Annotated in this window: 48 protein-coding genes (2 of these 48 only partly in view); 24 read left to right on the forward strand and 24 right to left on the reverse strand. The window is 69.3% G+C overall.

Annotation, left to right across the window (positions count from 1 at the left end):
- Both G6N14_RS03545 and G6N14_RS03550 read right to left on the reverse strand, forming a co-directional pair.
- Positions 1-108, reverse strand: the 5' end (the start) of a protein-coding gene (locus tag G6N14_RS03545) for a DUF1003 domain-containing protein (protein WP_085137137.1). It extends 390 nt beyond the left edge of the window; the window shows 108 of its 498 coding nt (coding positions 1-108); it begins with the start codon at positions 106-108; the stop codon falls past the left edge of the window.
- The gene (locus tag G6N14_RS03550) at positions 105-1,403 is read right to left on the reverse strand and encodes a magnesium transporter MgtE N-terminal domain-containing protein (protein ID WP_085137139.1); all 1,299 of its coding nucleotides are present in this window, start codon (positions 1,401-1,403) and stop codon (positions 105-107) included. Before G6N14_RS03550 ends, G6N14_RS03545 begins: the two co-directional genes overlap by 4 nt.
- Positions 1,404-1,427: 24 nt before the next feature.
- Here G6N14_RS03550 and G6N14_RS03555 point away from each other — a divergent pair, with 24 nt between their 5' ends.
- The gene (locus G6N14_RS03555; protein WP_085137141.1) at positions 1,428-2,396 is read left to right on the forward strand and encodes an HpcH/HpaI aldolase/citrate lyase family protein; all 969 of its coding nucleotides are present in this window, start codon (positions 1,428-1,430) and stop codon (positions 2,394-2,396) included.
- Positions 2,397-2,463: 67 nt separating this feature from the next.
- Here G6N14_RS03555 and G6N14_RS20510 read toward each other — a convergent pair whose 3' ends face one another.
- The gene (locus tag G6N14_RS20510) at positions 2,464-3,084 is read right to left on the reverse strand and encodes a DUF4190 domain-containing protein (protein ID WP_170307442.1); all 621 of its coding nucleotides are present in this window, start codon (positions 3,082-3,084) and stop codon (positions 2,464-2,466) included.
- 78 nt (positions 3,085-3,162) lie between these two features.
- Between G6N14_RS20510 and G6N14_RS03570 the strand changes: the two genes are divergently transcribed.
- The 6 genes from G6N14_RS03570 to G6N14_RS03595 all read left to right on the forward strand — a co-directional run bounded on the left by G6N14_RS03570 (position 3,163) and on the right by G6N14_RS03595 (position 8,649).
- A complete protein-coding gene (locus G6N14_RS03570; RefSeq protein WP_046321733.1) occupies positions 3,163-3,690 on the forward strand; it encodes a YflT domain-containing protein in 528 nt (175 codons plus the stop codon).
- Positions 3,691-3,765: 75 nt separating this feature from the next.
- Positions 3,766-5,184, forward strand: a complete 1,419-nt coding sequence (locus tag G6N14_RS03575) for an ABC transporter substrate-binding protein (protein WP_085134872.1) — start codon at positions 3,766-3,768, stop codon at positions 5,182-5,184.
- A complete protein-coding gene (locus G6N14_RS03580; RefSeq protein ID WP_085134871.1) occupies positions 5,181-6,062 on the forward strand; it encodes a carbohydrate ABC transporter permease in 882 nt (293 codons plus the stop codon). Before G6N14_RS03575 ends, G6N14_RS03580 begins: the two co-directional genes overlap by 4 nt.
- The gene (locus G6N14_RS03585) at positions 6,062-6,886 is read left to right on the forward strand and encodes a carbohydrate ABC transporter permease (protein ID WP_179960865.1); all 825 of its coding nucleotides are present in this window, start codon (positions 6,062-6,064) and stop codon (positions 6,884-6,886) included. Before G6N14_RS03580 ends, G6N14_RS03585 begins: the two co-directional genes overlap by 1 nt.
- A 4-nt stretch (positions 6,887-6,890) precedes the next feature.
- Positions 6,891-8,036 (forward strand): ABC transporter ATP-binding protein, encoded by a 1,146-nt coding sequence (locus tag G6N14_RS03590; RefSeq protein WP_085134869.1) that lies wholly within the window; start codon positions 6,891-6,893, stop codon positions 8,034-8,036.
- Between the two features lie 7 nt (positions 8,037-8,043).
- Positions 8,044-8,649 carry a suppressor of fused domain protein gene (locus G6N14_RS03595; RefSeq protein WP_085134868.1) on the forward strand — a complete coding sequence of 202 codons (606 nt, stop codon included), beginning with the start codon at positions 8,044-8,046 and terminating at the stop codon, positions 8,647-8,649.
- A 112-nt stretch (positions 8,650-8,761) separates the two neighbouring features.
- Here G6N14_RS03595 and corA read toward each other — a convergent pair whose 3' ends face one another.
- Complete coding sequence (gene corA / locus G6N14_RS03600; RefSeq protein WP_085134867.1) at positions 8,762-9,796, reverse strand: magnesium/cobalt transporter CorA; 1,035 nt, start codon at positions 9,794-9,796, stop codon at positions 8,762-8,764.
- A gap of 171 nt (positions 9,797-9,967) precedes the next feature.
- On the opposite strand from corA, the gene G6N14_RS03605 reads away from it, so the two are divergent.
- The 3 genes from G6N14_RS03605 (at position 9,968) to G6N14_RS03615 (ending at position 13,100) form a co-directional block, all read left to right on the forward strand.
- Complete coding sequence (locus tag G6N14_RS03605) at positions 9,968-10,957, forward strand: malate dehydrogenase (protein WP_085134866.1); 990 nt, start codon at positions 9,968-9,970, stop codon at positions 10,955-10,957.
- 95 nt (positions 10,958-11,052) lie between these two features.
- On the forward strand, positions 11,053-12,234 hold the full coding sequence (locus G6N14_RS03610; protein WP_085134865.1) for an NAD(P)-dependent malic enzyme: 1,182 nt from the start codon (positions 11,053-11,055) through the stop codon (positions 12,232-12,234).
- An 8-nt stretch (positions 12,235-12,242) separates the two neighbouring features.
- The gene (locus tag G6N14_RS03615; protein WP_407663065.1) at positions 12,243-13,100 is read left to right on the forward strand and encodes a glycine betaine ABC transporter substrate-binding protein; all 858 of its coding nucleotides are present in this window, start codon (positions 12,243-12,245) and stop codon (positions 13,098-13,100) included.
- A 6-nt stretch (positions 13,101-13,106) separates the two neighbouring features.
- Here G6N14_RS03615 and G6N14_RS03620 read toward each other — a convergent pair whose 3' ends face one another.
- The 3 genes from G6N14_RS03620 to G6N14_RS03630 form a co-directional block, all read right to left on the reverse strand.
- Complete coding sequence (locus G6N14_RS03620) at positions 13,107-13,931, reverse strand: SDR family NAD(P)-dependent oxidoreductase (protein ID WP_085134864.1); 825 nt, start codon at positions 13,929-13,931, stop codon at positions 13,107-13,109.
- A gap of 211 nt (positions 13,932-14,142) precedes the next feature.
- Complete coding sequence (locus G6N14_RS03625; protein ID WP_163787042.1) at positions 14,143-17,886, reverse strand: multifunctional oxoglutarate decarboxylase/oxoglutarate dehydrogenase thiamine pyrophosphate-binding subunit/dihydrolipoyllysine-residue succinyltransferase subunit; 3,744 nt, start codon at positions 17,884-17,886, stop codon at positions 14,143-14,145.
- A 134-nt stretch (positions 17,887-18,020) separates the two neighbouring features.
- Positions 18,021-18,800, reverse strand: coding sequence for a hypothetical protein (locus tag G6N14_RS03630; RefSeq protein WP_085137198.1), 780 nt, complete (start codon positions 18,798-18,800; stop codon positions 18,021-18,023).
- Positions 18,801-19,114: 314 nt separating this feature from the next.
- Here G6N14_RS03630 and G6N14_RS03635 point away from each other — a divergent pair, with 314 nt between their 5' ends.
- Positions 19,115-20,884, forward strand: a complete 1,770-nt coding sequence (locus G6N14_RS03635; RefSeq protein ID WP_085137257.1) for an MFS transporter — start codon at positions 19,115-19,117, stop codon at positions 20,882-20,884.
- A 9-nt stretch (positions 20,885-20,893) separates the two neighbouring features.
- Here G6N14_RS03635 and G6N14_RS03640 read toward each other — a convergent pair whose 3' ends face one another.
- Entirely contained in the window at positions 20,894-21,457 is a 564-nt protein-coding gene (locus G6N14_RS03640; RefSeq protein WP_234809023.1) for an LppP/LprE family lipoprotein, read from the reverse strand.
- Positions 21,458-21,580: 123 nt separating this feature from the next.
- Between G6N14_RS03640 and G6N14_RS03645 the strand changes: the two genes are divergently transcribed.
- Both G6N14_RS03645 and G6N14_RS03650 read left to right on the forward strand, forming a co-directional pair.
- Entirely contained in the window at positions 21,581-23,323 is a 1,743-nt protein-coding gene (locus G6N14_RS03645) for a DEAD/DEAH box helicase (RefSeq protein WP_085137196.1), read from the forward strand.
- Positions 23,320-24,459, forward strand: coding sequence for an acyltransferase family protein (locus tag G6N14_RS03650; RefSeq protein WP_085137194.1), 1,140 nt, complete (start codon positions 23,320-23,322; stop codon positions 24,457-24,459). The genes G6N14_RS03645 and G6N14_RS03650 overlap by 4 nt, the downstream gene beginning before the upstream one ends.
- Here the strand turns inward: G6N14_RS03650 and G6N14_RS03655 are convergent.
- From G6N14_RS03655 to G6N14_RS03670, 4 genes are all read right to left on the reverse strand, one after another.
- On the reverse strand, positions 24,440-25,033 hold the full coding sequence (locus tag G6N14_RS03655) for a TetR/AcrR family transcriptional regulator (RefSeq protein WP_085137192.1): 594 nt from the start codon (positions 25,031-25,033) through the stop codon (positions 24,440-24,442). The genes G6N14_RS03650 and G6N14_RS03655 overlap by 20 nt on opposite strands.
- On the reverse strand, positions 25,033-26,253 hold the full coding sequence (locus tag G6N14_RS03660) for a cytochrome P450 (protein ID WP_085137190.1): 1,221 nt from the start codon (positions 26,251-26,253) through the stop codon (positions 25,033-25,035). The genes G6N14_RS03655 and G6N14_RS03660 overlap by 1 nt, the downstream gene beginning before the upstream one ends.
- Positions 26,254-26,321: 68 nt before the next feature.
- Positions 26,322-27,689, reverse strand: coding sequence for an FAD-binding oxidoreductase (locus G6N14_RS03665; protein WP_085137189.1), 1,368 nt, complete (start codon positions 27,687-27,689; stop codon positions 26,322-26,324).
- A gap of 45 nt (positions 27,690-27,734) precedes the next feature.
- Positions 27,735-29,027 (reverse strand): PE-PPE domain-containing protein, encoded by a 1,293-nt coding sequence (locus G6N14_RS03670; protein ID WP_163787044.1) that lies wholly within the window; start codon positions 29,025-29,027, stop codon positions 27,735-27,737.
- Between the two features lie 103 nt (positions 29,028-29,130).
- On the opposite strand from G6N14_RS03670, the gene G6N14_RS03675 reads away from it, so the two are divergent.
- Both G6N14_RS03675 and G6N14_RS03680 read left to right on the forward strand, forming a co-directional pair.
- Positions 29,131-29,949, forward strand: coding sequence for a uracil-DNA glycosylase (locus G6N14_RS03675; protein WP_085137185.1), 819 nt, complete (start codon positions 29,131-29,133; stop codon positions 29,947-29,949).
- A gap of 21 nt (positions 29,950-29,970) precedes the next feature.
- The gene (locus tag G6N14_RS03680) at positions 29,971-31,011 is read left to right on the forward strand and encodes an LLM class flavin-dependent oxidoreductase (RefSeq protein ID WP_085137183.1); all 1,041 of its coding nucleotides are present in this window, start codon (positions 29,971-29,973) and stop codon (positions 31,009-31,011) included.
- 3 nt (positions 31,012-31,014) lie between these two features.
- Here the strand turns inward: G6N14_RS03680 and G6N14_RS03685 are convergent, their stop codons facing one another.
- From G6N14_RS03685 to G6N14_RS03700, 4 genes are all read right to left on the reverse strand, one after another.
- Positions 31,015-34,344, reverse strand: coding sequence for a PecA family PE domain-processing aspartic protease (locus tag G6N14_RS03685; protein WP_163787046.1), 3,330 nt, complete (start codon positions 34,342-34,344; stop codon positions 31,015-31,017).
- A gap of 140 nt (positions 34,345-34,484) precedes the next feature.
- Positions 34,485-34,940 (reverse strand): nitroreductase family deazaflavin-dependent oxidoreductase, encoded by a 456-nt coding sequence (locus G6N14_RS03690; RefSeq protein ID WP_085137251.1) that lies wholly within the window; start codon positions 34,938-34,940, stop codon positions 34,485-34,487.
- 4 nt (positions 34,941-34,944) lie between these two features.
- Positions 34,945-35,382 (reverse strand): HIT family protein, encoded by a 438-nt coding sequence (locus G6N14_RS03695; RefSeq protein ID WP_085137249.1) that lies wholly within the window; start codon positions 35,380-35,382, stop codon positions 34,945-34,947.
- An 18-nt stretch (positions 35,383-35,400) separates the two neighbouring features.
- A complete protein-coding gene (locus G6N14_RS03700) occupies positions 35,401-36,555 on the reverse strand; it encodes a MalY/PatB family protein (protein WP_085137182.1) in 1,155 nt (384 codons plus the stop codon).
- A gap of 32 nt (positions 36,556-36,587) precedes the next feature.
- On the opposite strand from G6N14_RS03700, the gene G6N14_RS03705 reads away from it, so the two are divergent.
- From G6N14_RS03705 to G6N14_RS03715, 3 genes are all read left to right on the forward strand, one after another.
- Positions 36,588-37,700 (forward strand): adenylate/guanylate cyclase domain-containing protein, encoded by a 1,113-nt coding sequence (locus G6N14_RS03705; RefSeq protein ID WP_085137180.1) that lies wholly within the window; start codon positions 36,588-36,590, stop codon positions 37,698-37,700.
- Positions 37,701-37,794: 94 nt separating this feature from the next.
- Complete coding sequence (locus G6N14_RS03710; protein ID WP_085137178.1) at positions 37,795-38,775, forward strand: Acg family FMN-binding oxidoreductase; 981 nt, start codon at positions 37,795-37,797, stop codon at positions 38,773-38,775.
- Between the two features lie 296 nt (positions 38,776-39,071).
- On the forward strand, positions 39,072-40,439 hold the full coding sequence (locus G6N14_RS03715; RefSeq protein WP_163787048.1) for an HNH endonuclease signature motif containing protein: 1,368 nt from the start codon (positions 39,072-39,074) through the stop codon (positions 40,437-40,439).
- A 6-nt stretch (positions 40,440-40,445) separates the two neighbouring features.
- Here G6N14_RS03715 and G6N14_RS03720 read toward each other — a convergent pair whose 3' ends face one another.
- Together G6N14_RS03720 and G6N14_RS03725 are read right to left on the reverse strand one after the other, a co-directional pair.
- The gene (locus G6N14_RS03720; RefSeq protein ID WP_085133738.1) at positions 40,446-42,347 is read right to left on the reverse strand and encodes an ABC transporter ATP-binding protein; all 1,902 of its coding nucleotides are present in this window, start codon (positions 42,345-42,347) and stop codon (positions 40,446-40,448) included.
- Entirely contained in the window at positions 42,344-44,092 is a 1,749-nt protein-coding gene (locus G6N14_RS03725) for an ABC transporter ATP-binding protein (RefSeq protein ID WP_085133739.1), read from the reverse strand. The genes G6N14_RS03720 and G6N14_RS03725 overlap by 4 nt, the downstream gene beginning before the upstream one ends.
- Before the next feature lie 171 nt (positions 44,093-44,263).
- On the opposite strand from G6N14_RS03725, the gene G6N14_RS03730 reads away from it, so the two are divergent.
- Together G6N14_RS03730 and G6N14_RS03735 are read left to right on the forward strand one after the other, a co-directional pair.
- Complete coding sequence (locus tag G6N14_RS03730) at positions 44,264-44,764, forward strand: DUF3558 domain-containing protein (protein WP_085133788.1); 501 nt, start codon at positions 44,264-44,266, stop codon at positions 44,762-44,764.
- The gene (locus tag G6N14_RS03735; protein WP_109559636.1) at positions 44,761-45,363 is read left to right on the forward strand and encodes a DUF3558 domain-containing protein; all 603 of its coding nucleotides are present in this window, start codon (positions 44,761-44,763) and stop codon (positions 45,361-45,363) included. Before G6N14_RS03730 ends, G6N14_RS03735 begins: the two co-directional genes overlap by 4 nt.
- Before the next feature lie 25 nt (positions 45,364-45,388).
- Here the strand turns inward: G6N14_RS03735 and G6N14_RS03740 are convergent, their stop codons facing one another.
- On the reverse strand, positions 45,389-45,895 hold the full coding sequence (locus G6N14_RS03740) for a TetR/AcrR family transcriptional regulator (RefSeq protein ID WP_085133740.1): 507 nt from the start codon (positions 45,893-45,895) through the stop codon (positions 45,389-45,391).
- Positions 45,896-46,029: 134 nt separating this feature from the next.
- On the opposite strand from G6N14_RS03740, the gene G6N14_RS03745 reads away from it, so the two are divergent.
- Positions 46,030-47,205 (forward strand): acyl-CoA dehydrogenase family protein, encoded by a 1,176-nt coding sequence (locus G6N14_RS03745; RefSeq protein WP_085133741.1) that lies wholly within the window; start codon positions 46,030-46,032, stop codon positions 47,203-47,205.
- 10 nt (positions 47,206-47,215) lie between these two features.
- Here the strand turns inward: G6N14_RS03745 and G6N14_RS03750 are convergent, their stop codons facing one another.
- The gene (locus tag G6N14_RS03750) at positions 47,216-47,716 is read right to left on the reverse strand and encodes a SixA phosphatase family protein (protein WP_179960803.1); all 501 of its coding nucleotides are present in this window, start codon (positions 47,714-47,716) and stop codon (positions 47,216-47,218) included.
- A gap of 173 nt (positions 47,717-47,889) precedes the next feature.
- On the opposite strand from G6N14_RS03750, the gene G6N14_RS03755 reads away from it, so the two are divergent.
- Both G6N14_RS03755 and G6N14_RS03760 read left to right on the forward strand, forming a co-directional pair.
- Positions 47,890-49,035 carry a metallophosphoesterase family protein gene (locus tag G6N14_RS03755; protein ID WP_085133743.1) on the forward strand — a complete coding sequence of 382 codons (1,146 nt, stop codon included), beginning with the start codon at positions 47,890-47,892 and terminating at the stop codon, positions 49,033-49,035.
- On the forward strand, positions 49,032-51,647 hold the full coding sequence (locus G6N14_RS03760) for an AAA family ATPase (RefSeq protein WP_085133744.1): 2,616 nt from the start codon (positions 49,032-49,034) through the stop codon (positions 51,645-51,647). Before G6N14_RS03755 ends, G6N14_RS03760 begins: the two co-directional genes overlap by 4 nt.
- 115 nt (positions 51,648-51,762) lie before the next feature.
- Here G6N14_RS03760 and G6N14_RS03765 read toward each other — a convergent pair whose 3' ends face one another.
- From G6N14_RS03765 to G6N14_RS03780, 4 genes are read right to left on the reverse strand one after another with little or no spacing between them, the layout of a single operon-like run.
- Positions 51,763-53,487 (reverse strand): oligopeptide ABC transporter substrate-binding protein OppA, encoded by a 1,725-nt coding sequence (locus G6N14_RS03765; RefSeq protein WP_234808753.1) that lies wholly within the window; start codon positions 53,485-53,487, stop codon positions 51,763-51,765.
- Positions 53,484-55,316, reverse strand: a complete 1,833-nt coding sequence (locus G6N14_RS03770; protein WP_085133745.1) for an oligopeptide ABC transporter ATP-binding protein OppD — start codon at positions 55,314-55,316, stop codon at positions 53,484-53,486. Before G6N14_RS03770 ends, G6N14_RS03765 begins: the two co-directional genes overlap by 4 nt.
- On the reverse strand, positions 55,313-56,191 hold the full coding sequence (locus G6N14_RS03775) for an oligopeptide ABC transporter permease OppC (RefSeq protein WP_109559639.1): 879 nt from the start codon (positions 56,189-56,191) through the stop codon (positions 55,313-55,315). The genes G6N14_RS03770 and G6N14_RS03775 overlap by 4 nt, the downstream gene beginning before the upstream one ends.
- Before the next feature lie 38 nt (positions 56,192-56,229).
- On the reverse strand, positions 56,230-57,207 hold the full coding sequence (locus G6N14_RS03780) for an oligopeptide ABC transporter permease OppB (protein ID WP_085133747.1): 978 nt from the start codon (positions 57,205-57,207) through the stop codon (positions 56,230-56,232).
- Between the two features lie 182 nt (positions 57,208-57,389).
- On the opposite strand from G6N14_RS03780, the gene G6N14_RS03785 reads away from it, so the two are divergent.
- Positions 57,390-57,671 carry the 5' portion of a beta-class carbonic anhydrase gene (locus G6N14_RS03785; RefSeq protein ID WP_085133748.1) on the forward strand. 210 nt of this gene lie beyond the right edge of the window, so only the first 282 of its 492 coding nucleotides appear in the window; its start codon is at positions 57,390-57,392; its stop codon lies beyond the right edge, outside the window.

Raw genomic sequence — 57,671 nt, forward strand, 5'->3', positions numbered from 1 at the left:
CGCCACCGACTCGGTGAAGCGGCCCAGCGCGTCGGGATCGAGCTGGAAGCTGGGCAGCCGTGAGGTGCGGGGAGTGGAGAGACGCTGCGATGACGAGCGGTCGGTCACGACGGCCTCCCGGCGAGTTTCGGTCCCAGATCCGGCTCGGGCGTTTCGCGCCAATCGGCGGGCAGCAGGTGATCGAGCACGTCGTCGACCGTCACCGCGCCCAGCAGGTGGTTCTGTTCGTCGAGCACCGGTCCGCAGACCAGGTTGTAAGCCGCGAAGTAGCGGGTCAGCTCGGCCAGCGAGACCTCGGGGTTCAAGGCCGGCAGATCAGAGTCGACGAATCCGCCGATGAGTTCTGCGGGGGGAACCCGCAGCAGTCGCTGCAGCGGGACAGAGCCCAGGTAGCGGCCGGTCGGGGTGGCGGTGGGAGCTCGCGTCACGAACACCAGCGACGACAGCGCCGGGGTCAGGTCGGGATCGCGCACCCGGGCCAGCGCCTCGGCGACCGAGGTGTCAGGGGTGAGCACCACGGGGTTGGAGGTCATCAGGCCGCCCGCGGTGTCGGGGGAGTGCTCCAGCAGGCGGCGCACCGGATTGGAGTCATCGGGGTCCATCCGCGCCAGCAGTGTCTCGGCCTCGGTCGGGTTCATCACGCCGAGCAGGTCCGCGGCGTCGTCGGGGTCCATCTCCTCGAGGACGTCGGCGGCCCGATCGGTGCCCAGCTGGGCGAGCACCACGGCCTGCCGTTCTTCGGGCAGCTCCTGCAGGATGTCGGCCAGGCGTGCGTTGTCCAGGGCGTTGAAGACTTCGTAGCGGCGTTTGGGCGGCAGCTCGCGGATGGCGTCGGCGACTTCGATCGGCCGCCAGCCCTCGAACTGCGCCAGCAGCTGCGCCACTTCCTGCCCGGGCATCGCCAGCGCAGACGGGGTCAGGCCCTGCACGTTGTGCCAGTCCACGATGTGCACCGCGGCGCGCCGGCCCAGCCGCCGGGAGTGTCGCACCGCCACCCGCGTCACCAGCCAGTCCCGCGTGCGGCTCTGCTCGATGGCCAAGTCGGCGATCGTGACATCGACGCCGGCCAGTTCCGGCAGCTCGGGGTCGTTGACCCGGACCTTGGTGTCGAGCACCTGACCGAGCACCAGTGCCTCGCCGGGGCGCTGGTTGAACTTGCGCAGCGACACGGTTCCGGTGTTGAGGGTGACGGCGTTGGGTTCGATCGAGGCGACCCGCAGAATCGGTACGAATATCCTTCTGCGGGTAGGTAGTTCGACAACAAGTCCCAGGACACGGGGCTGCTGGCGAACGATGCTGAGACTGACCACCACGTCGCGGACCTTCCCGACGGATTCGCCGAACGGGCCCAGTACCAGCATCCGCGCGAGCCGCGCTGCATAAACCCTGTTGCTCGACGCCATGATTGAAAGGGTAGGAGTATTTAGGTGACCAACGCGTATCGCCCCCGCCGTACCTGCCTGTCCGTACCGGGCAGCAGCCAGAAGATGATCGACAAAGCCAAGGGCCTGCCCGCCGACCAGGTCTTTCTCGATCTGGAGGACGCGGTCGCCCCAGCGGCCAAAGACCAGGCCCGGACCCTGGTGGCCGAAGCGCTGACCGAGACCGACTGGACGGCTCCGTTGCTGGGCGTTCGGGTCAACGACTGGACCACACCGTGGACCCATGCCGACCTGATCGAGGTGGTCTCGGCGGTCGGTGCCGCCGGTACCCGGCTGGATGTCGTCGTACTGCCCAAGGTGTCCGATGCCTCGCACGTGCAGGCGCTGGATCTGCTGCTCACCCAGCTGGAGACCGTCCACGGTCTGCCGGTCGGCCAGATCGGCATCGACGCCCAGATCGAGGACGCCCGCGGCCTGACCAACATCAACGCGATTGCCGCAGCGCCCCGGGTGCAGGCATTGGTGCTCGGACCGGCCGACCTGATGGCCAGCCTCAACACCCGGACCCTGGAGGTCGGCGAGCAGCCCGAGGGCTACACCGAGGGCGACGCCTACCACCATGTGCTGATGACGATCCTGGTGGCGGCGCGCGCGCACGGGATCGCCGCCGTCGACGGGCCGTACCTGAAAGTCCGTGACGTCGAGGCATTCCGGCGGGTGGCGGGCCGCTCGGCCGCCCTCGGTTTCGACGGCAAATGGGTGCTGCATCCCGACCAGATCGCAGCGGGCAACGAGATCTTCAGTCCGCGTCAGGCCGAGTACGACCACGCCGAGCTGATTCTGGAGGCCTACGCGTGGCACACCTCGCACGCCGGCGGAGCCCGCGGTGCGGTGATGCTCGGTGACGAGATGCTCGACGAGGCCAGCCGCAAAATGGCGTTGGTGGTGGCGGGCAAGGGCCGCGCCGCCGGGATGCGCCGCGAGGCGCCGCCGTTCACGCCGCCGTCGGCCTAGCGGCGATCGCGAGCGCGGCGCAGCCGGGCGCGGCGGGTCGCCGCCGTCGGCCTAGCGGCGATCGCGGCTAGTTCAGGGCGATCATCGCCAGGACGAACGAGAGCATCATCGCCACGCCGGCGATCGAGGTGCCGGCCACCGCCAGGCCGTGCCCAGCCTCACCGGTCGACCTGATCTGGTTCAGCGCGACAACTCCCACGATGACCCCGGCCAGAGCCAGCGGCCAGAACACCAGTCCGAGCAGGGCCAGCACCAGGGAGGTGACGGCCAGGACGTTGGTCTTCTGCGCCTGGCCCGGAAGGGGGTAGCCGCCGGGATACGGCGCGCCATAACCCGCCGGCGGGTAACCCGGGGCGTAGCCCGGCGGCGGGTAACCCGGGGCGTAGCCCGGAGGCGGGTACTCGCCCGGCGCGGGCGGTGGGGGAGGCAGATAACCGCCGGGCGGCAGGTAGTTGCCGGGCGGCGGCGCAGCCGGATAGCCGCTGGTAGGCGGGGGTGGCGGGAAGCCGCCGCCGGCCGGGGGTGGCGGGAATCCGGGCGCGGGGTACGCCGGCCCGGGGGGATAGCCCTCGAAGCCCGACGGGTAAGCCCAGCCGCCCTGATCGGGCCCGACAGCACCCGGGTTGGCCCAGGGCTGGTCAGGATTGCCTCGTGGATTCTGTTCAGAATCCCCGCCGGGAGCTGTCATGCTGTTCAACCTAGCCGATGCGCCGCGACCGGCTTGTCGTCCGACAGCCGCTTCTCGGGGCGAGGAGAGAGAATTCCCATGACCAGCCCCTTCCAGCCTGGACAGCGTCCCGATCCGCTCGGCGCGGCCGGAGCGCCCGCTCGTCGTGATCCGGCCCGGCTGCCGACGCCGCCGAAAGGCTGGCCGATCGGGTCGTACCCGACCTACGCCGAGGCGCAGCGAGCGGTGGACTATTTGTCCGATCAGGAGTTCCCCGTCCACCAGGTGACCATTGTCGGCGTCGACCTCATGCAGGTCGAGCGGGTCACCGGCCGGCTCACCTGGCCCAAGGTGCTCGGCGGCGGGGTGTTGAGCGGCGCCTGGCTGGGTCTGTTCATCGGCCTGGTGCTGGGAATCTTCAGCGCCAACCCGACCCAGGCGCTGGTGACGGGTCTGATCGCCGGGGTGTTCTTCGGCCTCATCACCTCGTCGGTGCCCTACGCGATGGCCCGGGGTACAAGGGACTTCAGCTCCACCATGCAGCTGGTCGCGGGACGCTATGACGTGCTGTGCGACCCGCAGAGCGCCGAGCAGGGCCGGGATCTGCTGGCGAAGCTGACGCTGTAGCGGCTGCGGTGTTTGCGTAGCGCCCGCGGACGGCCTTACCGTCGTGACACGGAACGGCAACGGGAGGCGGGTGGCGTGGGGAGTCGGCGCGGTCGCGTGGGCCGGCTGGGCGCGGCCGGGTTGATCGCGCTGACCGTGGCGTCGGCGGGATCGTCCTGTGGATCGCCGGACTCGTCCGCCGGTGTCCCGGTGATCAGCGTCTACACCCCGGCCAACGACACCGCGACCTTCCGCGTCATCGCGGCGCGCTGCACCGAACAGGCCGGTGGCCGGTATCGGGTGCAGCAGTTCAGTCTGCCGCGAGCCGCCGACGACCAGCGCCTGCAACTGGCCCGGCGGCTCACCGGCAACGACCGCACCCTGGACGTGATGGGCCTCGATGTGGTGTGGACTGCCGAATTCGCCGAGGCCGGCTGGGCGTTGCCGCTGTCGGACGACCCGGCCGGCAAAGCCGAAGCCGACGCCGTCGAGGACACCCTGCCGGGTCCGCTCGCGAGCGCCCGGTGGCATGAGCGGCTCTACGCCGCGCCCATCGTCACCAACACCCAGTTGCTCTGGTACCGGCCGGATCTGATGGCGTCGGCCCCGGCCACCTGGGACCAGATGGTGGCCGAGGCGACGCGCTTGCACGCCGCGGGCGGGCCCAGTTGGATCGCGGTGCAGGCCAAGCAGTACGAGGGTCTGGTGGTGTGGTTCAACACCCTGCTGCAAAGCGCCGGCGGCCGGGTCCTCAGCGATGACGGCAAGACCGTCACCCTCGTCGACACCGAGGAACACCGGGACGCCACCGTGGCCGCGCTGCGGGTCATGAAGGCGGTGGCGACCGCGCCCGGGGCCGACCCGTCGATCACCCAGACCGATGAGGCCACCGCCCGGCTGGCGTTCGAGCAGGGCCGGGCGGCGCTGGAAGTCAACTGGCCGTTCGTGCTGCCGTCAATGCTGGAGAACGCGGTCAAAGGCGGGGTGGGTTTCCTGCCGTTGCAGGGGCGCCCGGAGCTGGCCGGCAGCGTCGAGGGCGGAGCGTTCAAACCCACCGAGGAGCAGTATCGTCTCGCCTACGACGCCAGTCGTTCGGTGCTGGGCTTCGCGCCGTATCCGGCTGTGCGGGAAGGCCACCCGGCCAAGGTGACGCTCGGCGGGCTGAACCTGGCGGTGGCCCGGACCACCCGGCATCGCGCCGAGGCCTTCGAAGCGGTGCGCTGCCTGCGCAGTCCCGCCAACCAGAAGTATGTCGCGATCGAGGGCGGCCTGCCGGCGGTGCGCGCCTCGGTGTACGACGACCCGCAGTTCCAGCAGAAATATCCGCAGCACAACGTGATCCGCCAGCAGCTCACCGACGCCGCGGTGCGCCCGGCGACCCCGGTGTATCAGGCGGTGTCGACCCGGATATCGGCGACGCTGGCGCCGATCAGCGTCATCGACCCCGAGCGGACCGCCGACGAGTTGGCCGTGCAGGTGCAAAAGGCCATCGACGGCAAGGGGCTGATCCCGTGACGCGGGTCGACGACGTCCGTTCGCAGCGCCGGCTGGCGGTGTTGCTGGTCGCCCCGGCGGTGATCCTGATGCTGGCGGTGACGGCGTACCCGATCGGCTACGCGATCTGGTTGAGCCTGCTGCGCTACAACCTGGCCACCCCGGGGGACACCGCCTTCGTCGGCCTGGCCAACTACCAGACCACCTTGGCCGACTCCTACTGGTGGACTGCGTTCGCGGTGACGCTGGGGATCACCGTGGTCTCGGTGGCGTTCGAATTCGTGTTCGGCCTGGCGCTGGCGCTGGTGATGCACCGCGGTCTGTTCGCCAAGGGAATGGTGCGCACCGCGGTGCTGGTGCCCTACGGCATCGTCACGGTCGCCGCCGCCTACAGCTGGTATTACGCCTGGACGCCGGGGACGGGGTATCTGGCCGACCTGCTGCCCACCGGCAGCGCGCCGTTGACCCAGCAGTTGCCCTCGCTGGGCATCGTGGTGCTGGCCGAGGTGTGGAAGACGACGCCGTTCATGGCTTTGCTGCTGCTGGCCGGACTGGCGCTGGTACCCGAGGACCTGCTCAAGGCGGCGCAGATGGACGGAGCCGGTCCCTGGCGGCGCTTGGTCGCGGTCATGTTGCCGATCATGAAACCGGCGATCTTGGTGGCGGTGCTGTTCCGCACCCTGGACTCGTTTCGGATCTTCGACAACATCTACGTGCTGACCAACGGCTCCAACAACACCGGCTCGGTGTCGATCCTGGGCTACGACAACCTGTTCAAAGGATTCAACGTGGGCTTGGGTTCGGCGATCTCGGTGTTGATCTTCATCTGCGTGGCGCTGATCGCGTTCGTGTTCATCAAACTGTTCGGTGCCGCGGCGCCGGGGTCGGACCAGCGATGATCGGTCTGCGCCGCCGAACCGCATGGGTCATCATCGACCTGGCTGTGCTGGTCTACGCACTGGTCCCGGTGTTGTGGATTCTGTCGCTGTCGCTCAAGCCGACCTCAACGGTCAAGGACGGCAGGTTCATTCCCTCGTCGGTGACGCTGGACAACTACCGCGGCATCTTTGCCGGTGACGTCTTCGGTTCAGCGCTGATCAACTCGGTGGGCATCGGCCTGATCACCACGGTGATCGCGGTGGTAATCGGGGCGATGGCCGCCTACGCGGTGGCTCGCCTGGACTTCCCCGGTAAGCGGTTGCTGGTGGGGGCAGCCCTGCTGATCGCGATGTTTCCCCAGATTTCCCTGGTGACACCGATTTTCAACATCGAACGCGCCACCGGGCTGTTCGACACCTGGCTGGGCCTGATCATCCCCTACATCACGTTTGCGCTACCGCTGGCGATCTACACGCTGTCGGCGTTCTTCGCCGAGATCCCGTGGGATCTGGAGAAGGCCGCCAAGATGGACGGCGCCACACCGGGGCAGGCGTTCCGCAAGGTGATCGCGCCGCTGGCGGCGCCGGGCATCGTCACCGCTGCCATTCTGGTGTTCATCTTCGCGTGGAACGATCTGCTGCTGGCGTTGTCGCTGACGGCCACGAAAGCCTCGGTCACCGCGCCCGTGGCCATCGCCAATTTCACCGGCAGTTCGCAATTCGAGGAGCCCACCGGATCGATCGCGGCGGGAGCGATGGTGATCACCGTGCCGATCATCGTCTTTGTTCTAATCTTCCAACGACGGATCGTGGCGGGACTGACCTCCGGCGCGGTGAAGGGATAGGCCGATGGCAGAGATCGAACTCCTCCACGTCACCAAGAGCTACCCCGACGGTGCGGTGGCGGTCAACGACCTGTCGCTGAGCATCGCCGACGGCGAGTTCATCATTCTGGTGGGGCCTTCGGGCTGCGGAAAGTCAACCACCCTGAACATGATCGCCGGCCTGGAACAGATCACCTCGGGGGAGCTGCGCATCGGGGGCGAGCGGGTCAACGAGCGTGCCCCCAAGGACCGCGACATCGCCATGGTGTTCCAGTCCTACGCGCTCTACCCGCACATGACGGTGCGGGGCAACCTCGCCTTCCCGCTGACCCTGGCCAAGATGAAGAAGTCGCAGATCGCCGAGAAGGTCGCCGACGTCGCCAAGATCCTCGACCTGACCGACCTGTTGGATCGCAAGCCGTCGCAGCTGTCCGGCGGCCAGCGTCAGCGGGTTGCCATGGGCCGGGCGATCGTGCGGCACCCCAAGGCATTTCTGATGGACGAGCCGCTGTCGAACCTCGACGCGAAGCTGCGCGTGCAGATGCGCAGTGAGATCGCCCGGCTGCAGCGCAGGCTGGGCACCACCACCGTCTACGTCACGCACGACCAGACCGAGGCGATGACGCTCGGGGACCGGGTGGTGGTCATGCAGGGCGGCGTCGCCCAGCAGGTCGGCACACCCGACGAGCTCTACGAGCGGCCCGTCAACCTGTTCGTCGCCGGTTTCGTCGGCTCGCCGGCGATGAACTTCTTTCCCGGCACCCTGACCGCGACCGGCGCACGCCTGCCGTTCGGTGAAGTCCCGCTCGATGCGGCGACTCGTCAGCTGATCGCTGCGCATCCCGCACCGCAGGGCGGGGAGGTCGTCATCGGGGTGCGCCCCGAGCATCTGGTGGATGCGGCGCTGCTCGACGACGCCGGCCGGCGCGCCGCGGTGACCTTCACGGCCCGCGTCGACCTGGTGGAATCGCTGGGTGCGGACAAGTACCTGTACTTCACGCCGAACGAATCCGCCGGAGCGCCGGCCGAAGGCAGCCTGGTGGCCCGGGTCCCCTCGGCGTCGAAGGCCGTCGGCGGGCAGCCGATCGAACTGGCACTGCTGGCGGACAAGGCGGTGGCGTTCGACGCCAAGACCGGGGTGAACCTCAGCGTCGCACCCGCCGGGCGGTGAACACCCGGTGACCCACAACCTGGATCGGGTGCGTCAGCACGTACAGCAGCACTTCGCCGTGGCCGGTGCCGGTGAGCCGGACGTCGCCCGGGTGACATTTCTGGGTGTCGAGCCCATCGAGGTGTTGCGGTTCGGGCCCGGACCCGACCGGATGGTGCATTACGTCTCGGCGGGTTGCTCGCGGCACCCCATGGGAGACCCCGGCCATATGCTTGCCGACCCGGTGCACGGTCCGCGGGCGGAAGTCGTTGTGCACCTGCGTGCTTCGGCGTCTGATACCGGCCTGGCCCGTAGCATCGCCGCCGTGGCCGCCGCGCCGGTGGTCGAAGGGGTGGTGCTGGCGCCCGACGCGCTGATCGACCTCGGGGGGCCGTTGTGGACCGGACCTGCGGGCCCGGCGCCGTTCACTGCGGTGTTGCTCGGCGACAGCGACATCGCCGAGTTGGCGCTGGAGCCCCCGCGGGAACCGGTGCGGTTTCTTACGGCCACCCCGATCACCGCGACGGAGGCCGCCTGGGTGCGGCTCAAGGGCGCCGAGGCGATGCGGGAGGCCTGGCGCGCGGACGGCGTGGACGTGTTCGACCCGGACCGTCGCGCTTCCCAGCCCCACTGACTCTTCTTGGCGAGCAGACACAGAATCGCCCTAAAACAGCCCAAAGAGGGCGATTCTGTGTCTGCTCGCGGGAAGGGCGGGGTAGGGCTGGCGGGGGTGGGGTGCGATGGCCTCAGAGCCAACCGTTGCGGCGGAACGCGCGGTAGAGCACCGCGGAGATCACACACATGCCGGCCACCACAATCGGGTAGCTGAACGCCCAGTGCAGGGCCGGCATGTAGTCGAAATTCATTCCGTAAATGCCGGCGATCATGGTCGGGACGGCGATGATGCCCGCCCACGCCGACATCTTGCGCATGTCGGTGTTCTGCTGCATGCCCACCCGCGCGAGCGCGGCCTGCACCAGCGAGCTGAGCAACTCGTTGTAGCCGGCGATCTGTTCGGCTGCGCGCGTCTGATGGTCGGCGACGTCGCGCAGATACCGCCGTACCTCCTTGGAGATCAGGTCCCGGCACTCGTTCTGCATCCGCTCAAACGGCCCGGACAGCGGCGCCACCGCCCGCCGCAGTTCGACCACTTCGCGTTTGATCTGGTAAATCGGTTCGACATCGGTACGGGTGCCGGGTGCGAACGCGGCCTCCTCGATCAGGTCGATGTCGCTCTCCATGCGGGCGGTCACCTCGACATAGCGGTCCACCACGTAGTCGGCGATGGCGTGCATCACCGCAAACGGCCCCAGTCGCATCTGCTCGGGATCGGCTTCCATCCGCCTGCGCACGTCGGTCAGGCTGCTGTGTTCGCCGTGCCGGACGGTGACCACAAAGTTTTTGCCGACAAACATCATGATCTCGCCCGTCTCGACGATCTCCCGGGGCACCACCGCCGATTCGTGCGCGACGTAGTTGACGGTCTTGAGCGCCAGGAACAGGCTGTCGTCGTAGCGCTCCAGCTTCGGCCGCTGGTGTGCCTGAACGGCGTCCTCGACCGACAGTGGGTGCAGTTCGAAGGTCGCGGCCACGCCCTGCATCTGGGCCTGGCCCGGCTCATGCAGACCGACCCACACGAACGCTTCGCGCCCGTCGGCCTCGATTTCGCGCACCTTGGCCCGAGCGCCCGCGGGGGTGAACCGGCCCGGGATTCGCTTGCCGTCGGCATAAACACCGCAGTCCACCAGCACTCGAGGTGTCGGGTCGTGCGACGCCGTCATGGTGGCTCTCCCTCCGGCGCAGGTGCCGGTCAAATGCTACGCGTCCGGCGTCGACCTGCGCGGTGAGCGGGGTTCATCGGCAGGGTCCCGGAGTTTCGGCGACGGCGCCGGTGCGCTAGTTTCGACCCGGACCAAAGCCCAGACCAGCCGAACGTTCGAGGAGCGCTTGACGTGAGCACAACCCCACTCAAGGTCGCCGTCACCGGCGCCGCCGGCCAGATCGGCTACAGCCTGCTTTTCCGCCTGGCCAGTGGCTCGCTGCTGGGCCCCGACCGGCCGATCGAACTGCGCCTGCTGGAGATCGAGCCGGCGCTCAAGGCGCTTGAGGGCGTCGTCATGGAGCTCGACGACTGTGCGTTCCCGTTGCTGTCGGGTGTGCAGATCGGCTCGGACGCGAACAAGATCTTCGACGGCGCCAATCTGGCGCTGCTGGTGGGCGCGCGCCCGCGTGGACCGGGCATGGAGCGCAGCGACCTGCTGGAGGCCAACGGCGCGATCTTCACCGCGCAGGGCAAGGCGCTCAACGCGGTTGCGGCTTCCGACATCCGGGTCGGGGTGACGGGCAACCCGGCCAACACCAACGCGCTGATCGCGATGACCAACGCGCCCGACATCCCCAAGGAGCGCTTCTCGGCGCTGACCCGTCTGGACCACAACCGGGCAATCTCGCAGTTGGCCGCCAAGACCGGGGCCAAGGTCACCGACGTCAAGAAGATGACGATCTGGGGTAACCACTCGGCGAGCCAGTACCCCGACATCTTCCACGCCGAGGTCGGCGGGCGTAATGCCGCCGAGGTCGTCGGCGACCAGGCCTGGATCGAGAACGACTTCATTCCCACCGTCGCCAAGCGCGGTGCGGCGATCATCGACGCGCGCGGTGCGTCGTCGGCCGCCTCGGCGGCATCGGCCACCGTCGACGCGGCCCGGGACTGGTTGCTGGGCAGCCCGGACGGTGACTGGGTGTCGATGGCGGTGGTCTCCGACGGCTCCTACGGTGTGCCCGAGGGCCTGATCTCCTCGTTCCCGGTCACCACCTCCGGCGGCGACTGGAGCATCGTGCAGGGCCTGGAGATCGACGACTTCTCCCGCAGCCGAATCGACGCCTCCACCGCTGAGCTCGCCGACGAGCGCGAAGCGGTCACCTCGCTGGGCCTGATCTGAGGCATTAGCTCGGTAGGCGGTGTTGGAACTGCGGTGCATCGGCCGCCGCGGCCGAGAGAAAGAACCCAAATGCAGCGCAGTACCCTGGCATATCGATGCCTGAGAACCTAGCGATGAATAGCTCGCCGATCGTGATCGGAGACGAAGAGATCTTCGAAGCCCACACGGGCGGGAAGATCTCCGTCGAACTCAAGGCGCCGCTGGACACCCAGCGTGCGCTGTCGATCGCCTACACCCCCGGTGTGGCGCAGGTCAGCCGGGCCATCGCCGCCGACCACACACTGGCGGCGCGGTACACCTGGGCGCACCGTCTGGTCGCGGTGGTCAGCGACGGCACCTCGGTGCTCGGGCTGGGGGACCTGGGTCCGTCGGCGGCGCTGCCGGTGATGGAGGGCAAGGCGGCGTTGTTCAAGACGTTCGCCGGCCTGGACTCCATCCCGATCGTGTTGGACACCAAGGACCCCGACGAGATCGTCGAAACCCTGGTGCGGCTGCGTCCGTCGTTCGGGGCGGTCAATCTGGAGGACATCTCCGCTCCGCGCTGTTTCGAGATCGAACGCCGGGTGATCGAGGCGCTGGACTGCCCGGTGATGCACGACGACCAGCACGGCACCGCGATCGTGGCATTGGCGGCCCTGCTGGGGGCGGCCAAGGTGGTCGACCGCGAGATCGCGTCGCTGCGGGTGGTGGTCTCCGGTGCCGGTGCCGCGGGGGTGGCCTGCGCGAACATCCTGCTCTCCCGGGGCGTCACGGACATGATCGTGCTGGACTCGCAGGGCGTGCTGCATCCGGAGCGCTCGGGCATGAACGAGGTCAAGCTCGAGCTGGCGCAGCGGACCAACCCGCGGGGCGTCACCGGCGGTCTCGCTGAGGCGCTGGCCGGCGCCGACGTCTTCCTCGGCGCGTCCGGAGGCGTGGTGCCCGAGGAGCTGATCGCGTCGATGGCACCGGGCGGCGTGGTGTTCGCCCTGTCCAATCCTGACCCGGAGATCCACCCCGACCTGGCGGCCAAGTACGCGGCGGTGGTGGCGACCGGACGCAGCGACTTCCCCAACCAGATCAACAATGTGCTGGCCTTCCCCGGTGTGTTCCGTGGTGCGCTGGACGCCGGTGCGCGCCGGATCACCGAGGCGATGAAGTTGGCTGCCGCAGAAGCGATTTTCTCGGTTGTCGCCGACGAGCTGGCCCCGGACCGTATCGTGCCCAGCCCGCTGGATCCCCGGGTCGAACCGGCCGTTGCGGCCGCTGTCGCGGCGGCCGCCGACACCGCCTCCTAGAGTTCACCGTGCGCAGGCCGCTCGGACATCACCTGCGCCGCTGGGCGCTGGGATGGGCGGCGGTGCTGATCGCCGGTTGTGGCGCTCACCCGGGCCCGTCGCCGCTGACCGTGGGCATGGCTCCGGATCCGCAGGCGCAGGTGCTGGCCCACCTGTATGCCAGCGCGCTGCGCAGCACCGGCGCCGCAGTTCGCATCGAGGCCGTCGCCGACCCGGTTCCCGGACTGGATTCCGGGGAGCTGACCGTGGTGCCCGGTTTCACCGGCCGGTTGCTGGCGATCTTCGCCCCCGACGCTGTGGCACGCTCCGATCGGGGGGTCTACTGGGCATTGGCCGGGGCGCTGCCGGAGGGACTCGCGGTCGGCGACTACGCCATGAGTGCCGAGGACAAGCCGATGCTGGCCGTGACCGAGGCGACGGCCCTGGCCTGGGGCGACTCCGACCTGGGCGCGCTCGTGCGGCACTGCGCCGGGTTGGCCGTCGGCCGGGTTGCGGGCGCGCCGGCACCTACCGCTGTGGGGCGCTGCGCGCTGCCCAAAGCTCGTGAATTCCCCAACGACACAGCGTTGTTCGCCGCGCTGCGCGCTCGCCAGATCACGGCGGCGTGGGCCACTACCGCCGATCCGGGCGTACCGGAGGACGTGGTGCTGCTCACCGACGGCCGGCCCGCGCTGGTACGCGCGGAGAACGTGGTGCCGCTGTATCGCCGCAACGAGCTGAACGAGGCCCAGCTGCTGGCGGTCAACCAGGTGGCCGGAGTGCTCGACACCGAGGCGCTGATCGAGATGCGTCGCCGGGTGGCCGAGGGAGCCGATCCGCAGGTTGTGGTCGACGGCTTCCTCGACGAACACCCACTGGGCAGGTAACGGCAGCTACCGGGGCCGCAGCCGCGGGATGGCGCGCGAGAACAGCCACTGGTATCCCGAGCCCGTGATGCGCACCAGCAGGTCCAGAGCGCGCGCGTCGTTTCCGATCAGCACGCGGGCCCGGTTCTTGCGGACTCCCGCGAGGATCACCCGGGCGGCCTCTTCGGCGGTGGTAGAGGCCAGCCGCCGGTCGAAGAACTCGGCCAGCGCCGCGGCGTCGAGGCCTTCGGCGACGGTGGCGTTACGGGCGATCGCGGTCTTGATGCCGCCCGGGTGCACCGTGGTGACCTTGACCGGGTGCCCGGCGACGACCATTTCCTGGCGCAACGCCTCGGTGAAGCCGCGGACGGCGAACTTCGCCGCGTTGTAGGCGCCCTGGGCGGGCACCGACAGCAGTCCGAACAGACTGGAGACGTTGATGACGTGCCCGTCGCCGGAGGCGATCAGGTGCGGCAGGAAGGCCTTGGTGCCGTTGACCACACCCCAGAAGTCGACGTCCATCACCCGTTCGATGTCCTTGAACGGGGTGATCTCGATGTCGCCGCTGTAGGCGATCCCGGCGTTGTTGTAGATCTGGTTGACCTTGCCGAAATGCTCTTTGACCTCGTCGGCGTAGATCAGGAATGCTTCGCGCTCGGTGACGTCGAGGCGGTCGGCCTTGACCCGCACGCCCAGCGCGGCCACCCGACGCTCGGTCTCGGCGAGACCCTCGGTGTCGACGTCGCTGATCGCCAGCTGCGCTCCCGCCCGTGCCAGCTCGACGGCCAGTGCCTGACCGATGCCGGAACCGGCGCCGGTGACGACGGCGACCTTGCCCGCGAATCCCTGCATGTGCTCTCCCAGCGGTCGGTGGAACCCCGAGCGTATCCGGTACCGCCGGTACCGGATGAGTGGGCCTCGGTGAAACGAAGGGCGCGGCGCCTGCGGCTTCGTGCCTGCGCCGAACGCCGTGGCCGCGCTGATGTCTCCTCGGCGTGCGGCTTCGTACCTCAGCCGAACGCCGAGTCCGCGCTAATGTCTCCTCGGCGTGCGGCTTCGTACCTCAGCCGAACGCCGAGTCGATGATCTCCTGCTGTTCGACAGCGTGCACCTTCGACGACCCCGACGACGGCGCCGACATGGCGCGGCGCGAGATGCGCTTGACCCCGGTCAGCTTGTCCGGGAGCAGCTCCGGCAGCTCCAGGCCGAACCGCGGCCACGCGCCCTGGTTGGCCGGCTCCTCCTGCACCCAGAAGAACTGCTCGGCGTTCGGGTAGCGGTCCAGGGTTTGCCCGAGGCGGCGCTTGGGCAGCGGGGCCAGCTGTTCGATCCGCACGATCGCGATGTCGTCGCGGCCGTCCTTGGCCTTGCGGGCGGCCAGCTCGTAGTACAGCTTGCCGCTGGTCAGCAACACCCGGGTGACCTTGTTGCGGTCGCCCTCGCCGTCCTCGTACGTCGGCTCTTCGAGCACCGACCGGAACTTGACGTCGGTGAAGTCCTTGATGTCGCTGACCGCTGCCTTGTTGCGCAACATCGACTTCGGGGTGAACACGATCAGCGGCCGCCGGATGCCGTCGAGGGCATGCCTGCGCAGCAGGTGGAAGTAGTTCGACGGAGTCGAGGGCATCGCGATGGTCATCGAACCCTCGGCCCACAGCTGCAGGAAACGCTCGATGCGCCCGGAGGTGTGGTCGGGGCCTTGGCCCTCATGGCCGTGCGGCAGCAGCAGCACCACGCTGGACAGCTGCCCCCACTTGGCCTCACCGGAGCTGATGAACTCGTCGATGATCGACTGGGCGCCGTTGACGAAGTCGCCGAACTGCGCCTCCCACAGCACCAGGGCGTCCGGGTTGCCCACGGTGTAGCCGTACTCGAAGCCGACGGCGGCGAACTCCGACAGCGGCGAGTCGTAGACCAGGAACTTTCCGCCGGTCGGGTTGCCGTCGGCGTCGGAGGCCAGCAGCTGCAACGGGCTGAACTCCGCCCCGTTGGACTGGTCGATGATCACCGAATGCCGTTGCGAGAAGGTGCCGCGGCGGGTGTCCTGCCCCGACAGCCGGATCAGCTTGCCTTCGGCGACCAGCGATCCCAGCGCCAGCAACTCGCCGAACGCCCAGTCCACCTTGCCCTCGTAGGCCATCTCGCGGCGTCGCTCCAACACCGGCAGCACGCGCGGGTGCACGGTGAAGCCCTCGGGGATCGCTATGAACGCATCACCGATGCGGGACAGCATCGCCTTGTCGACCGCGGTGTTCAGGCCGCGGGGCACCTGTTGCTCGGATTCCACCGACTCACTGGGCAGCGCGGCATGCTTTTCCAGTTCGCGGATCTCGTTGAACACCCGCTCCAGCTGGCCGTGGTAGTCGCGGAGGGCGTCCTCGGCCTCTTTCAGCGAGATGTCGCCACGGCCGATCAGGTCTTCGGTGTAGCTCTTGCGGACGCTGGTCTTGGTGCCGATCACGTCGTACATGTAGGGGTTGGTCATCGACGGGTCGTCGCCCTCGTTGTGCCCGCGCCGGCGGTAGCACAGCATGTCGATGACGACGTCCTTGTGGAACTTCTGGCGGAAGTCCACCGCCAGCCGGGCCACCCAGTCGCAGGCCTCCGGGTCGTCGCCGTTGACGTGGAAGATGGGGGCGCCGATCATCTTGGCCACGTCGGTGCAGTACTCGCTGGAGCGCGAGTAATCCGGCGCCGTGGTGAAACCGATCTGGTTGTTGACGATGATGTGGATGGTGCCGCCGACCCGATAGCCGGGCAGCAGCGCCATGTTCAGCGTTTCGGCGACCACGCCCTGGCCGGCGAACGCGGCGTCGCCGTGCAACATCATCGGCACCACCGAGAATGCCGGCTCCTCTTCGGTGCCCGACGCGCCCCGGCCGAGCAGATCCTGGCGGGCCCGGACCAGCCCTTCGAGCACCGGGTCCACTGCCTCCAGGTGGGACGGGTTGGCGGTCAGGGAGACCTGAATCTCGTTGTCCCCGAACATCTGCAGGTACACGCCGGTGGCGCCCAGGTGGTACTTGACGTCGCCGGAACCGTGCGCCTCGGCCGGGTTGAGGTTGCCCTCGAACTCGGTGAAGATCTGCGAATAGGGCTTGCCGACGATGTTGGCCAGCACATTGAGCCGGCCGCGGTGCGGCATGCCGATGACAACCTCGTCCAGGCCGTGTTCGGCGCACTGGTCGATGGCCGCGTCCATCATCGGGATGACGGTCTCGGCGCCTTCCAGGGAGAAGCGCTTCTGGCCGACGTACTTGGTCTGCAGGAAGCTCTCGAACGCCTCGGCGGCATTGAGCTTGCTCAGAATGTACTTCTGCTGGGCCACAGTGGGTTTGACGTGCTTGACCTCGATGCGCTCCTGCAACCACTGCTGCTGCTCGGGCTCGAGGATGTGGGTGTACTCGACGCCGACGTGGCGGCAGTAGGCGTCGCGCAGCACCGAGAGGATCTCGCGCAGCTTGCGGATGTTGCCGCCGGGGACGCCTTCGACCTTGAATTCCCGGTCCAAGTCCCACAACGTCAGGCCGTGGCTCTGCACGTCCAGGTCCGGGTGGCTGCGGAATCGGGTGTTGTCCAAGCGCAGCGGGTCGATGTCGGCCATCAGGTGGCCCCGGTTGCGGTAGGCGGCGATCAGTTCCACTGCGCGGGCGTTCTTGTCGACGACCGAGTCGGGGTTGTCCGAGCGCCACCGCACCGGCTCGTAGGGGATGGACAGCTCGAAGAAGATCTCGTCCCAGAACGCATCCGACAGCAACATCTCGTGCACGGTGCGCAGGAAGTCGCCCGACTCCGCGCCCTGGATGATGCGGTGGTCATACGTCGAGGTCAAGGTGATCACCTTGCCCACGCCCAGTTCGGCGATGCGCTGCTCGCTGGCACCCTGGAACTCAGCGGGGTACTCCATGGCGCCGACACCGATGATGGCGCCCTGGCCTGCCATCAACCGGGGCACCGAGTGCACCGTGCCGATGGTTCCGGGGTTGGTCAGCGAGATGGTCACCCCGGCGAAGTCCTCGGCGGTCAGCTTGCCGTCGCGGGCCCGTCGCACGATGTCTTCATAGGCGTCGACGAACTGCGCGAAGCGCAACGATTCGGCGCCTTTGATGGCGGCCACCACCAGGGAGCGCTTACCTCCGGCGCCATGCAGATCGATGGCCAGACCCAGGTTGGTGTGGGCCGGGGTGACGGTATTGGGCTTTCCGTCGATCTCGGCGAAATGCCGATTCATGTTGGGGAACTTCTTGACCGCCTGCACGATCGCGTAACCGAGCAGATGGGTGAAGGAGATCTTGCCGCCGCGGTTCCGCTTGAGCTGGTTGTTGATGACGATGCGGTTGTCGATCATCAGCTTGGCCGGCACGGCGCGCACGCTGGTGGCCGTGGGCACCGCGAGGGAGGTGGACATGTTCTTGACCACGGCGGCCGCGGCCCCGCGCAGCACCTGACGCTCGTCGGCGGCCGCGGGCGCCGCCTGCGGCGGCTTGGCGGCCGGCGCCGGAGGCGTGGGCGCCGGGGTGGCGGGCGTGGCGGCGGGGGCGGGAGCGGCTGGGGCGGGGGCGGCCGCTGCCGGAGCAGCCGGTGCCTGCGGCGCCGGTGCGGGGGCAGTCGGTTGCGCCGGGGGAGCCTGCTCAGTCACTGCCGGGGCGGGCGCGGCCGACCCGTCGGCGCGGTTCCCGTCGTGCTTGTAGTCGGCGAGGAACTCGTGCCAGCTCGGATCCACCGAGGAGGGATCCTCGCGGAATTTGCGGTACATCTCCTCGACTAGCCACTCGTTCTGACCGAAGGGTGAACTGATACCGCTCACGACAGCTTCTCGCCTCGATTCCTGGTCGTCCGGCGAGGCACTTTGCGCCCGCGCCCACCTGCCCTATAAAGGCTAGCCCCTCCCATATATTCCGCCAGGATCGCGGCCGATTGTCCGTCGCCTATCGCAGTCGGTCAGGCGGAGTGGGCGTCGTCGGCGGGCAGGGCCGGAACCAGGTGCAAGGGCACCGGCCACCGCTGGGCGGGCTCGCCGAACGCCTTACGGGCGTGACCGACGACCTTCTTGCCCATCAGGCGGTTGCCGATCGCCCCGATCACCGCACCCAGGCCGACCGGCAGCAGTTTGCCGAACGCCAAGGCCCCGCGGCGCAGGGTGAAGCGCTTGACGAAGTACCGCAGCATCCGGGAGTTCAGCTCCCGGACCGCCGGCAGCGGCAGGGCGGCGACACCGGCGGAGCCTTCGGCGAGCCACGCGCCGCTGGTACGGCCCGTGCCGAGCAGCTCGCCCAGCGCGCCCTTGCCCCGGTCGCCCACCAGCACCGCCAGCACCAGCGCCCGCCGCCGCTCGTGGTCGTCCACCGGAATGCCGTGCACCTGCGCCACCGACAGCACGAAGAACGCGGTGGCCTCCAGGAACACCGCGGTTTCGCCGGCCACCGCCGACAGTGCCATCAGGGTGCCGATAGCCGGTACCGCCGCGGTGGCGCCCACCGCGGCGCCGGTAGCCGTCGACGCGGCCAGGTAACGCTTCTCCAGCTTCGCGATGATCTGGGCCGGGCTGGCGTCGGGATCGGCCCGGCGCAGTCGCTCCAGGTAGGTGCGTACCGCCGGACCCTGCACCCGTTCGCTGCCCTCGATGACCCGCGCCAACGCCCGGGCCGCCATGGTGGGCTTACCCTCCCCGGAGGTCGGTGATGGAACCTGCGCCGACTTCCGCCGTCGAAAGATGCCCATGGTTGCCTCCCGTTTGGTGCGGTGCCTTTCAGGCTAACGCGCCGGCGACCGTCGGCCCGGCGAACGAAGCGGGCACCGCCGGACGGCACAGCGTCCCATCGGCGATCCGAGTTGTTCGTGACCTCATCTGTCCGTAGCGTCGGATGCGGTGGCTTGATGCCCCCAACAGCACCGCGCAGTGATGAGAGGGGCGGCGCTTGAGCAGCACGATCAGCCGGTTTGGGCCCGGGGAGCACTCGGAAAGCGCCGAATCCGCGCGTTCGGGTGCGGTGCGCTCAGCCGAGCCGGTCAACCCGTGGAACGCGCTGTGGGCGATGCTGCTCGGCTTCTTCGTGATCCTGGTCGATTCCACCATTGTCGCGGTCGCCAACCCGAGCATCATGACGTCGCTGGGCGTGGGCTACGACACCGTGATCTGGGTTACCAGTGCTTACCTGCTGGCCTACGCGGTGCCGCTGCTGGTCGCCGGCCGCCTCGGCGACCAGTTCGGTCCGAAGAACCTGTACCTGATCGGCCTGGCGGTGTTCACCGCGGCGTCGCTGTGGTGCGGTCTGGCCGGGGGAATCGCGATGTTGATCGCCGCGCGCACGGTGCAGGGGATCGGAGCGGCGCTGCTCACCCCGCAGACCCTGTCGGTGATCACCCGCACCTTCCCGCCGGATCGGCGCGGCGCGGCAATGAGTGTCTGGGGTGCCACCGCGGGCGTGGCGACGCTGATCGGTCCGCTGGCCGGTGGCGTGCTGGTGGACCGGCTCGGCTGGGAGTGGATCTTCTTCATCAACGTCCCGATCGGCGCAATCGGCCTGGTCCTGGCGATCGTGTTGATCCCGGATCTGCCGGTGCACCGCCATCGCTTCGACCTGCTGGGCGTCGCGCTGTCGGGAGCCGGGATGTTCCTGCTGGTGTTCGCCCTGCAAGAAGGCGAATCCCAGGGCTGGGCGCCGTGGATCTGGGCTCAGTTGGTCGGCGGCCTGTGCTGCATGGCGGCCTTCGTCTACTGGCAGGCCGTCAACAAGGGCGAGCCGCTGGTGCCGCTGCGCATCTTCCGCGATCTCGATTTCGGGCTGGCCAACGTCGGGGTGGCCGTCATCGGCTTCGCCGCCACCGGGATGGTGCTGCCGGTGATGTTCTACGCCCAGGCGGTGTGCGGCATGACGCCGACGCGCTCAGCGCTGCTCACCGCACCGATGGCGATCACCTCAGGGCTGCTGGCCCCAGTCGTGGGACGCATCGTGGACAGGGCACACCCCCGGCCGGTGGTCGGTTTCGGTTTCTCGGCTCTGGCGATCGGGCTCACCTGGCTCTCGATCGAGATGACGCCGCTGACCCCCATCTGGCGGCTGGTGCTGCCCTTCACGGCGATCGGCATCGGCATGGCGTTCATCTGGTCGCCGCTGGCGACCACCGCAACGCGCAACCTGCCGCCGCAGCTGGCCGGTGCCGGTTCGGGGGTCTACAACGCAACCCGCCAGGTCGGCGCCGTGCTGGGCAGCGCCGGTATGGCCGCCTTCATGACCTCGCGGATCGCCGCGGACCTGCCCGCCATGCCGGGTGAGACACGCCCCGGGGATGCCGCCGGGGTCCTGCACCTACCGGAGTTCCTGCACGAGCCGTTCGCGCTGGCGATGTCGGAGGCCACGCTGTTACCGGCCTTCGTCGCCCTGTTCGGTGTCCTCGCCGCGCTGTTCATGGTCGGTTACGTGATCGACCCGGCACGCCGCACCGCCGGACGCGGGGGTCACGCCGGGGATGCCGCACGCCAAGGCGACCCGCCGACCGCGCCGATCCCGGTCGTGGCCCCGCATCACGCTGTTCGCCCGTCGCCGGCCGATGACCCGGCGACCGAGCCGCTGACGGTCGAGATCGTGCGGCCGGCGTTTGCCGCGCCTGCGCCGGCACGGCGTCACAACGGTGTCAGCGCCGATGTGGAACGTCAGATTCGGCCCGCCACCAACGGGGCGCCGGTGCCCGACGTGCTGGCCAAATTCGGGATCACCGGCAGCAGTCCGTCGCGCCGCAACCGGCATTATCTGGAGGATCCCGGTGACACCGCGACCGTGGGACGGCACTCGCGGCGGTGGTGAGGCAGCCCGCTAACGGGTGGTGTTGCCGACGATCTCCACGCCGGTGCCGTTCCAGTGGAACTTCACCACCCCGGCTATGCCCGGTATGCCGCTGGCGTTGCGCAGGGCCACCGTGTCCGGCGTGCACTGCGCCAGGTCGATGCCGCTGAATCCGTAGGTGTCCGGCACGGACTGGGCGAGGAATTCTCCGCGGTGAAACAGCACGGCGCGGGTACCGGGATGCTCGGAGTTGGTGTTCGCCTTCACGATCACCGCCGATATGTCGGCACAGGTGTTGTAGTTGCCGGCCAGCGGTTCCGGGCTCCACGGTTGCCCGCTGCGCGGGTCGCGCGGCAGCTCGGAGACGGCCTGGGCGATCGCCGGGGCGGCCAGGTCGACCGCACACGGGTCGGCGGGCGGGCTGCTCGAGGCCGGGGACTCTGCGACGGGCGCCTGCGGCGGCGCGGCGGCCGGGCTGGTGTTCGCGGGCGTCTTGGCGACGGTGGAGTCGCCCGAGCCGCAACCGGCCAGTAGGGCGGCAGCCAGCGCGGCAATCACGACAGACGGTTTGACGACACCCAGCACACCGGGCACCGTACCGTCCGCCGGCCGACCGGCCGGGGAGGCACGGCCAACCGGCGGCCGAACGCGGGCTTCGGCGACCCGCGTCGAGCGCGGCACGGGCAGGGCTCCTTTGCCCGTAGACTGCTAAGCGCTATGACCTCGCCTGATGCCCCCGATGAGCTCCTCTCGGACCCGTCCGCCCCGTCCACCTCGGACTCCACTCCGACCTTCGCCGACCTGCAGATTCACCCCTCGGTGCTGCGGGCCGTCGCCGATGTCGGCTATGAGACGCCCTCGGCGATTCAGGCCGCAACCATCCCGGCCCTGCTGGAGGGTTCCGACGTGGTCGGGCTGGCCCAGACCGGCACCGGCAAGACCGCCGCGTTCGCCATTCCGATCCTGTCGCGCATCGACACCACCAGCAAAGCCACCCAGGCGCTGGTGCTCGCACCCACCCGCGAGTTGGCACTGCAGGTGGCCGAGGCGTTCGGGCGTTACGGCGCGCACCTGCCGCGGATCAACGTGCTGCCGATCTACGGCGGGGCCTCCTACACTGTGCAGCTGTCGGGGCTGAAGCGCGGCGCGCAGGTGGTGGTGGGTACGCCGGGCCGGGTCATCGACCACCTGGAACGTGGCAGCCTGGATCTGTCGCACCTGGACTACCTGGTGCTCGACGAGGCCGACGAGATGCTGGCGATGGGCTTCGCCGAAGACGTCGAACGCATCCTGGCCGACACGCCTGAGTACAAGCAGGTGGCCCTGTTCTCGGCGACCATGCCCTCGGCCATTCGCCGCATCACCAGCCGTTACCTGCACGACCCGGTCGAAGTCACCGTCAAGGCGAAAACCACCACGGCGGAGAACATCTCGCAGCGCTACATCGAGGTCGCCGGGCCGCGCAAGATGGACGCCCTGACCAGAGTGCTCGAAGTCGAGCCTTTCGAAGCGATGATCGTCTTCGTCCGTACCAAGCAGGCCACTGAGGAGGTCGCCGAGAAGCTGCGCGCCCGCGGGTTTTCCGCGGCGGCCATCAACGGAGATATCGCCCAGGCGCAGCGCGAGCGCACCATCACCGCGCTGAAGAACGGCAGCATCGACATCCTGGTCGCCACCGATGTCGCCGCCCGCGGCCTGGATGTCGACCGCATCTCTCACGTGGTCAACTACGACATTCCCAACGACCCCGAGGCCTATGTGCACCGGATCGGGCGCACCGGCCGGGCCGGGCGGTCGGGAGCCGCGCTGCTGTTCGTCAGCCCCCGCGAGCGCCATCTGCTGCGGCTCATCGAAAAGGTGACGCGGCAGAAGCTGGTCGAGTCCGAGCTGCCCAGCATCGACGACGTCAACGCTCAGCGGGTCGCGAAGTTCGCCGACGCGATCACCAGCCACCTCAGTTCCCCGAGCCTCGAGTTGTTCCGCCGCCTGGTCGAGGACTACAGCCGCGAGCACAACGTCCCCATGGCCGACATCGCCGCCGCACTGGCGGTGCAGTCCCGGGACGGCGAGGCGTTCCTCATGGTGGAACCGCCGCCGGACAAGCGACGCGAACACGCCAAGCCGGGCAGGGAAGGCGGCCGGGACGACCGCAAGGGCGGCCCCCCGAAGGACGGATTCGCCACCTACCGGATCTCGGTCGGCAAGCGGCACAAGGTCAACCCGGGTGCCATCGTCGGGGCGCTGGCCAACGAGGGCGGCTTGCACCGCAGCGATTTCGGCAACATCAGCATCAAGGTGGACCACTCGCTGGTGGAGCTTCCGGCAAAGCTGTCCGGCAAGACACTCAAGGCGTTGGAGCAGACCCGGATTCAGGGACAGCTGATCCACCTGAGTCGGGAACGGCCGTCCGGTAAGCCCAGTCGTCGTCCTGAAGGCGGGCACCGGAAACGCACCGAATGACCCTGCCGCGCGACGAGGTCGCCCAGGGCGGGCTCGAGCAGATCGATCATGTCGATCGGGTCGCGTCGCTGACGGGTGTGCGTGCGGTGGCCGCGATCCTGGTGGTCGGAACCCACGCGGCCTACACCACCGGCAAGTACACCCACGGCTACGCGGGGTTGCTGGGTTCGCGCATGGAGATCGGCGTGCCGATCTTCTTCGTGCTCTCCGGTTTCCTGCTGTTCCAGCCGTGGGTTCGCGCGACGGCGTTCGGGGCGCCCGAACCCACGGTGCGGCGCTACGCCTGGCATCGGGTGCGGCGCATCATGCCCGCCTATGTGGTCACGGTGCTGCTGGCCTATGCGATCTACCACTTCCGCACCGCCGGCCCGAACCCCGGCCATACCTGGATCGGGCTGCTGCGCAACCTGACGCTGACCCAGATCTACACCGACAACTACATGTTCGGATACCTGCATCAGGGCCTCACCCAGATGTGGAGCCTGGCGGTCGAGGTCGCCTTCTACGTGGTTTTGCCCCTGCTGGCCTACGTGACATTGGTCTGGCTGTGCCGGCGACGGTGGCGGCCGGGGCTGCTGCTGGCTGGACTGGCCGCCGCGGCCGCGATCACGCCGCTGTGGTTGACGCTGGTGCACGTGACCGACTTCCTTCCCGACGGCGCCCGGCTGTGGCTGCCGGGTTACCTGGCCTGGTTCGTGGCCGGGATGGTGCTGGCGGTGCTGCGGGCCATGGGCGTGCGGTGCTATGGATTCGTCGCGATTCCGCTGGCGCTCATCTGCTATGTCATCGCTTCCACCCCGATCGCCGGGGAGCCCACCACGTCACCGGCCAAGTTGTCCGAGGCGCTGGTCAAGGCGGGCTTCTACGCGGCAATCGCCGCGCTGATGGTGGCGCCGCTGGCGTTGGGCAACCGGGGCTGGTACGCGCGGCTGCTGGCGAGCCGGCCGATGGTGTGGCTGGGGGAGATCTCCTACGAGATCTTCCTGGTGCACCTGGTGCTGATGGAGGTGGTGATGGTGCAGGTGCTGCGCACCCCGGTCTACACCGGCTCGATGGCGGCGCTGTTCGTGCTCACCATGGCGGTCACCGTCCCGGTGGCCTGGCTGCTGCACCGGTTCACCCGGGTGCGGAGTTGAGCCGGCCGGGCGACACCACGACCGGCACCACGAACTGCCGCAGCATCGCCCGTTCCTCCTCGGCGTCGCGGCCGGGAAAGCTCAGCAGTGAGGTCAGCACCCGCACCACCCAACGGGCGCGCGCCGGCACCGTGTCGCTGTCCTGACCGTCCAGCCCGGACAGGAAGGACGTGACCATCACGGTGATGACCTCGGACTGCGCAGCCATGGTGGCACCGATCGGCGGGCCGCTCTCGGCGAACCACGACGCCAGGGCCGGGTTGTTGCGCACCAGCGCCAGGGATTCGGTGATCCCGGCGACCAGCCGCTCCGCCGGATCCTCGACACCGGCCAGCCGCTGGGTCAACTGGTGATACAGCGCATTGGCCCACCGGTGGGCATAGGCGGTGTGCAGCGCGTCGCGGCTCTCGAAGTACCGATACAGCGTGGCGCGCGAACATCCCGCTGCGCGGGCGATCTCATTCATGCCCACCGAAGCGGGGTCCTGTTCGGCGAACAGCTTCTCGGCCGCGTCGAGAATCTTCTCGGCGGCCAGCTCACCGCGCTGATCGGACAGCCAGGACCGCCCAGCCATCACGACCCGACGGTGAACGGTACCGAGACTGGACGCCGCACGTAACTGCCGCCGGCCCAGACGATCGCGGCTTCGTCGATCGAGTAGTCCGGGCAGCGGGCCAGCAGTTCCTCCAGCGCAACCCGTGCCTGCATCCGTGCCGCCTGGTTGCCGATGCAGTGGTGGGCACCGTAGCTGAAAGTCAGAATCTGGTGCGGCTTGCGCAGCACGTTCAGTTCGCCGGCGTCTTGGCCGAACTGGCGTTCGTCACGGTTACCCGAGCCGTAGAGCAGCAGCACCTTGCGGTCGGCGGGAATGGTGGTGTCGCCGACGGTTACGTCCCGGGTGGTGGTTCGGGCCAGCCCCTGCACCGGGGAGGTCAGCCGCAGCAACTCCTCGACGGCGTCGCGGACCAGCTCCGGCTTGTCGACGAGCAGCTGACGCTGATCGGGGTGCTGCTGCAGCAGTTGCACTGAGCCGCCGAGCATTCCGGTAGTGGTGTCGTTGCCGCCGGTGACCATGGTGAAGGTGAAGGCCAGTACCGACAGCAGTCCCTGGATGTCACCGTCGGCGGCCAGGCCCGCCGCCACCAGGTGCGATACGGTGTCGTCCTGCGGGTCGGTGCGGCGGCGTTCGATGAGCCCGCCGAAGTAGGCCATCATTTGTCCGACCGCTTCCCCGGCCGAGGCCACGCCGTCTGCGCTGACGGTGGCCGCTACCACCGCGTCGGTCCAGCCGTCGAACTGGTCGCGGTCTTCCTCGGGCACGCCCAGGTAGTGGGCGACCACCATCGAGGGCAGCGGTTTGAACAGTTCGGCGACGATGTCGCCGCCGCCGTTGGCCTTGAGCCGCTCCAGGCGTTCGACCACGAACTGGCGCACCTTGGGCTCGAGCAGCTCGACCTGTCGCGGCATGAAGCCGCGGGCTACCAGTTTGCGAAACTCGGTGTGTACCGGGGGATCCTGCATCACCATCGGCGGATTGTCGGCAAGGCCGATCATCTCCAGCTCGTGGTAGTTGATGGTCAGCCCCTGGGCGGACGAGAAGGTCTCATGGTCGGCGGCGGCGGCCCAGATGTCGGCGTGCCGGGACATCACGTAGTAGTCCTGATCCGGCGCGCCCGGCGGAACCACGTGGTGGACGGGGTCGTGATCGCGCAGCGCGGCGTACATCGGCCAGGGGTTGGGCCAGGTGTCGGCGTTGCAGAGCTCGAACTTCGGATGAGACAGCGTTGTCGTCATGTCTCATTGATACGACAACGGATCAGCTGGTGTCAATGCCCAAAAGTGATCTGCGTCGCCGTCTCGGGTCAGATCCCTGAACCCGGGTTGAGGATGTTCATCGGGTCCAGGGCGGCCTTGACCCGATGGTTGAGCGCCATCACCTCAGGCCCCAACTGGTCGGCGAGCCATGGCCGCTTCAAACGGCCCACGCCGTGCTCACCGGTGATGGTGCCGCCCAGCGCCAGGGCCAGATCCATGATCTCGCCGTAGGCCAGCTCGGCGCGCCGCAGATTCTCGGGATCGCTCGGGTCGTGCACGATCAGCGGGTGGGTGTTGCCGTCTCCGGCATGGGCGATCACCGAGATCAGCAGCGAACGCTCCGCGGCGATCTTCTCGATGCCGGTGATCAGCTCCGCCAGCCGCGGCACCGGAACCCCGACGTCCTCGAGCAGCAGCGGACCTTTCGCCTCGACCGCCGGGATGCAGAATCGCCGGGCCGCGACGAAACCTTCGGCCTCGACCGGGTCGGCCGTGGAGAACACCTCCTTGGCGTGGTGCTCGGCGAACACCCGGGCCATCAGCTCGACATCCTCGGCGCCGGCGTGGCCGCGCTCGTCGGAGGCCGCCACCAGCATGGCCGCGGCGTCGCGGTCCAGCCCCATGCGCAGCTGGTCCTCGACGGCGTTGATCGCCGCGCCGTCCATGAACTCCAGCATCGACGGGCGCAGCCGCCCGGACACGTCGAGGACTGCGTCGGCCGCGGCGGTGACGGAGTCGAAGGTGGCCACCACCACCGAGGAGGCGGGCTGGGCCGGCAGCAGTCGCAACGTCACCTCGGTGATCACGCCGAGAGTGCCCTCGCTGCCGACGAACAACTTGGTCAGGGACAGCCCGGCGACGTCCTTGAGGCGCGGCCCGCCCAGCCGCACGGCGGTGCCGTCGGCCAGCACCACCTGCAGGCCCAGCACGTAATCGGTGGTGACGCCGTATTTGACGCAGCACAGCCCGCCGGCGTTGGTGGCGATGTTGCCGCCGATACTGCAGATCTCGAAGGACGACGGGTCCGGCGGGTACCACAAGCCGTATGCCGCGACCGCCTTCTTCACCTCGGCGTTGAAGAGCCCGGGCTGGCATACCGCAGTACGGGTGACCGGATCCACGGTGATGTCACGCATCTTCTCTGTGCACAGCACGATCCCGCCGTCGATCGCGGTGGCACCACCGGACAACCCGCTGCCCGCACCGCGGGTCACCACCGGAATGCGGTGCGCGGTGGCCCAGCGCAGGACGGTCTGCACCTGCTCGGTAAGCAGCGGTCGGACCACCGCCAGCGGCTGGCCAGCCCGGGGATCCAGCGCGTTGTCCTGCCGATAACCCGCGGTGATCGTCGGGTCGGTGACCACCATGCCCTCGGGCAGATCGGCTGTGAGCTGGGCTAGCGCGTCGGTGTTCACGCAGGCGATCCTAGTCGCGGGGCACCCGGGGGGCCGGTGGCGCGATCAGCTTGTCACCAGGCCGCCGAGGGTGCCGATCAGGCCGAGCGCCGGATCCAGCAGGTACTCCTGGACCCCGCTGACATCGAACAGCAGTTGGATGGCCTCCCCGATGGGGCCTTCGATCGCGGTGAAAGCGGTGAACGGGTTGAGGTAGTCGTTGAGCCACGACACCGCCTGGGCGTACGGTTCGCCGATCTCGGAGGCCGTCCAGGCGCGCACGTCCTCGAACAGCTCCATCAGCTCGGCGTAGCCCGGCAGGTCCGCGCCGAACAGTGCCAAGGCGTTGTCCGCGCCCTGCACGACGGCCCTGGTGAAATCGACCAGGAAGGTCGCCGGGTCGATGATCGGGATGAGTTGGGCGGGCACCGGTTCGCCGAACGGAACCGACCTGTCGTAGCCGGCTTCGACGATCACCCGCAGTGCCGGCTGCACGATCTCCAGCCAGGACTCCGGTACCCCCAGGGTCCGCAGCGGGCTCAGCAGCGGCAGCTCGGCGGTCGGGATGAAATAGAACGTGGTGTCGCCGGTGACCTGCCGGACGATGTCGGTCGAGCCCGCAACGTACTCGTCGACGAACGGACCGACCAGCGGCTGCGACGGTGGCCACACCGCCGGAACGAGCTGTGGCAGTGGACCGCCGGCGTAGCCTCCATGCGTGTAGAGGAATCCGAGGAAGGCGTTGAGGACCGCCACCAGATTGATGGGGTACTGCGGAAAATCCGCGTTGGCGTCGTATTGCGCGGCCACGTCGATGGTGGCTATATCGCCGTCGGTCGGTGCCGCCCCATTGAAATTGAGCCCCGGCATGCCCGGGATCACCAGGCCGTCGAAGCGTTCGAGGAATCCGCCGTTGGGCCGGTTGCCCGAGCCCAGGAGCAAGAACGTCACGTCGGGGTCGGGTTGCCCCGATTGCATCATGTCGATCTTCTGCAGAACCGCGATCTGCGCGCTCTGCGAATATCCCGCCACCACATAGGGCTGACCGTCGGGCTGCTGCGCCATCGTGGCCGCAAGGTTCGCCAGGCCGGTGGGAATCGACGTGCTGGCCCCGGATGCGGGGTAGGGGACCACCACCGGGACATGATCCGCGCCGGTGGCCGGGTTGATGTAGTCGGCGACTACCGCGTCCTGCCACCGTTGGCTCGGGGTCGGCATGAAGGTGCCGCCCATGATCAGCGCCGTCTGTGCGTCGTCCGGGGCACCGGCGTGCGCCGGTACCACCGGCGCCATGAACGCCACCGACGCGCCGCACAGCAACGTCACAAGCAACCGGCGCGAAGGCCAGCGTCGGCCCACGTCTAGCCCCCTTGTGTCCGGTGAGGGGTCAACTATGTTTGAGAATCTCTCAGAAATCAAGACCGTTTGCCTACTCCGAGCTGCGGGCGGGCACAGTGGATGCATGCTCAACCACCCGCGCACGGGTCAGCCGTTCGAGTCGCCGGTGCCGCCCGGGACCGGCTGGCCCGGCGACCCGGCAACCTCGCACACCCCGCCGGCGGCCGACGCCGCGCAGGTGGTGGCGCTGGCCGGTCAGTCCGAGGCAATCGACGAGCTCGACGCGCTGGTCAGCGTATGCCAGGCCTGCCCGCGGCTGGTGGACTGGCGCGAGCAGGTGGCGGTCACCAAGCGGAAGTCCTTTGCCGACCAGCCCTATTGGGGCCGGCCGGTGCCCGGCTGGGGCTCGCGCACACCCAAGATCGTGATCGTGGGTCTGGCCCCGGCCGCCAACGGCGCCAACCGCACCGGCCGGATGTTCACCGGCGACCGGTCCGGCGACCAGTTGTACGCCGCGCTCTACCGCGCCGGACTGGTCAACCAGCCGACCAGCGTCGACGCTGCGGACGGCTTGCACGCCAACGGCATCCGGATCACCGCCCCGGTGCGGTGCGCTCCGCCGGACAACGCTCCCAGCATCGTCGAGCGCAACACCTGCGCACCGTGGATCGAGGCCGAATGGCAGCTGATCGCCCCGTCGGTACGGGTGATCGTCGCTTTGGGAGGGTTCGCCTGGCAGACCGCGCTGCGCATCGGCGCGGACCCCGTGCCCAAGCCCAAGCCGAAGTTCGGCCACGGCGTGGTCGTCGGTCTGGGGCCGGCGTTGCACCTGGTGGGCTGCTATCACCCCAGTCAGCAGAACATGTTCACCGGCCGGCTGACTCCGGCGATGCTGGACGACGTCTTTGCCCAGGCCTCGGCGCTGGCGGGACTTTCCGGCTGACTTCCGGTGTTGACTAGGGGCGTGCGACTCTCCGTTCTTGATCTCGTCCCGGTCCGCTCCGACCAGACCAGCGCCCACGCGCTGGCTGCCACGGTGCGGTTGGCCCAGACCGCTGACCGCCTCGGCTTCACCCGGTACTGGGTGGCCGAGCACCACAACATGCCGTCTGTGGGAGCGACCAGCCCGCCGGTAGTGCTGGCCTACCTCGCTGCGCAGACGGCGCAGGTGCGGCTGGGCTCGGGTGGGGTGATGCTGCCCAACCACGCTCCGCTGGCGGTGGCCGAACAGTTCGCGCTGCTGGAGGCCGCCGCCCCGGGGCGCATCGACTTGGGGATCGGCCGGGCGCCGGGTTCGGACCCGGTCACCTCGGTCATGTTGCGGGGCAACCGAAGCGGCGCCCCCGACGAGGACGTCGCGAACTTCCCCGACTACCTCGACCATGTGCGGGCGATGATGAGCAGCCGCGGCGTGCAGGTCCAGCTGCGCGACGGCGACTATCTGCTCAAGGCCACCCCGGCCGCCGCCGGCGAGCCGCGACTGTGGCTGCTGGGTTCCAGCATGTATTCGGCCCGGCTCGCCGCGGCCAAAGGACTGCCGTACGTCTTCGCCCACCACTTCTCCGGCCAGGGCACGCAGGAGGCGCTGGCGTACTACCGGGCCAACTTCACCCCGAGTGAGGTGTGCGCGGCCCCGACGACGTTCCTGACCGTCAACGCCGCCGTTGCCGAAACCCGCGCAGAGGCAGAGGCTTTGATGCTGCCGAACCTGCAGATGATGGCCCGGCTGCGGACCGGGCGACCGCTGGGGCCGGTCGATGTGGTCGAGGACGCGCTGGCGGCGGTGGTCTCCGACGCCGAACAACGCATCATCGACAGTGGCCTGCGGCGCGCGGTCGTCGGCGCCCCGGACGAAGCAGCCGAGCAGGTCCAGACGCTGGCCGACCGGTTCGGCGTCGACGAGGTGATGATCAACCCGGTCGCCTCGGCGCGTCGCGGCACCGACCCGGCCACTGCTCCCGGCCGGGAACGCACCTGCGAGCTGCTGGCCAAGGAGCTGCTGTAAGCCTCAGCGGCTGATGATCGTCATCCCGTATCCGCTTGGCCGGTAATCGATGTAGACGGGGTTCACCGAGAACGGGTAGTAGCCGCTGTTGGCCGCGCCGCCGGAGGTGACCCACGGCCCGTTGCCGGCCGAGGTGGTGTAGGAGTACAGCAGCGTCTCGCCGTCGGAGCTGTACACCGAGATCACGGTGCCCGCCGGCACCTGCGAACCGACGCCGAGGCTGGGGACCAGTGACTGCGGGATGCTGCCGTACATGCCGCCCGAGTCGATCGAAGTGGAGATGGCCACCGGCGGACCGCCGTTGATGGACACCATCGTGTCGACGTAGGGCGACCCGGAAACCGCGATCTCCGGGGTCAGCGGATTCGGGCCGAAGATCACCTGGCCGGTCTGCTCGTCGATGAGCACGCCCTGGTTGAGCGAGCCGGGCAACGCCGAGATGATGGTCGAGGTTCCCGCGTAGCCGTTGTTGGGGCCGATGCCCAGCACGCCGACGATGCCGTACCGGTTGAAGTACTGCGTCATCAGGGCATTCGACCCGGAGGTCACCACGTTGACGCCGGTCGGCTGGGTGATCAGCTCATCCGGGCAGTCGCCGCCCTTGTCGCAGAACCCGACCGTGGTGCTGTAGGTCTGGTAGCCGTAGCTTGCTCCGCCCAGGCCGGCGTAGCTGGCACTGCCGGTCAGCTGCACGTCGCCGATGTTGCCGGAGACGGCGCTGTTCAGGATCGTCAGGCCGGTGGAGCCGGTGTCGATCTGGACCGGCACCGGGGGCCCGCCGTTGATCGAGATGTAGACGATCGGGCTGATGCCACCGCTTTGCAGATACAGCGGCACCGCGACGTTGGCCGGGCCGTCCGGGCCGCCCCGCTCGCCGGCGGCCGCACCGCCGGACCCCGCGCCGCCCTCGCCTCCGGCACCGTTGGCGCCATTGCTGCCGACCGCCCCGCCCCGGCCGCCGTCGCCGCCGTCACCGCCGTCACCGCCACGGGCGCCGGCTCCGCCGGCCGCCACCGCGCCGGCCGCCCCGCCGTCGCCGCCGTCACCGGCCGCCCCGCCATGGACGTTCGTTCCGGTCAGGGTGGATTCGCCGCCGTCGCCGCCGTTGCCGCCGTGGCCTCCCGCGCCGGCATTGCCGCCCGATCCGGCATTGCCGGTGCCGCCGCCGGCGCCACCTTCACCGGCGTCGCCACCGGATCCGCCCGCGCCGCCGTTGCCGCCGCTGGAGCCCTGCGCGTAGTAGCTGCCGACGGCGCTGCCGCCGTTGCCGCCGAAACCGCCGAGGCCGCCGTTTCCGCCGGTGCCGCCGTCGAATCCGATGTCGCCGACGCCGCCGGACCCACCAGATCCTGCGGACCCGCCGGCGCCGCCCTCGCCGCCGATACCGACCGGCGCGCGGTTGATCCCGGGTTGGGCGTAGAGGCCCGAACCGGGCGAGCCGCCGTCACCGGCCGTTCCACCGTTGCCGCCGTTGCCGCCCGTCCCGCCGGCGCTGTCGTTCCCCGCGCCGCCGGCACCGCCGCCACCGCCGCTGCCGCCGGCACCCCCGTCACCGCCGGTGCCGTTGGTGCCGAATCTGCCGTGTTCGCCGATCGCCGGGTTGCCGACGTAGGCCGACCCGCCCGCTCCACCGCTGCCGCCGGCCCCGCCGTTGCCGCCGTGGTAGCCCTCGCCCCCGCCGAACGCCCCGGTGTCTCCGAGCCCGCCGTTGCCTCCGGCGCCACCGACGCCGCCGTCTCCGCCGCTGCCGTATTGCACGTTGTTGGCCACGTCCAGCTTGGCGATACCGTTGCCGCCGCCGTTTCCGCCGGCGCCGCCGGCGCCGCCCGCGCCGCCGTTGCCGGTGCCCTCGCCGTGGGCGCTGACGCTGCTGCCGCCGACACCTCCGGCGCCACCGGTTCCACCGTTCCCGCCGCTACCGGGCAATGTGGCGCTCGGGGGCAGGTATACCTGGTCCAGGCCTCGGCCGCCGTCACCGGCTGCACCACCGGCGCCACCGGCGCCGCCGCTGCCGTCGCCGAGGGAGTTTCCGCCGGCGCCGCCAGTGCCGCCGTTGCCGCCGTGTCCGGCGTTGCCGCCGTTGAGCGCCGCGGTGCCGTCGGCCCCGGTCGCGCCGTTGCCGCCGGCCCCGCCGCCGTTGCCGTGCAGGCTGCCGGTCCCGCCGTCGCCGCCGTGGCCGCCGTGGCCGCCCGCTGTGACGGCGTTGAAGCCGTTACCGCCGGCACCACCGTGGCCGGCGGGCGCGGTCGAGGTCGTGCCGTTGGCGCCGGCGGCACCGTGGACCGAGCCCGCTCCGCCGTCGCCGCCGAGGCCCCCGGCGCCGTAGGCGCCGGCGTCGCCGCCGCGGCCGCCGTTCGGGTTGCTCGCATCGCCGTGGCCGCCGGCTCCGCCGTCGCCGGGTGTCCCGCCGTTTCCGCCGTTTCCGCCGTTTCCGCCGGTGCCCGCGAGCCCCGCCACGCCGTGGGCCGCGACGCCGCCCGCGCCACCCGCGCCGCCGGTACCGCCGTTGCCGCCCTGCATTCCGTCGCCGCCGTTGCCGCCGGCACCGCCCGCCAGGGTTGCGTCGGCCCCGGTGGTTCCGGCACCGCCGGCTCCGCCCGAACCGCCGTTGCCGCCCGCCCCGCCGCGGCCACCGTCGCCATACTGCGCCGCACTGAATCCGCCCGCGCCGCCGGTGCCGCCCACGCCACCGGTCCCACCGCTGAAGCCCGCCGCCCCGTCCACGCCGGCTGCCCCGTTGCCGCCCGCGCCGCCGGCACCGCCGTTACCGAACAGCCAGGCGATGGCGTCGCCGCCGGCACCGCCGAAGCCGCCGGCCAAGTCGTCGATGCCGGCACCGCCCGCGCCGCCGGCGCCGCCGTTGCCCATGAGCCATCCGCCGGTGCCGCCGATGCCGCCGTCGGCACCGGCTCCACCGTCACCGCCGGCCCCGCCGTCGCCGAACATGCCGGCCGCTCCGCCGTTGCCGCCGACCAGGCCCGCCTCGATCTGGTCGAAGCCGTCACCGCCGTCGCCGAACCAGAGACCGCCTGCTCCGCCGTCGGGGTTCTCCGCCGTCCCGTCCAGGCCGTTGCCGATCACATAGGCGCCCAGCAGCTGGTTGATGCCGTTGTTGATCTGTTCACCGAACGGGTTGGTGATCCACGCCTGCATCGATGCGTGCAGGGGTTCGTAGAACAGCTCGTCGAACCAGTCGGCGGAGTCGAATGCGGTGGTGTCGGCAGCCACCCCGGTGTCCGGGGTGAACCAGTCGATCAACCAGTCGAAGTCCAGGCCGTCGGCGTGTGCCGGCGGGGTGATCGGGGCCAGGCCGAAGCCCAGGAAAGTTCCCACCGCCGCTCCGGCGCCGACCAGGCGCCGGCGGACTGATCTTGACTTTCGCGGCGTGCCCCGACCACTCATCGCCTCAACGTACTAGCTGAGTGATACCTGAGCAAAGGGAAACAACGGTCTGGGTGGAGCAAGGGTGACGATTAAGGAGCGGACGCCGGGGTGAGCTTCACGACGGGGATCGGGCGGGTTGTCCGGCGCTGGTAGCCGTCGTAACGATTGGCATTGTTGGCGTTGACGATCCGCCACAGCCGGGCATAGTCCGGGTCGTCGGGAAGCACCGGCTGGGCGGTGGCCCGAAGGCGCTTCGGCCCGATGTTGATCTCCACCTCGGGGTGGGCCTTGAGATTGTGGTACCAGCCGGGGGAGCGGGGAGCGCCGCCCATCGACGCGACGATCAGATACGCATCGCCGTCGCGCGCGTAGGTAAGGGTTGTGGTGCGTGGCTTCCCCGTCTTGGCACCGACGGTGTGCAAAAGGAGGTTGGGCGGCAGGCCCGGCAGTCTATGGCCGATCCAGCCGTGGCTTCGCCGGTAGATCAGGTCGTGCAGGCCGAGGACGCGGACGCCCACCTTTTCGATCCAGGGAAGATGGTCCATCACATCAGTCTGACGGTGCCGACTCGCTGCTCGCCAGTGCGGCTCTCAGTATCGCCCCGGTGCCCTCGCGGTCGCTGTCGCGGCGCACCAGCAGGCCTTTGGCGAAGGACAACCGGTCGCCGTTGCGGCGCGGCACCACATGCAGGTGGATGTGAAAGACACTCTGGAAGGCTGCCCGGCCGTCGTTGATCGCGAGATTGTTTCCGTCGGCGTGCAGGCCGGAGGCCCGCGCGGCCTGGCCGATCCGTTGTCCGACTTTGAGCATGCCGGCCAGGGCGGCGGGCGGGGTGTCGGTCAGATCCACGAAGTGTTGCTTGGGGACCACCAGGGTGTGGCCGCGGGTGAAGGGCCGGATGTCGAGGAACGCCAGGTACTCATCATCTTCGTAGACGCGCACCGCGGGCGCGTCCCCGGCGACGACGGCACAGAACACGCAGGACATGGTGGCCACGTTAGCCCGTCATCTTTTCAGCGCACCGGCCATCGCGTCGATCGCCCGGTCCAGGATGGCTCGGGTGGTCGCGAAGTTCAGCCGTGCGAAGCCCGGGCCGCCGCCGAAGGGGATGCCCGGGCTCAGTGCCACCCGCGCATTCGCCAGCAAGATCGCAGCCGGCTCGGCCGGCAGCCCCAGTTCCCGGAAATCGACCCAGGCCAGGTAGGTGGCCTCCGGGTGGCTGATCCGCACGCCGGGTATCGCCGCGGGCAGCACCTGGCTGAGGTGATCGCGGTTGGCTCGCAGGTAGGTCAGTAGGGCGTCGAGCCATCCGCCGCCGTGCTGGTAGGCGGCGATGTTGGCGCGGATGCCGACGGTGGCCGCACCCATCGTGTTCAGCATGTTGATCCGGTCCCAGGCGTCCGCGTCGCGCTGGTTGGACAAGACCACCTGCGCGCACATCAGGCCGGGCAGGTTCCAGCCTTTGGAGGCCGACATCAGCGTGATGACCGTGTCTGCGGCGGTGGCCGACACCGAGGCGGCGGCCACATGGGGGCGGTCGTAGACCAGCGGGGCGTGTATCTCGTCGGCGATCACCCGGGCGCCGTGGCGCGCGGCGACTTCGACGATGGCGCTGAGCTCGGCGGCGGTGAACGCGGTGCCCAGCGGGTTGTTCGGGTTGCACAGGATCAGCGATCCCGCCCCGGCGGCGAACGCCGCGTCCAGGGCGTCCATGTCCATCACATAACGCCCGTAAGCCTGCTGGTGCATGGGGATTTCCACGCGCTGGCGTCCGGTGACGGTCAGCAGGTCGAAGAACGGCATGTAGGCCGGGACCGGCAGCACCACCGGGCTTTGCGGTCGGGTGAGGAACTCGATGACCACTTCCATGCCCTTGAGGACATCGGGCACCACGCGCACCCATTCCGGCCGGGCGTCCCAGCCGTAGCGGTGCCGGCACCACTGCGTGAGAGCCACCGGCAGGGTGTCGGAGTTCAGCACCGGATAGCCGAACTCTTCGTCGGCGATGCAGGCGCGCAACCCGTCGAGCACCGCGGGCGCCGTGGGGAAGTCCATCTCGGCGATCCACAGCGGCAGCACATCGGGAGGAAAGTGATTCCACTTGATGGTGTTGCGTGCTCGGAGCCGGTCGGGGGTCAACGCGTCGAAGACTTCAGCCACCCCGACAGTCTGCCGCGAGATACGTTTGCCACGTGGTTGATCCTGTGATCGAGGAGTTACTGGAGGGGCTGGAGGGCGCCGCGCGGGCCGAGCGTGCCGAGCTGATCGAATGGCTGCTGGGACAGGGCATCACCGCCGAAGAGATCCGCGGGAATGTCTCGCCGATGTTGCTGGCGTCGCGGCGGCTGATCGGTGATGACGGCACGTACGTCTCGGCTCGCCAGATCAGTGAGTCCAGTGGGATCACCCTCGAGCAGTTGCAGCGCTTGCAGCGGGCGGTCGGACTGCCCTGGATGGATGATCCGGATGCCCCGGGGCAGATGAGTGCCGACGCCAGCATCGCCGTGCACGCGCGCCGTTTCATCGAGGCCGGTATCGACGCCGAGCAGGCCCTGCAAACGGCTCGCGTACTGGCCGACGGCTTGGCGCACACGGCGGAATTCATGCGATTCACGGTGATGTCGGCCATCGGCGAACAGGGGGTCACCGAACTGCAGGTCGCGCAGCGGTCCCGCGATCTGGTGGGACGGCTGGCGCCGATGCTGGGCGCGTTCGTCGAAGACATGCTGATGATGCAGTTGCGTCATCAGCTCGACATCGACGTGATCACCGCCGGTGAGCGGGTGGCGGGCGCCCCGCTGCCGGGGGCCCGGCAGATCACCGTGGCATTCGCCGACCTGGTCGGGTTCACCCGGCTCGGGGAGATGGTTCCGCCCGAGGAGCTGGTGGAGCTCGCCGAGCGGCTGGCCGTGCTGGGGCGCGAGATCGCCGTTCCGCCGGTGCGGTTCATCAAGACCATCGGCGACGCGGTGATGTTCGTCTGTCCCGAGCCGGCGCCGCTGGTCGAGGCGGTGCTGCGGCTGGTCGAGGAAGCTCAGGCCGACGACACCCTGCCGCGGCTTCGTGCCGGAATCGCCTCCGGAGAGGCGGTGAGCAGGGTCGGGGACTGGTTCGGCAGCCCGGTGAACACCGCCAGCCGAATCACCGGTGCCGCCCGGCCGGGGACGGTGTTGGTGGCCGAGCCGGTTCGGGTCGCGCTGGCCGACTCCGACGATTTCCGGTGGTCGTTCGCCGGCGGGCGTCGTCTCAAGGGCATCAAGGGCGAGGTGAATCTGTTTCGGGTGCGCAGCAACACCGAACACTGACCGGCGGCGCCGTCACACCGGTGACCAACGGCCCCTGGCGCGGTCCGGGTCGGGCTGCGAGCCTGGAAGCGGCAGATCCTGTGGGAGGTGGCTGATGCTGAACACGTCGGTGGACTCGGATGTCCTGACCGAGGCGGTGCGGCTGGCGTGCCGAGCGCCGTCGCTGCACAACAGTCAACCGTGGCGATGGGTTGCCCAGGCGGGGCGGCTGGATCTGTTCCTGGACTCCAACCGTGCCGTGCACGGCGACCAGTCGGCACGCGAGGCGTTGATCAGCTGCGGCGCTGTGCTCGACCACTTGCGGGTTGCCATGGCCGCGGCCGGTTGGACCGCCGATATCGAGCGGTTCCCCGATGCCGCGCAGCCGGAACACCTGGCCTCGATAGGTTTCACCGCTGCCGCCGGCCCGGTCACCGATCTGGACCGCTATCGCTCCGGCGCGATTCTGGCTCGCCGTACCGATCGGCTGCCGTTTCTGGAGCCGGGCAACTGGGAACCATTCGAGACGGTGCTCCACGGCACGGTGAGCGACCAGGTGCGGTTGTACGTCCTGGACGCCGAGGCGCGCGCCACGCTTGCCGAGGCGTCTGAGCTCACCGAGGCGCTGCGCCTCTACGACTCGGCGTATCACGCCGAACTGGGCTGGTGGACAGCACCGTTCGAGGTTTCGGACGGCATACCGCAGAGTGCGCTGGTATCGGCAGCAGAAAGTGACCGGGTGGACGTCGGCCGGGCGTTCCCGGTCACCCACAACCGGGAGCGCCGTCTTCAGGTCGGCGAGGACCAGTCCAGGATCGTGCTGCTGTCAACTGCCGGCGACGGACCGGAAGACGCGCTGGCCTGCGGTGAGGCGCTCTCGCAGCTGCTGCTGGAAGCCACGATGGCCGGGTTGGCGACGTGCCCGGTGACCCACGTGACGGAGGTCCCAGCTGCGCGGACGATGCTTGCGGGAGTGGTCGGCGCCGAGGGCTTGCCGCAGGTACTGGTTCGCATCGGTGCGGCGCCGGCACTGGAGACGCCCCCGGCGCCGACGCCGCGACGTCCGCTGGGCGACGTGCTGCACCGGAAGCTTTGACGGGGCGAACGGAAGCTTTGACGGGCGAATGCTCCGGGCATTAGGGCAGGCCCGGACTGACTTGGGAGCGTCTACACTTTCCGCGCGGCTGGCTTCCACCCACTAGTCCAGCTCTTCGGATTCGGTCATATCCGAGCCTGCTTCGCCGTCGAATCTACGCCGTCCGATCGGGGTGGGCAATGGTTGGCTCCCGGCCGGTTCCCTGTCAATTTGTCACTGTATTCACTTGTGTCACTGTGGTTTTGGTTGTGGAGAACGGCGGACGAATTGTCGGGGGTGCGGGCTAGTATTAGAACATGCGTTCGAGTAGTCGCGAGGAGGTCGTCGAAGCCTTCGGCGCGCTCTCGGCGCAGCTCGACCGGGCGCTGGACCTGGACTTCGATGCCCTGACCCCGCGGGAATGCCTGGCACTGTTACAGCGCTGCGAGAAGCTGCGGCGGCGGTTGCCGGCACTGGAACATCCTCTGGTCAACCGGCTGGCCGCCACCGACCCCGCCGAGATCGGCGGTAAACCTCGCTGGGTGCTCGCCGACGAACTGCACCTGACTCGGGGCGAGGCGGGGCGCCGCATCGCCGAGGCCGCCGAACTCGGTGCCCGGCGCAGCCTCACCGGCGAACCGCTGGAACCGGTGCTGCCCGCGGTGTCAGCCGCTCAACGCGCCGGACAGATCAGCCCCGCCCACATCGCGGTGATCCGCTCCTTCTTCAGCTACCTGCCTCCCGACATCGACCCCGGCACCCTCACCCACGCCGAACGCCACCTGACCGAGCTGGCCACGCACTACCGGCCCGAGGAGCTGACCAAGCTCGCCCAGCGCCTGGCCGACCACCTACACCCCGACGGCAACCACACCGACGAGCAGCGGGCCCGCCGCCGCGGGCTGACCCTCGGTTCCCAAGACCGCGACGGCATGAGCCCCATCACCGGCCACCTGGACCCCCAGGCCCGCGCCACCCTCGACGCCGTCCTGGCCCGCTGGGCCGCCCCCGGCATGTGCAACCCCACCGACGCCACCCCCTGCACCAGCGGCACCCCCGGCCAAGCCGCCATCGACACCGACACCCGCAGCGCCGCACAACGCAACCACGACGCCCTGACCGCGATGGGCCGCGCCCTGCTGGCCTCCGGCGACCTCGGCCAACACAACGGCCTGCCGGCCACCCTCATCGTCTCCACCACCCTGACCGACCTGGAATCCGGCACCGGCAAAGCCCACACCGGCGGCGGCACCTGGCTGCCCATGTCCGACGTCATCGCCATGGCATCGCACGCCCACCACTACCTGCGGATCTACCACGGCGCTCAAGAACTGGCCCTGTTTCACACCAAACGCCTGGCCACACCGGGACAGCGCATCGTGTTGCACGCCAAAGAGCGCGGCTGTTCCCACCCGGGCTGCCCCATCCCCGGCTACCTCTGCGAAGTCCACCACGACACCGACTACGCCAGCACCGGCCGCACCGACATCGACGGCCTCACCCTGCGCTGCGGCCCCCACCACCAACTCATCACCTCAGGCGGCTGGAAAACCCGCAAACACCCCAACGGCACCACCCAAACCCTGCCCCCACCGCATCTCGACCACGGCCAACCCCGCATCAACCGCTACCACCACCCCGAAAAACTGCTACAGGACCACAACAGCGACGACGACGTTCCGTAAGTCCGCTCAGCTGCGCTCGGCCATTGCCCAGTAAGCGCCGCGCCGGGCGAGCAGTTCGGCGTGGGTGCCCTGCTCGACGATCCGTCCGGACTGCATCACCAGGATCACGTCGGCGTCCCGGATCGTGGAGAGTCGGTGGGCGATGATGAAACTGGTGCGGCCCCGGCGAAGTTCGCGCATCGCGCGCTGGATCAGCAGTTCGGTGCGGGTGTCCACCGAACTGGTGGCCTCGTCGAGGATCAGCAGTTGCGGCCGGGCCAGAAATGCCCGGGCGATCGTGATCAGCTGCTTCTCGCCGGCGCTGATGGCCCCGCCGTCGTCGTCGACCCGGGTGCGGTAGCCGTGCGGCAAGGCACGGACGAACGGGTCCACATGCGCTGCCCGGGCTGCCTCGATGATCTCCTCGTCGGTGGCGCCGGGCCGCCCGTAGCCGATGTTGTCGGCAATCGTCCCGGTGAACAGCCAGGTGTCCTGCAGCACCATTCCGATCGATGAGCGCAACGCGCAGCGATCCACGGCTGTGATGTCCACGCCATCGATGAGGATCTGGCCGCGGTCCACGTCGTAGAACCGCATCAGCAGATTGACCAGGGTGGTCTTGCCGGCGCCGGTCGGTCCGACGATCGCGACCGTGCTGCCGGGGGCCACGCTCAGTGACAGGTCCTCGATCACCGGCACGCCGGGCCGGTAGCCGAAGCTGACGTCGCGGAACTCCACCCGGCCGCGCGGGCTCGCGTCGCGCGGTTCGGAGCCGGGGCGCCACAGCGGGACCGGCGGTGCAGGAGGTTCTTCGGGTTCGTCGAGGAAGGCGAACACCCGCTCGGCGCTGGCGGCTCCGGACTGCAAGGCGTTGAACAGCGCGGCCAGGTTGCCCAGCGGCTGATTGAACTGGCGCACATAGGCGATGAACGCCTGGACGCTGCCGAGCGTGATCTGCCCGGTGGCCACCTGGAAACCGCCGATCACCGCGACCGCGACGTAACCGAGGTTGGCGATCAGCCCGGTCACCGGCGCGATCAGCCCGGAGAGGAACTGGGCGCCGAACCCGGCCCGGTACAACGCGTCGTTGCACTCGTCGAACCGCTGCTGTGCCCAGTCGCGATGACCGAAGGTCCGCACCAGGGTGAAGCCGCTGTAGGTCTCCTCCAGGTGGGCGCCCAGACGGCCGGTCGCGGCCCACTGGGCGGCGTAGAGCCGTTGCGAACGCCGGGTGATCGCCCGCACCGCCAACAGTGTCACCGGCACACCGGCCAGGGTGATCACGGCCAGCAGCGGCGAGATGGACAGCATCATCGCCAGCACCACCAGCACGGTCAGCACCGAGGAGAACAGTTGACTGACCGTCATCGACACCGAGGTCGCGGTGTTGTCCACATCGTTGGTGACCCGGCTCATCAGCTCCCCGCGCCGCTGGGTGTCGAAGTAGCGCAGCGGGAGCCGGTGCAGTTTGTCCTCGACATCGCGGCGCAGCGCCCGCATGGTGCGCTGCAGGATCACGTTGAGCAGTCGAGCCTGCGCCCACACCAGCAACGCCGCAACCAGATACAGGGCCATGGCCAGCGCCAGGGTGCGCGCCACCGCGGCGAAGTCGACACCGGCGCCGGGCACCACATCCATTCGGTCCAGCATCTCGGCGTAGGCGTCCCGGCCCTGCTGGCGGGCGGCCGCGACGGCTTGCTGCTTGGTGATTCCGGCCGGCAGGCCGCGACCGAGGATGCCGCTGAACACCAGGTCGGTGGCGTGACCGAGGATTCGCGGCCCGGCCACGCCGAGGCTGATCCCGGCCAGCGACAGCCCGATCACTCCGGCGATCAGCCGGCGCTCGGGCCCCATCCGGCTGGCCAGGCGCAGCGCGGTCGGCCAGAACTGCCCGGCCCGATCGGCGGGATCTGCTGCCGGTGTACTCACGAGCCACCGATCCCGGCGGTCACCGTCTGCGACTCGGCGAACTCGGCGTAGGTGGGGCAGTCGGCAAGCAGCTCGTGGTGGGTGCCCGCACCGACCACCCGGCCGTCATCGATGACGATCACGTGATCGGCCTCGATGACGGTCGAGATCCGCTGGGCCACGATGATCACCGCCGCTTCGGCGGCCACCTTCCGCAAGGCCGTGCGCACGGCGGCGTCGGTGCGGGTGTCCAGTGCCGAGAACGCGTCGTCGAACAGGTAGATCGGGGGGCGCCGGATCACCGCCCGGGCGATCGCCAGTCGCTGACGCTGCCCGCCGGACAGATTGGTCCCGCCCTGGGCCACCGGCATCGCCAGACCGTCGCGGTGCGCCGCCACGAAGTCGTCGGCGGCGGCCACCCGCAGCGCCTCCCACATCTGCTCGTCGCTGACCGTCACCCCGGCCGGGGCGCCGTAGCGCAGGTTGTCGGCGACCGTGCCGGAGAACAGGTGGCCGCGCTGGGGCACCAGCCCGATCTCCGACCACAGGGCCTCGGGGTCGCGCTCGCGCACATCCACGCCGTCGATGAGCACCGCGCCGTCGGTGACGTCACGCAGCCGGCAGATCAGCGACACCAGGGTCGACTTGCCCGATCCGGTGGAGCCGACCACCGCGGTGGTGGTGCCGGGCAGCGCGGTGAACGACACGTCGTGCAGCACCGAGCGATCAGCGCCGGGATAGCGGTAGCCGACGCCGTAGAGCCGGATCTCGCCGGTGACGGCCGCCGGGGCCACCGGGGTCTCCGGGGCGGTGATGGTCGGCTCGGTGGACAGCACTTCGGTGATCCGCTCGGCGCAGACCGAAGCGCGGGGCAGGATCGCCAGCACCATGGTGGCCATCAGCACGGCCATCAGGATCTGCATGAAGTAGGACAGGAAGGCGATGAGCGAGCCGACCTGCATCTGGCCGGCGTCGATGCGCAGGGCTCCGAACCAGATCAGGGCGACGCTGGAGGTGTTGATGATCAGCGTGGTGACCGGCAGCATCAACACCTGCAGGTTGCCGACCGTCAGCGAGGCTTCCGACAGCGCGGTGTTGGCCTGGGCGAACCGCTGGCGTTCGGCGGCTTCGCGGGCGAAGGCGCGGATCACCCGGATTCCGGTGAGCTGGTCGCGCAGCACGCGGTTGATGTTGTCGATGAGCATCTGCATGCGGCGGAACAGCGGCAGCATCCGCGAGACGATCAGGTAGTTGGCCAGCGCCAGCACCGGCACGCTCACCGCCAGCAGCCAGGCCAGGCCGGCGTCCTGGTGTATCGCCATGATCACCCCGCCGATGCTCATGATCGGGGCGGCGACCAGCGTGGTGGCGCTCAGCTGCACGACCAGCTGGATCTGGCGGACGTCGTTGGTGGTGCGGGTCAGCAGGGTCGGCGTCCCGAACCGGCTGGTCTCGTGTTCGGAGAACCCGATCACCCGGCTGAACACCGCCCGGCGCAGATCGCGTCCGAAGCCGGCGCCGGTACGGGCGCCGAAGTAGACCGCGGCGACGGCACACAGCATCTGCAACCCGGTGACCCCCAGCATCACCGCGCCCAGCCGGGTGATGACGGCGGTGTCACCGCGGACCACGCCGTCGTCGATGATCGTGGCGTTGAGGGTCGGCAGGTACAGCGAGGCCAGCGTGCTGATCAGTTGCAGTGCCATCACCGCCGCGATCGGCCGGCGGTAGGGCCTGATGTAGCAGCGCAGCAGCGCCAGAAGCATGGGGTTACTGTCGCACACCCGCGGGTGGCCGGTGTTGCTGCGGCGACAGCCGGCGACACAAACCGACTGGTCACCGCGGTGTCGTGGTTGACGGGCGGCGGTGCCGCTACAGTGCATCGTGTGCGGCTCACACTGACGGTCCCGGCCCTGGCGGCCGCTGCCCTGATTCCGATGCTCGGCGGATGTTCCGATGCCGACTCGCCTGAAGCCCAGTCCGGCAGCCAAACTTCTTCTTCGGCGCCCGAGCAGGGCACTCACGGCCCCTCGTTCCCGCTGTGCGGGGGCGTCAGCGACGAGACCATGACCAACCTCACGCGGGTGGCCGGCCTGGTCAGCACCGCCCAGAACTCGGTCGGCTGCCAGTGGCTGCTGCGCGGCGGGATCATGGGCCCGCACTTCTCCTTCTCCTGGTATCGCGGCAGCCCCATCGGTCGTGAGCGGAAAACCGAGGAGGTGTCGCGCACGTCCGTGGAGGACATCAACATCGACGGCCACAGCGGTTTCATCGCGATCGGCACCGCCCCGACCATGGGCGACAACCTGTGCGAGATCGGCATTCAATTCAAGGATGACTTCATCGAGTGGTCGGTCAGTTTCGCCCAGAAGCCGTTCCCGGATCCCTGCGACGTCGCCAAAGAGCTGACGCGCCAGTCGATTGCGAACGCCAAATGAACCGCCGGGTTTATGCGCCGGTCCCAGCTTCGCCTCTCCTGCGTCGAGGCTTGCTGAACCGCCGGGTTTTGGCCGGCGCGGTCGCGGTGTTGGCAGTGGTGACCAGCTTGACGGGTTGCTCCCGTGAGGTGGGCGGCACGGCGGTCAAGGCCGGCTCAGGCGACACCAAGCGCAACAACAACTCGGAGCGGCAGTACCCGAACCTGCTCAAGGAGTGCGAGGTGCTGACCACCGACATTCTCGCCAAGACCGTGGGTGCCGACCCGCTCGACATCCAGAGCACCTTCGTGGGCGCGATCTGCCGTTGGCAGGCGGCCAACCCGGCCGGGCTGATCGACATCACCCGGTTCTGGTTCGAGCAGGGCAGCCTGGACAACGAGCGCAAGATCGCCGAGTTCCTGAAGTACCAGATCGAGACCAAGTCCATCGTGGGCGTCCCGTCGATCGTGATGCGTCCGTCCGACCCGAACGGCTCGTGCGGGGTCGCCAGCGACGCCGCCGGAGTGGTCGGGTGGTGGGTCAACCCGCAGGCACCCGGGATCGACGCGTGTGAGCAGGCTCTGAAGCTGATGGAGCTCACGCTCGCGACGAACTCCTGAGTCGGAGCGTGTTCGGCGCGGCGGGCTAGTGCGCGCCGCCCTTGCCCCCGGTTGACATCTGCCGCAGCTCGGCGATGGCCTGACCTGCTGTCGGCGCACTGTCGGGGTCGATAAGCGACTGGATCATCAATCCCAGGACGACGGCCAGCGCGACTGATCCGCCCATCTCGGTGCGCGCGCGACGCTGCCCCTCGGCCAGGCGGGCACGGAGCTCGTCGTTGCGTTGAGCCTGCACGATCGCTTCCAGATGTGATGTCCACAGCGCCTTGTCGGTGGCGAAGGACTCGATCACCGCCTGCCAGCGGTCCACCTCCGCTGCGGAGTCGCCGTCTGAGGCCATCCGGGCGTCGAGTTCGTCGAGCTCGTCGAAGAGGGCCTGCACCAGCAGGCGCTCGCGACTGCCGAAGTGGTAGCCGATGGCGGCGTGGCTGACGCCGGCGGCCGCGGCGATGTCTCGCACCGTGGTATTCGCCCAGCCCCGTTCCACGAGGCAGCGCTTGGCGCCCTCCAGCAGATCCTCACGGTTGCCCATGAGTGCAGGTTAGCCAGGGTCGGACCTTTGCACAAATGGTTTGACCGTATGGATTGACCAAATGGACAAATCGGGGGTACGGTACCGAACCGGGACGGCCCCGCGGTGGGGCCTGCGAGCAGGAGGTGCCGGTCATGGCCCACGAAGTCCTCGAACGCGTCGAGCAGATCGCCGCCCAGCTGGCGGCCACCGCCGAAGACAGCGAGCGGCTGGGCAAGCTCTCGGATCAGTCGGTGTCGCTGATCCGCGAAGCCGGCGTGATGCGGATGCTGCAGCCGACGGACTTCGGCGGCTATGCTGCCCACCCGCGCGATTTCGCCGAGACGGTTATGGCGGTGGCGAAGCACTGCGGCTCCACCGGCTGGGTGTGCGGTGTCGGGGGAGTGCACCCCTGGGAGATGGCGCTGATGGACCGTCGGCTGCAGGCCGAGATCTGGGCCGACGATCCCGACACCTGGATCGCCTCCCCGTATGCCGCGCAGGGTGTCGCGACACCCGTCGACGGCGGCTATCGGTTGACTGGCCGGTGGAACTTCTCCTCGGGCACCGATCACTGCGACTGGATCTTCCTGGGCGCACGGGTCGGTGGCGCCGACGGTGTGCCCCCGCGGGTGCTGCACGTCGTCTTGCCGCGCGCCGACTACACGATCGTCGAGGACTCCTGGGACGTGATCGGCCTGTCGGGAACCGGCAGCAAAGACATCATCGTCGACGGCGCCTTCATCCCCGGCTACCGCACCATCGACTTCGAGCACGTCGCCTCCGGCGCGCCCGCCGCCGAGGCGGCCGGACGCACCGAGACGCTCTACAAGCTGCCGTTCTGGACGATGTTCCCGCTCGGGATCACCGCAGCGCTCATCGGGATCACCGAGGGCGCGCTGGCGGCCCACTTGGACTATCAGCGCGACCGGGTGGCCGCCACCGGCACCAAGATCAAAGACGACCCGTACGTGCTGTACGCGATCTCGGAAGCCGCCGCGGAGATCGCGGCCTCGCGGTTGCAGCTCCTCGACGGCATCAGCCGCATGTACGACCTCGCCGACGCCGGGCGCGAGATCAGTTTTGAGGACCGTTCGCTGGTGCGGCGCAACCAAATTCGCTGTGCTTGGCGGGCGGTGGCCGCCGCGGACGCGATCTTCGCCCGCTCCGGGGGCAACGCCGCGCGCCGCAACAACCCGTTACAGCGGTTCTGGCGTGACGCCCACGTCGGCCTGGGGCACGCCATCCAGACCCCGGGGACCATCTATCACTCCAGCGCCCTGACGGCCATGGGCGTCGAGCCGTCGCCGGCGTTGCGGGCGATGATCTGACCGGGCGTCCCTACCGCGGGACGTGAAAACCGACCAGGGCGGCCGATCCCAGCTGTACGTCCGCCCAGCTGCCGCCGACTTGGAGGACGGCGATACCCGAGGTCGGATACTTCTCCGAGATCCGTTGCGCGACGGCGGCATCGGTGCCGGATCCGGCCAGTCCCAGCGCGACGCGCGACATCGCCGGCTCGTGACCGATTACCAGCAGGGTGCCGACGTCGTCGCCGACGGTGTTGATCGTCGCGAGCACGGTTCCGGGCGCCGCGTCGTAGAGATCGTCGACATAGCGCACCGGCGCGGCCAGCGCGGTCCGCGCATAGGTCTGCCGGGTGCGGGTGGCGGTCGAACACAGCACCGCATCGACGGCCGGCGCATGGGCCCGCAGCCAGTCCCCGGCCAGCCCGGCCTCCCGGATCCCGCGCGGCGCCAACGGACGCTCATGGTCGGTTGCCCCGGGTGGATAGTCCGACTTGGCGTGCCGCAACAGAATCAGGGAGCGCTGAGTACTCACCCGTTCCAGCGTAGGGGCTCGCCTGCCGGTGCAGAAGTGCTGGATGTGACGCATGTGTTCTGACCGTGCCGCGGGCTTGCGGACCTGCCGAGCGAGGTCCGCGAGCTTGTCGGTGACCGGCCATACACTCGCGATGCCCGGCTGACGGACCGGCGGAAAGGGACAGGACGGACATGCGCTTCGTGCACACCGCCGATTGGCAGCTCGGCATGACCCGGCACTTTCTTGCCGGCGACGCCCAGCCCCGCTACTCGGCGGCCCGGCGCGACGCGGTGGCCGGGCTGGGGGCGCTGGCGAAGGAGACCGGTGCGGAGTTCGTGGTCGTCGCCGGCGATGTGTTCGAGGACAACCAGCTGGCTCCCGAGGTCATCAGTCAGTCGCTGGAGGCCATGCGCACCATCGGGATCCCGGTCTACCTGCTGCCGGGAAACCACGATCCACTCGATGCCGCGTCGGTGTACACCAGCGCCTTGTTCACCGCCGAGTGCCCCGACAACGTGGTGGTGCTCGACACCGCCGGCGTGCACCAGGTGCGCCCCGGCCTGGAGATCGTCGCTGCACCATGGCGGTCCAAGCGTCCCACCACCGACCTGACCGCCGCCGTGCTCGAGGGGCTCCCCGCCGACGGCACCGTCCGCATCCTGGTCGCCCACGGCGGCGTCGACGCATTGGACCCCGACCCCGGCAATCCGGCGCTGATCGGGCTGGCGGGCCTGCAGGACGCCTTGTCGCGCGGCGCCATCCACTACGTCGCATTGGGAGACAAGCACTCCCGCACCCAGGTGGGAACAACGGGCCGAATCTGGTACTCGGGTTCCCCGGAAGTGACCAATTTCGACGACATCGAATCCGATCCCGGTCATGTGCTGGTGGTCGACATCGACGAGGCGGACGGCAGCGTGCATGTCGACTCCCGCCACGTCGGCCGGTGGCGGTTTCTGACACTGCACCGCCAGCTCGACACCGGGCGCGACGTCACCGACCTCGACATCAACCTTGACCAGCTGCCGGACAAGGAGCGCACGGTCGTCCAGCTGGCCCTGACGGGGTCGCTCAGCGTCACCGACCGGGCCGCTCTCGACGTCTGCCTGGACCGTTACTCGCGCCTGTTCGCCTGGCTGGGCACCTGGAAGCGCCACACCCACCTGGTGGTGGTGCCCGCCGACGGCGAATTCTCCGACCTGGGAATCGGCGGGTTCGCCGCCGACGCGGTCGAGGAACTGGTCGCCGCCGCCCGTGGCAGCGACACCGGGGCCGCCGACGACGCCCATGCCGCGTTGGCGCTGTTGCTGCGCCTGGTCGACCGGGGCGTGGCATGAGACTGCACCGGCTGGTCCTGAACAACTATCGCGGCGTGGCACATCGGGAGATCGACTTTCCCGACCAGGGCGTGGTGGTGGTGTGCGGCGCCAACGAGATCGGCAAGTCCTCGATGATCGAGGCGCTGGACCTGTTGCTGGAGGCCAAGGACCGCTCGGCCAAGAAGGACGTCAAACAGGTCAAGCCCACCCATGCCGACGTGGGGGCCGAAGTCACCGCCGAAATCAGCACCGGTCCTTACCGTTTCGTCTATCACAAGCGGTTCCACAAGGCGCCCCAGACCCAACTGACCATCCTGGAGCCGCGCCGCGAGCAGCTCACCGGCGACGAGGCGCACGACCGGGTACGCACCATGCTGGCCGAGACCATGGACACCGGCCTGTGGCAGGCCCAGCGGGTGCTGCAGGCGTCCGCCACCGCGGCGGTGGACCTGTCGGGCTGCGATGCGCTGTCTCGGGCGCTGGACGTCGCCGCCGGCGACACCGCCACCCTCAGCGGTACCGAGCCGCTGCTCATCGAGCGGATCGAGGCCGAGTACGCCCGCTACTTCACCGCGACCGGGCGTCCCACCGGCGAGTGGGCCGGCGCCATCGCCGCGCTGGCCGATGCCGACGCCGAGGTGGCGCGGTGCGCCGAGCTGCTCGCCGAAGTCGACGACCGGGTGCACCGGCACGCCACGCTGTCCGAGCAGCTGGCCCGGCTGACCGCCGAGCAGGCCGCCGTGGACGCCCGGCACGGCGCGGCGCGGGCGGCCGCCGACACCATCGCCGATTTGCGCGGCCGGCTTCGCGATGCGCAGTTGGTGGCCACCGCGGCCCAAGCGACCGGCGCCGCGACGGAAAGCGCCCAAGCCGAGCGGCGCCGGCAGCGCGACGAACTCGAAGCGCGGGCGGCGGCAATCGGACTGCTGGACAACGAGATCGACGGCGCCGCCAAGGCGCAGGCCACCGCCGAGGCCGAAGCGGCTGCGGCGGACACCGCCGCGGCCGGAGCCGCACAAGCGGTACTGGTCGCCACCGAGCGTGCCGTCTGCGCGCGCCGGGTCGTCGATCAGCTCGCGGTTCGCGACGAGACAGACCGGCTCGCCGACCGACTCGCCCGCCTTGATGACACCGAAGGCCAGCTCGCCGCGGTGGCGGCCGAACTGGCGCAGATCATCGTGACCGAGCCGATGCTGCGCCGGATCGAAGAGGCGTCGGCGGCATGCGATCGCAGTGAGGCGTCACTGGCCGCGATCTCGGCGACTCTGGAACTGACCGCAGCCGCCGACATCGAGCTGATGATCGGCGGCGAGCACACGCCCCTGGCCGGCGGGCAGAGCTGGTCGGCCACCGTCACCGACGGCCTGGAGGTCGATGTGCCCGGCCTGCTGCGGGTGTGTGTCCGCCCGGGGGACAGCGCGCGCGAGGCCGGCGTCAAACATGCTGCGGCACGAGCTGAACTTGCCGATGCCCTGGCGTCGGCAGGCGTGACCGACCTGGTGCAGGCGCGCCACGCCGACCAGCGGCGCCGTGACCTGCAGGGCAGCCGCGGCCAGTTGGCCGCCACCCTGGCCGCGTTGCGCGGTGACGACGACGTCGAGGGGTTGCGCACCCGGCTGACGCGACTGCGCGACCAGTGCGGCGAGATCCCCGCTGGGATCACCTCGGAGCAGGCCCGCGCCGAGCGCGACGAGGCCGAGGCGCTGCGGGCACAGGCTGACGCCGACTGTGAATCCCTGCGCCGAGCCGCCCAGGAAGCTGCGGCGCGGCGCACGGAGGCCGCCACGCGGCTGACGCTGTTGCGGGAAAAGATGGCCGCGCAACACATTGAGCTGGAGGCGGTCAGCCAGCGTCTTGCAGCACAGCGGGGCACGGTCAGCGATGACGAGCTGGCGGCTACCGCCGCCGCCAATGAGCAGGCATTGCGCGCCGCCGAGCAGCGCGTGACCGAGTTGTCCGCACAGTTGGGCGCCGCCGCCCCCGAGGCGATCGACGCCGAACTCGCGGCAGCGCAGACCGCGGCCCAGGACCTGCGTGCCCGGCACACCGAGACCGCCCGTGCGCTGCACGAGGTGGAGGTCGAGCTCGCCGTGTTCGGCACCCAGGGCCGGCGCGGTCAGCTCGACGCGGCGCAGACCGCCCGCGAACACGCTGCGGCCGAACATGATCGGGTCGGCCGCCGAGCGCGGGCCGCCAAACTGCTGCGGTCGACCATCTTCCGCCACCGCGACGACACCCGCCGGCGCTACGTCGAGCCGTTCCGTGCCGAGATTCAGCGGCTGGGCGCGCACGTCTTCGGCTCCGACTTCGAAGTCGACATCGACACCGACCTGAAGATCTGCGCCCGCACCCTGCGGGGCCGAACCGTGCCGTATGAGTCGCTGTCCGGCGGCGCCAAGGAGCAGCTGGGCATCCTGACCCGGCTGGCCGGGGCGGCACTGGTGGCCAAGGAGGACAGCGTCCCGGTGGTAATCGACGACGCGCTCGGCTTCACCGACCCGGATCGCCTGGAGAAGATGGGCGCGGTGTTCGACGCGGTCGGCTCACACGGTCAGGTGATCGTGTTGACGTGCAGCCCAGAGCGCTACGCCAGCGTGACCGGCGCCCACCGCATCGACCTGACCGCCTGACCGCGGCCCCCATCGGCTGAGTCCCCCTGCGCCGAACGTGTAACCAGACCGCACGATTGGCGGAATTCTCGAACTCAGTACACGTTCGGCGGCCCGGAGGGTGACAAGTTGCGGCTCAGTCCTTCATGAACCCGATCACGGTGTAGTCCAGATCCGCCAGACCGGGCGCGCCGAAGTTCGCCAGGGAACTGCGCACCGCGACATTGCCGGTGGTCTGGATCAACGGCAGGCTGAACCCCTCGGCCCACAGCAGGCTGTCGACCTCGTTGGCCCGGGCACGAGCCACCGCCGGGTCGAGTGCTTCCAGCGTCTCCTCGATCTTGGCGTCGATGGCCGGGCTGCCGATCTTGCCGAAGTTGGCCTCGCCGTAGGAGGCGGAGATCTGCGTCAGACCGGCCAGGGGGAATGCGTCACCGACCCAGCTGAATTGGGCGATGTCGAAGTCGCCCACATTGACGTAGTCGGTGAAGAAGCCGCCCCCGGCCTTGGCGTCCAGTTGCAGCTTGACCCCGATCTGGGCCAGATTGTGTTGAGCGACTTGGGCGAACTGCCGGGTGCTCGACGCGTCGTAGAACAGGTGCCGGATCACCAGGGGACGGCCCTCCTTCTCCCGGAACTTCCCGTTCAGCCGCCAGCCCAGTTCGTCGAGTTCGCGCGCGGCGCGGTCCGGGTCGTAGGCCACCACCGCACTGTTGTCCTGGTAACCCTCTTGGCCGGCGACATAGATGTGATTGTTCAGCGGCACCGGATCTGCGGTCAGGCCGCGCTGGGTGACCTTGGCGATCGTGGACCGGTCGATACCGCGCATGACCGCCAGTCGCAGCGCCTTGTCGGCCAGGATGGCGCCGGGCGCACCGTTGAAGGTGAAGTGATTCCAGGCCGGGGTGGGGGCACGGCGGATCGAGATGCCCTCGGTGCGCCGCGCGATGGTCAGCTGGTCCAGGGTGGCCACCCCGGTGGCGTCGACGGTGTGGTTCTGCAGCGCCGGCATCCGGGCCGCCTCGTCGAGCACCAGGTAGGTGATGGTGTCCAGCTTCGGGCGCTTGCCCCACCAGGCGGGGTTGCGGGTCAAGGTGATGCGCTGGCTGGTGCGGTCCAGAGTGGACAGCACGAACGGTCCGGCTGAGGGGCCCGGCTTGCTCAGCTGGGCCTTGTTGAAGGTCTCCGGGTCGGCGGTCATGCTGGCGGGCAACAGCATCGAGTTGCCCGCGAACATGCCGCGCCACTCCGCGTAGGGCTTGGCGAAGCGCATCACGGCCTGCCGGTCGTCGACGCCGCGGGTCACCGAGGCGACGCGTTCGGCGCCGTTGGTGGTCGCGATCGCGTACCGGCTGTCGGCGCCGCTGGTGGCATGGATCTGGCTGGCGATGTCCTTCCAGCTCAGCGGTGTCCCATCACTCCACACCGCTCTCGGGTTGATGGTGTAGGTGACTACCTGGGGGTTGGTGCCGGTCAGCTCCACGCTGGTGAAGTAGTCGGTGTCCACGGTCGCCGAGCCGTCCGGCCCGATGATGAATGCCCGCGGCATGGTGGCCTTGAGCATGGCGGCGTTCTCGGCCAGGTTTCCGTCGATGTGCAGCGGGTTGAAGTTCGGCGGGAACTGGGTCATCGACAGCCGGAGGTTGCCGCCGTCGCGCAGTCTGGCGGGGTCCTGCGGATTGATGTCGCTGGCGGTGCCGACGGCGGCGGTGCCTTCCGGGGCGGTGATGTCGACGGCCGAGCAGCCGCTGAGCACCAGGCCGGTCGCCCACAGTGCGGCTACCACCCGATTGACTCTGCGCCCACCAGGCGCCCTTCTCGCACAACGTCGTGGTGAGCGCAGAGTCAACGTGGGGGTCATGAGGTCACCACCGGCTGCGGTACGGCGGCCAGCAGCTGCCGGGTGTATTCGTGCTGCGGGTTGCCGAAAACCTGGTCCGCCTCGCCCTGCTCGACGATCTCCCCGGCGAGCATCACGGCCACGCTGTGGGCCAGGTGCTTGACCACCGAGAGGTCATGCGAGACAAACAGGTATGACAGTCCGAATTGCTGCTGCAGATCCAGCAGCAGGTTGATGATCCCGGCCTGAATGGACACGTCGAGAGCCGACACCGGCTCGTCGAGCGCCAGGATCTTCGGTCGTAACGCCAGCGCCCGGGCGATGCCGATCCGCTGCTTCTGCCCGCCGGAGAATTCCGAGGGGTAGCGCAGCGCGTCGCCGCGGCGCAGCCCCACCAGCTCCAGCAGCTCGGCCACCCGGGCATGGATCGCGGCCTTGTCGAAACCATTGGCGCGCAGCGGTTCGGCCAGCAGGTCGAACACCGGCAGGCGTGGATCCAGGGAGGCCACCGGGTCTTGGAACACCACCTGCAGGTCTTTCCGCAGAGCGCGACGGCCGTCACGGGTCAACGTCGCGACATCGCTGCCGAGCACCTCGATCGAACCGGACTGCGGCGCGGCCAGTTCCAGAACCTGGTGCAAGGTGGTGGATTTGCCCGAGCCGGATTCGCCGACGATCGCCAGGGTGCGGCCTTGCCGCAACTCGAAGCTCACGCCGGAGACGGCGCGTACCTCGCCGGCCCGGCGCCGCAGCAGCCCCTTGGTCAGCGGGTAGGTCTTGACCAGATCACGGACTCGCAGCACGGTGGGGGATTCGCCGGTGGGCTCGGTGGCCACCTCGGTGCGCACCCGGTAGATGTCGGCGGCGCTGCGCCCGGTGACTTGGTCGGTGTGGATGCACGCCGCCGAATGGTCGGCCCCGACGGGCAGCAGTGCCGGCTCGGCCTGCAGGCAGTCGGCGGCGGCCAAGGGGCAGCGCGGGGCGAACGGACAACCCGCCTCGATGCCGGCCGTCAACGACGGTGGCGCTCCGGGGATGGGCACCAGCCGGGTGCCCTGGGACGCGTCGAGGCGCGGCACCGAACCCAACAGTCCCACCGTGTACGGCATCCGCCGGTCGGAGTAGAGAACCTTCACCGGCGCAGACTCCACCACCTTCCCGGCGTACATCACCAGTGCCCGGTCGGCGAATTCGGCGACCACGCCCAGGTCGTGGGTGATGATCAGCACCCCCGCGCCGGTCGCGTCTCGAGCCGTCCGCAGGACATCCAGGATCTGTGCCTGCACGGTCACGTCCAGGGCGGTGGTGGGCTCGTCGCAGATGAGCAGGTCCGGGTCGCAGGAGATCGCGATGGCGATCACCACGCGCTGGCGTTCGCCGCCGGACAGTTCGTGCGGAAACGCCCGCGCCCGCTGCTCCGGGCGGGCGATCCCCACCAGCTCCAGCAGCTCGACCGCACGGCGCCGCGCCGCGGCGCGACCCACCTGCGGTTGGTGTACCTCGATGGCCTCGGCGATCTGGTCGCCCACCGTGTACACCGGGGTGAGCGCCGACATCGGATCCTGGAACACCATGCCGATCGAGGTGCCGCGAAACTTCGACATTGCGGTGTCGCCCAGCCCGATCAGCTGCGTGCCGTGTAGCCGAACCGAACCGGACACCTGCGCGTACTCCGGGAGAAGTCCCATCACGGCCATCGCCGCCGCGGACTTCCCCGAGCCCGATTCGCCGACCATCGCCACCACTTCGCCGGCGTTCACGTGGTAACTGATTCCGCGCACCGCGCGCACCGCGTCTGTTCCGGTGCCGAATGTCACGGCCAGGTCGGCGACTTCCAGCAGGGCGCTCATCGGCGGCCCCGCAGCGTCGCGGCATCGGGGTCCAGGGCGTCGCGCAGGCCGTCGCCGGCGAGGTTGGCGCACACCAGGATGGTGATCAGCACGCCGGCCGGGAACAGGAACACCCACGGGAACGTGATGGCTGAGGCGGTGCCGTCGGCGATCAGGGTGCCCAGCGACACATCGGGTGGTTGGATGCCGAAACCCAGATAGCTCAGGCCGGTTTCGGCCAGGATCGCCACCGCGACGTTGAGTGCGGTGTCGATGATGAGAATGGACGCCACGTTGGGCACCACGTGGTCGGTGATGATGCGCCGGCTGGAGACACCCATATATCTTGCGGCCCGGATGAATTCGCGTTCCCGCAGGCTCATGGTGAGTCCGCGCACCATGCGGGCGCTGATCATCCAGCTGAACCCGGCCAGCAGCAGCACCAGCAGGGCGATGTTGCCGCTGTTCTTGGTGCGCGGGGTGATGATCGCGATCAGGATGAATGCCGGAACCACCAGCAGCAGGTCCACCAGCCACATCAGTACGCGGTCGCGCCAGCCGCCGAAATATCCCGAGATCGCCCCCACCGTCGCGGCGATCACCGTGGAGATCAGCGCCACGCACACCCCGATCAGCATCGACTTCTGCATGCCCCGCAGGATCTGCGCCAACAGATCCTGCCCGAGCGCGTTGGTACCCAGCCAGTGACGGGCCCCCGGGGGAACCAGCAGGGCGTCGTAGTCCAGGTCGGTGTAGGAGTAGGGCAGCAGACCCGGCAACGTGTAGCAGCCCACGAACATCACCGCCAGCAGCGCCAGCGCGCCGACCGCACTGCGGCTGCGCAGGAACCGGCGCAGCACCAGCGTGCGCCGTGAGGCGAACTCGATCTGGGTCATCGGCGCCGCCCCCTCACGGCGGCCCTCGGCGACGCGGCTCATGACACCCGCACCCGGGGGTCGAGAAGGGCGTAGATGACGTCGGAGAGTAACCCGGCCAGCAGCACCACCGCGCCGGAGAACACCGTGATGGCCGCGACGATATTGGTGTCCTGGGTGGCCACGCCCTGCACCACCCACTCGCCCATGCCGTGCCAGCCGAAGATCTTCTCGACGAACACCGCGCCGGTGACCAGGCCGGCCACCCCGTAGGCGAACAGCGTCGCCATCGGGATGAGCGCGGTGCGCAGCCCGTGTTTGAACAGGGCGCGCCGGCGGGTCAGCCCCTTGGCCCGCGCCGTGCGGATGAAGTCCTGGCCCAGCACGTCGAGCATCGCGTTGCGCTGATAGCGGCTGAAGCTGGCGGCCGCGCCCAGCGCCAGGGTGAGCGACGGCAGCACCAGATGTTGCAGTCGATCGGCCAGCCCCGGCCAGAACCCGGTCACCAGGCCCGGGGAGGTCTCCCCGGTGTAGTCGAACAGCTGGGCGCCCAGCGCCCAGTTCACCCGCAGCGCGCTCAAAATCACCAGGTTGGCCAGTACGAAGGTGGGCACCGAGAGGATCAGCAGCGCCGCCAGGGTGATGACGCGGTCCGACAGCCGGTACTGGCGTACCGCCCCCCACGCGCCGGCCACCACGCCGATCGCCGTGCCGGCCAGCGAGCCGACCACCAGCAGGCGCAGGCTGACCCCGACGCGTCGGCCCAGTTCCCCCGAAACCGGCTGGCCGGTGACGGTGACACCGAAGTCGCCGCGCACGGCGTGCGAGGCCCAGTGCGCGTAACGCAACGGAATCGGCTTGTCCAAGCCGAGCTCGGCGGCTTTGGCGTCGATCACGGCCTGCGGCGGCCGCGGGTTGCGCTGCATGAGGCTGTCCAACGGCGCGAAGGCCAAAGACGTCAGGCAGAACGTCAGAAACGAAGCCAGGCCCAGCAGCACCAGATAGTTCAGCGCCCGCCCGGCCAGAAACCGCGTCATGGCCCACAGGGTAGAGGGCCGCGGCGCGACCGCGCCGGATGCGCCATGCCGATCTGCGCTCGTGTCTGTGGTCGGGGCGACCGGGAAAGAAACTCGGCTGATTTTTACCCGTGAAATCCCCGAGAACCTTCACTAGGCTCCGCACGACTCGGCACCACTAATCCGACAGAAAGAGAGAACCTGTGACCGTCACCGACGAGTACCTGGCCAACAATGCGGAATACGCGAAGACCTTCACGGGCCCGCTGCCCATGCCGCCGAGCAAGCACGTCGCGATCGTCGCCTGCATGGACGCTCGCCTGGACGTCTACCGCGTGCTGGGACTCAATGAGGGCGAGGCGCACACCATCCGCAATGCCGGTGGCGTGGTCTCCGACGACGCGATCCGCTCGCTGGCGATCAGCCAGCGGCTGCTGGGCACCCGGGAGATCATCCTGATCCACCACACCGACTGCGGGATGCTG

Origin of the sequence: Mycolicibacter hiberniae, assembly GCF_010729485.1 — a bacterium.
Lineage (GTDB): Bacteria > Actinomycetota > Actinomycetes > Mycobacteriales > Mycobacteriaceae > Mycobacterium > Mycobacterium hiberniae.

Bases quoted from the DNA above. Each gene is read 5' to 3' on its own strand.
- G6N14_RS03645 (WP_085137196.1), top strand. From the start codon at position 21,581: ATGACCTCGCCTGATGCCCCCGATGAGCTCCTCTCGGACCCGTCCGCC.
- G6N14_RS03550 (WP_085137139.1), bottom strand. From the start codon at position 1,403: ATGGCGTCGAGCAACAGGGTTTATGCAGCGCGGCTCGCGCGGATGCTG.
- G6N14_RS03635 (WP_085137257.1), top strand. From the start codon at position 19,115: ATGCTGCTCGGCTTCTTCGTGATCCTGGTCGATTCCACCATTGTCGCG.
- G6N14_RS03655 (WP_085137192.1), bottom strand. From the start codon at position 25,033: ATGGCTGGGCGGTCCTGGCTGTCCGATCAGCGCGGTGAGCTGGCCGCC.
- G6N14_RS03590 (WP_085134869.1), top strand. From the start codon at position 6,891: ATGGCAGAGATCGAACTCCTCCACGTCACCAAGAGCTACCCCGACGGT.
- G6N14_RS03755 (WP_085133743.1), top strand. From the start codon at position 47,890: ATGCGCTTCGTGCACACCGCCGATTGGCAGCTCGGCATGACCCGGCAC.
- G6N14_RS03710 (WP_085137178.1), top strand. From the start codon at position 37,795: ATGCTGAACACGTCGGTGGACTCGGATGTCCTGACCGAGGCGGTGCGG.
- G6N14_RS03770 (WP_085133745.1), bottom strand. From the start codon at position 55,316: ATGAGCGCCCTGCTGGAAGTCGCCGACCTGGCCGTGACATTCGGCACC.
- G6N14_RS03765 (WP_234808753.1), bottom strand. From the start codon at position 53,487: ATGACCCCCACGTTGACTCTGCGCTCACCACGACGTTGTGCGAGAAGG.
- G6N14_RS03675 (WP_085137185.1), top strand. From the start codon at position 29,131: ATGCTCAACCACCCGCGCACGGGTCAGCCGTTCGAGTCGCCGGTGCCG.
- G6N14_RS03760 (WP_085133744.1), top strand. From the start codon at position 49,032: ATGAGACTGCACCGGCTGGTCCTGAACAACTATCGCGGCGTGGCACAT.
- G6N14_RS03660 (WP_085137190.1), bottom strand. From the start codon at position 26,253: ATGACGACAACGCTGTCTCATCCGAAGTTCGAGCTCTGCAACGCCGAC.
- G6N14_RS03690 (WP_085137251.1), bottom strand. From the start codon at position 34,940: ATGGACCATCTTCCCTGGATCGAAAAGGTGGGCGTCCGCGTCCTCGGC.
- G6N14_RS20510 (WP_170307442.1), bottom strand. From the start codon at position 3,084: ATGACAGCTCCCGGCGGGGATTCTGAACAGAATCCACGAGGCAATCCT.
- G6N14_RS03570 (WP_046321733.1), top strand. From the start codon at position 3,163: ATGACCAGCCCCTTCCAGCCTGGACAGCGTCCCGATCCGCTCGGCGCG.
- G6N14_RS03735 (WP_109559636.1), top strand. From the start codon at position 44,761: ATGAACCGCCGGGTTTATGCGCCGGTCCCAGCTTCGCCTCTCCTGCGT.
- G6N14_RS03695 (WP_085137249.1), bottom strand. From the start codon at position 35,382: ATGTCCTGCGTGTTCTGTGCCGTCGTCGCCGGGGACGCGCCCGCGGTG.
- G6N14_RS03730 (WP_085133788.1), top strand. From the start codon at position 44,264: ATGCTCGGCGGATGTTCCGATGCCGACTCGCCTGAAGCCCAGTCCGGC.
- G6N14_RS03630 (WP_085137198.1), bottom strand. From the start codon at position 18,800: ATGGGCATCTTTCGACGGCGGAAGTCGGCGCAGGTTCCATCACCGACC.
- G6N14_RS03775 (WP_109559639.1), bottom strand. From the start codon at position 56,191: ATGACCCAGATCGAGTTCGCCTCACGGCGCACGCTGGTGCTGCGCCGG.
- G6N14_RS03780 (WP_085133747.1), bottom strand. From the start codon at position 57,207: ATGACGCGGTTTCTGGCCGGGCGGGCGCTGAACTATCTGGTGCTGCTG.
- G6N14_RS03650 (WP_085137194.1), top strand. From the start codon at position 23,320: ATGACCCTGCCGCGCGACGAGGTCGCCCAGGGCGGGCTCGAGCAGATC.
- G6N14_RS03745 (WP_085133741.1), top strand. From the start codon at position 46,030: ATGGCCCACGAAGTCCTCGAACGCGTCGAGCAGATCGCCGCCCAGCTG.
- G6N14_RS03725 (WP_085133739.1), bottom strand. From the start codon at position 44,092: ATGCTTCTGGCGCTGCTGCGCTGCTACATCAGGCCCTACCGCCGGCCG.
- G6N14_RS03620 (WP_085134864.1), bottom strand. From the start codon at position 13,931: ATGCAGGGATTCGCGGGCAAGGTCGCCGTCGTCACCGGCGCCGGTTCC.
- G6N14_RS03740 (WP_085133740.1), bottom strand. From the start codon at position 45,895: ATGGGCAACCGTGAGGATCTGCTGGAGGGCGCCAAGCGCTGCCTCGTG.
- corA (WP_085134867.1), bottom strand. From the start codon at position 9,796: ATGACGGCGTCGCACGACCCGACACCTCGAGTGCTGGTGGACTGCGGT.
- G6N14_RS03715 (WP_163787048.1), top strand. From the start codon at position 39,072: ATGCGTTCGAGTAGTCGCGAGGAGGTCGTCGAAGCCTTCGGCGCGCTC.
- G6N14_RS03610 (WP_085134865.1), top strand. From the start codon at position 11,053: ATGCCTGAGAACCTAGCGATGAATAGCTCGCCGATCGTGATCGGAGAC.